Raw genomic sequence first — 46,274 nt, 5'->3', positions numbered from 1 at the left:
GCGGCGATTGTTCGGTGGGTGGCGCTACCGTCCGCATCATGACCCCGGACCGGCTGAAGGCGGCGTGTCTGGCGTTCACCGGCGCCGGCGAGGAGTTCCCGTTCGACGAGCACCTGAGCGTGTTCAAGGTGGGCGGGAAGATGTTCGCGTTGTCGGCGCTCGGGCGCACGCCGCTGAGCGTGAACCTCAAATGCGACCCGGAGCTCGCGTTGCAGTTGCGGGCCTCGTATCCGGCTATCCGGCCCGGGTGGCACATGAACAAGCGGCACTGGAACACGGTGGTGCTCGACGACGGGACGCTTCCCGAGCAACTGATCCTCGACCTCATCGAGGACTCCTACGACCTCGTGGTCGCCAAGCTGCCGCGGGACATGCGGGAACGGCTCGGGTGGAGGGCGCTCGCCGAGGAGAACGTCAGGCGAGGACCGTCAGGGCCCGCGGGACGCAACTGATCGACACGGGCAGCGTGCCGAGCGGGTCGCCGTCGGCGAACACCGGCCAGTCCGCCCCACCGGCCCGGCCGACGTCGGCCACCTCGACCGTCCGTGCCCGCAGCGTCGTGACCGCCGGGTGCTCGACGTGCCTGCCGGTGCGCAGGCGCGGCAGTACCCGGGCCAGTTCGCGGTAACCGACCTTGCCGACGACGGTCACGTCGAGCAGTCCGTCGGTGGGGTCGGCGCCGGGACAGACCGGGATGCCCGCGCCATACCAGGGCGTGTTACCGACGGCGACGAGCATCGCGGGCGCCGTGAGCGTCTCGCCGTCGGCGGTCACGCGGATGTCTCGCGCGCGGAAGGACGCGATCTCCGCGGCGATCGCGACGTCGTATCGACGCGGACCGCGGGGCCATCGGAGCCGGTTGGCTCTGTCGTTGACCGCGGCGTCGAAACCGCTGCACAGCACGGTGCCGTACCAGGTGTCGCCGGCTCTGCCGAGGTCGAGTCGGCGCCGGTGGCCGGTGCGCAGCGCGTGGGCGAGCGAGTCCACGGCCGCGGCGGGATCACCGGGTACGTCCAGGGCGCGGGCGAGGTCGTTGCCGGTGCCCGACGGGACGAGGCCGAGCGCGACGGGCGTACCGGCGCAGAATTGCACGGCCAGGTGCGCCGCGCCGTCACCACCGACGACGACCAGCGCGTCGAGCCCGGATTCGCGGGCCGCCTCCAGTCGTTGCCGTGCGCCCTCGACGGTGTCGGCATCGATCACGTCGAGCCGCGCGACGTGCGGCCGGAGCCGCGAAGCGACGGCCCCGGCCAACCGCGCCGCTGCTCCCCTGCCGGATCCGGGGTGGAACGCCAGGGCTACGCGAGGACCTCCGGTCACGTGATGTCGTCGGTGCCGCTGCGCCGGCCGCCGTCGGTGTCGTCGTCGTTCACGGTGCTCGGGGTGTATTCGAACGGAGCCGGCTCGTCGTCGGCCAGCTCGTCCCAACCCTCGGTGCCGCGTTGGCGATCGAGCTTGCGGTCGTGGAAGCGCGTGATCTGCAACGAGATCTCGAACAGGATGCACAGCGCACCGGCCAGGCCGATCATGGAGAACGGGTCCGCGGGCGTCACGAACGCCGCGAACACGAACATGATCATGATGATGCCGCGGCGCCACTTCTTGAGCATCTGATAGCGCACCACGCCGACCCGGTTCAGCATGATGATCAGCAGCGGCAGCTCGAAGCTCACCCCGAAGATGAGCAACAGCGACAGCACGAACGAGATGTACTTGTCACCGGTGAACCACGTGGCGAACTCGCCCGCACCGAAGGTCGTGAGGATCTCGAGCGCGTGCGGGGCCATGAAGTAGGCCAGCAGTGCACCGCCCGCGAACAGCAGGGACGCGATGCCGACGAACGTCATCGCGTACTTGCGTTCCTTGGAGTACAGCCCGGGCGCGATGAACGCCCACAGCTGGTACAGCCACAGCGGCGAGAACAGCACGGCCCCGGCGCTGAGGCCGACCTTCATCTGGATCATGAACGCTTCGAACGGGACCGTCTGCAACAGCTGACAGTCCCCACCCTTGGGGTAGCGCTGCTCCTGCGGAATGGCGCAATAGGGCTCGGTGACCAGGTCGCCGAGTGTCGGGATCGGGCCGATGCTGTGGCCGAACCACAGAAACCCGACGATCCCGCCCGCAACCAGGGCGAGCAGCGCGTAGCCGAGGCGGCGGCGGAACTCGTAGATGTGCTCGACGAGCGACATCGTGCCGTCGGGGTTGTGCCGACGACTCCGAGCCTTCCGTTTACCGCCTCGTCCCTCGCGCTGTGCGGAGGTGTCTCCCACGAAAGCGTCCGTTCTCGATCCGTGCGGTGTGGTCAGCCGTTCTTCTGTGCCTGTTCGGCGGACTGCTGCTGCTTGAGCTCGTCGAGCTGGCGCTGCAGCTGTTCCACCTGGTCACTGGTCGGGTCGGCCGACTTGCTGTCGGCGACCTCGGCGTCGGCTTTGACCGTCGTCGCCGGGATCTGCTTGGCGTCCGCCGCCGTCGTGGTGGAGCTGGTCGTCTCGGACTCGGCGGAGTCCTGCTCCGACTGGTCGCCACGCAGGTCCTTGGTCTCGGCCTTGAAGACCTTCATGGATTTGCCGACCGAGCGGGCCGCATCCGGCAGGCGCTTGGCGCCGAACAGCACCACGACGACGAGCACGAGGATGATCAAGTGCCACGGCTGAAAGGCGTTCATATTGGGTGGCCTCCCTATTCGTTCAGGCCCGATCGTACTGGCTCGGATGCCGATTCCGAACCGATTCGGACACGTCGGGTACGAAGGTCGCGAACGGCGACGCCGACCGCGGCCGCGCGGGCGCGGAGCATGCCCAGGCGGGATTCCACGTCCGACCGCATGACCTCGGCAGCGCGGCCGAATCCTCTCGCCGCACCCGCCAATCGGACCAGTGCGAGGACGAGCACGATGAGCCCGGCCCCTGCCACGGCGGCACTCAGCACGTAGAACACGCCCGTAAGCCTACTGCCCGCCGGTGATCGACAGGTGACGTGCTCGTGCCAACCCGGCGGCGGCACGGCGCCGCACGGCCACCGCGAGTTCACCCGGCCGTTCGACCGTCGCGCGGCCACCCAGCCCCAGCACGAGCCTGACCATCCACGATTCGTCGCCGTAGCGCATCCGGACCCGCAGCCGGCCGCCCTCGAGCTCAGCCAGTTCCTCGCACGGGTAGTACTCGGCGACCCACCGCGCATCGGGTTCGAGCACCAGGTCGGCCTCGGGGTAGCTCTCGTGTGCCGAGAACACGCCGTCGGAGACGTCGGAGTGGCGGGCGTGGGGCGGCGGCGCCGCCGGCTCGTCGAGCACGTCCAGCTCGTCGATCCGGTCGAGGCGGAACAACCGCACGTCCTCGGCGCGGCGACACCAGCCCTCCAGGTAGCTGTGTGCCTGCACGATCAGCAGCCGCATCGGGTCGACCGTGCGCTCGGTGATCCGGTCGTTGGAGGCCGCGTAGTACCGCATCCGCACCGCACGCCCGAACTGCAGCGCCTCGCGGACGATCTCGCGCGTGCGCGCCGTCGTCTCGTGTTCGCGGACGCCGTTGCCGACGACGACTCCGGCCGGCTCGGCGGCGCCCGCCGCGGCTTCGATCTTCGCGATCGCACGGCCGACGGCGTCGGTGTCGACCACACCGGGCGTCTCGGCGAGCGCCTTCAGCGCGATGACCAGCGCACTCGCCTCACCTCCGGTGAGCCGCAACGGCCTGCGCATCCCCGCGTCGAACGTCACCGACACGGTGTCGCCGTCGAACGAGAGGTCGATCAGATCGCCGGGGCCGTACCCGGGCAGCCCACACAACCACAGCAGTTGCAGATCCTTGCGCAGCTGCTTCGGCGTGACGTCAAAGTCCTGTGCCGCCTGGTCGATCCTGATCCCGGGCCTGGCCAGCAGGTACGGCACCAGAGCCAGCAGCCTCGGCATCCGGTCGGTGGCCGCGCTCATCGCATCCCTCCCCCACCCGCGGCGACCCGTTCGAGCCGGTCCGCCACGGCCTTGGCCAGCACGTCGGGCGCCAGCACGACCGCGTCCGGGCCGTGGCCGGCGATCCAGTCCGCGGCGCCCTCCGGATGCTGCAGCTCGATCTCGACGACGTCGCCGTCCTCACCGTCGACCGAGCGGTGCTCCAGCACCTGCGCGTGCCTGCGGATTCCGGTGGCCCTGCCTTCGGCGAGCCACAACCGGGCCGTCGTGGCAGCCGAGCCGTCGTCGCTCACGGACGTGCCCGCCACGAAGTCGAGCAGCTTCGCATCCTCCGGCCGCCGCACGACCGCCCGCTCCCCGGTCGTCACGACCTCGCCGCTGATGCGCGAGAGCCGGAAACACCGCGGCGCTTCGCGGTCCCGGTCATGACCGACGACGTACCAGCGCCCCCGCCACGACACCACACCCCACGGTTCGAGGGTGCGCGTGCGCCGCTCGGGCGAGTCCGACCGCCGATAGTCGAACCGCACCGTCTCACCTGCCTGCACCGCCGCCAACAGCGGCGCGAACGCCGGTTCGGTGTGCACCCGCGGCTCGACCATGGCGTGCGCCCGGTCGTCGACTTCGACGCCCGCGGCGCGCAGCTTCACCAGTGCACCGTGCGCCTGCCCCGTCAGGTCCGGCGAGTCCCACAGCCGCGCCGCGAGCGCGACGGCGGTCGCTTCGTCGGGTGCGAGGTCGATGTCGCCGAGCTCGTAGTCGCGGCGCGCGATCCGATACCCCTCGGGGTCGAATGCCGAATTGGTGCCCGTCTCCAGCGGAATCCCCAGCTCACGCAGCTCGGCCTTGTCGCGTTCGAACATGCGGAAGAACGCCTCGGTGCTCGCCGCGTCCGCGTAGCCGGGCACGATGCCCCGAATGCGCTCGGCCGGCATGTACTGCCGGGTGGACAGCAGCGCCAGCACCAGGTTGACCAGGCGTTCTGCACGGGCGGTGGACACCTCACCAACCCTAGCTCGCCCCGATCGGCGCGTCCGGGAGGTCTCCCCTGCGCGCCCCGCACTCCTCGCGACGGGTGCGGTCGGCAGGCCGCCCTGCTGGTGCTGTTCGCCCTGCCGACCGCACTGGGAACCGTCGCGTCATGCCTGGTCAGCCGGTCGCCGTCCGGAACCGTGTCGCTGTTGGCGACGGCCACCCACGGCCCCAGCCGGACCCGAGCCGCCCGGTCTACAACGAGTTGATCAACCGGTCGACCCGTTCGTCCACGGCGCGGAACGGATCCTTGCACAGCACCGTCCGCTGCGCCTGGTCGTTCAGCTTCAAGTGCACCCAGTCCACAGTGAAGTCGCGGCCCGCCTGCTGCGCCGCGGCGATGAAGTCGCCACGCAGCTTCGCCCGCGTCGACTGCGGCGGCGTGTCCTTGGCGGCCTCGATCTCGCCGTCATCGGTCACCCGCTGCACCAGGCCCTTGCGCTGCAGCAGATCGAACACACCGCGGCCCCGTCGGATGTCGTGGTAAGCCAGGTCCAGCTGCGCCACCCGCGGGTCCGACAGGTCGAGATTGTGCTTGGCCCGGTACCGCTCGACGAACCGGTGCTTGATCGCCCAGTCGATCTCGGTGTCCACCAGGGAGAAGTCCTGCTGCTCGATCGCATCGAGCGCGCGGCCCCACAGATCGACCACCCGATGCATCAACGGGCTCGCGTCGGTCGCCTCGACGTGCTGCACCGCCCGCGCGTAGTACTCCAGCTGGATCTCCAGCGCCGAGGCCTCCCGGCCCCCGGCGAGGCGCACCTGCCTACGGCCCGTCATATCGTGGCTGATCTCCCGGATCGCACGGATCGGGTTGTCCAGACTGAAATCCCGGAACTGCACCCCCTGCTCGATCATCTCCAGCACCAGGTGCGCCGTGCCGACCTTCAGCAACGTCGTCGGCTCCGCCATGTTCGAGTCGCCGACGATCACGTGCAGCCTGCGGTACCGCTCGGCGTCGGCGTGCGGCTCGTCGCGGGTGTTGATGATGGGCCGGGACCGCGTCGTCGCGCTCGACACGCCCTCCCAGATGTGCTCGGCCCGCTGCGACAGGCAGTACACCGCGCCCCTCGGCGTCTGCAGCACCTTGCCCGCGCCGCAGATCAGCTGCCGCGTCACCAGGAACGGCAACAGCACGTCCGCGATCCGCGAGAACTCGCCCGCGCGCGTGACCAGATAGTTCTCGTGACAACCGTACGAGTTGCCCGCCGAGTCGGTGTTGTTCTTGAACAGGAAGATGTCGCCGCCGATGCCCTCGTCGGCCAACCTGCGCTCGGCGTCCACCAGCAGGTCCTCGAGAATCCGCTCCCCTGCCTTGTCATGCGTGACCAGCTGGGTCAGGTCATCACACTCGGCCGTCGCGTACTCCGGATGCGACCCCACGTCGAGGTAGAGCCGTGACCCGTTGGACAGGAAGACGTTCGACGACCGGCCCCACGACACGACACGCCGGAACAGATACCGCGCCACCTCGTCGGGCGAGAGCCTGCGCTGCCCGTGGAACGTGCAGGTCACTCCGAACTCGGTTTCGATCCCAAAGATCCGCCGCTGCATCCCTCAAGGGTAGGCGGTCAGCGCCAGGAACTGGGGAACGAAATCGCCGCCGATCGGACGCCAACGCCACCTTCAAGCGCCGTACGGCAGCATATCCGCCATGACTCCGCCCCTGCTCCGACGCGTCGCCGCACTTCAGCGCGTCGGTCGCCCCGACCGCCGGCTGATGGCCCGCAGCGCCGCACTGCCCCGCACCCGCGCCGACGACCTGCTGACCATGATCACCCGGTCGGCGGACAAGGCGGTTCTGTGGTGGGTCGTCGCGGGCGTCCTCGCCGCCAGGGGCGGAGCATCCCGGAGGGCCGCCCTGCGCGGCATCGGCAGCGTCGGGTTCGCGAGCCTGAGCGCCAGCTTCGTCGCCAAGGAACTCCTGCCACGGCGCCGTCCCGCAGCCTCCGCCGTCCCGCAACACCGCAGGCTGGACCGGCGGCCCGCCTCGTCGTCGTTCCCCTCCGGCCACGCCGCCTCCGCGGCGGCGTTCATCACCGGCGCATTCCAGGAGTCACCCGCCACCGGCGTGGCGCTGCTGCCGCTCGGCGCGGCCGTCGCCTACTCGCGCGTTCACACCGGGGTGCACTGGCCCACCGACGTCGGTGCCGGCGCCGCCCTCGGCGTCGCCGCCTCGTTCGCCACCCGCCACTGGTGGCCCGTCCACGACGACCGGCCCGGCCGCACGGCCCACCGGGCCGACGCACCCCTCATGGTCGACGGCGAGGACATGCTCGCCGTCGTCAACCCGGCCTCGGGCGATCCCGCCGACGACCCGACCCCCGAAGTCCGCTTCGCCTGGCCGAAAGCCGACCTGCTCTACCCCGACCCCGACACCGACCTGCGCAGCCAGATCACCGCCGAGATCGCCCGCCGCACCGACACAGGACCCGCCGTCCGCGCCCTCGGCGTCGCGGGCGGTGACGGCACCGTGGCCGCCGTCGCCTCGGTCGCCGCCGACACCGGCCTGCCGCTCGCGCTCATCCCCGCGGGCACGCTCAACCACTTCGCCCGCGACGTCGGTGTCCGCTCCATGCCCGACGCCGACGTCGCGACCGAACACGGCTCGGCGGTCGGCATCGACCTCGGCGAGGTGTCGGTGCACGGGCCGAGCGGCACGCACCGACGATGGTTCGTCAACACCGCAAGCCTCGGCGGCTACCCGGAAATGGTGCGGCTGCGCGAAAAAATCGAACAGCGGCATCCCAAATGGCCGTCGGCGGTCATCGCGATGATCCGTGTCCTCCGCCGGGCCAAACCGTTCCCGGTGCGCCTGGGCGGCAAACGAGCACTCGTGTGGCTCGTGTTCGTGGGCAACGGCACCTACGCGCCCAAGGGATTCTGGCCCAACCGCAGGCCCGCACTCGACACCGGCCTGCTCGACGTGCGGTACCTGCGCGCCGACGTCCCGTATTCGAGGGCACGGTTCGTGCTGTCGGTCGTCACCAAGACACTGCACGCCAGCCGTGTCTACCGGCAGCGCGACCTGCCGGCTCTCGACGTCGAACTGCTCGACGGCTACCGCAGGCTCGCCACCGACGGCGAAATCGGGCCGCTGGGCCGCGAATTCCGGTTCCGGTCCCGGCCCAGTGCGCTGACGATCTACCGGAGATGACCGGCCCGCGCGGGTGCGGCCCGGCCGCACCCGCGCCCCACGCCTGCCGGGGCGTGGGGCGCGAACCCGGTCAGTTGTCGGACTTCTCGTCGCCTTCGGAGCCCGAATCGCTGCTGTCGGCCGCCTCCGTACGCGCGGGCAGCAGCGCATCGAGCGCAGCCCCGGTGATACGGCGGAACTTCCGGCCCGGCCGCTCACGCTCCAGCACGGCGACCTCCAGCTTGCTCGGCTCACCCTCCTGCGCCGAACTCGACGAGCTGCTGCCGTTCGTCCCGCTGCCCGACGACGTCGACGGGCGGAAAGCCTCCGCCGCCACCCGCACCGCGTCGGACAGCTCCATGCCGTCGGAGAAGGTCTCCTTCAGCTTCGTGTTGATCGCGTCCGTCTGACCGCCCATCACCACGAACTGCGGCTCGTCGACGATCGACCCGTCGTAGGTCAGCCGGTACAACTCGTCCTCGTTGGCGTTCGCCCCGACCTGCGCCACACAGATCTCGACCTCGAACGGCTTGAGCTGCTCGGTGAAGATCGTGCTCAAGGTCTGGGCATAAACGTTCGCCAGCGCCCGTGCGCTGACGTCCCGCCGGTCGTACTGGTACCCCTGCAGGTCCACGTGCCGGATACCACCCCGGCGCAGGCTCTCGAACTCGCTGTAGCGGCCGACCGCGGCGAAACCGATGCGGTCGTAGATCTCCGACACCTTGTGCAGCGTGGGCGACGGATTCTCCGCCACGAACAGGACTCCGCCCCGGTATTTGAGCACCACGACGCTCCGACCGCGGGCAATACCCTTCCGCGCGAGTTCGGAACGCTCCCGCATCAACTGTTCGGGCGAGGCGTACAGCGGCATCGACACTTGCGTTGGCTCCGCTCTGTTCGGGGATGGGAAGCTGACGAGTGGGGACCCGGGCAACCGGTCCGGTGCCGGGCCGCGTCGGCCCGGCACTCGGATCAGCTGCGCCAGTCCTGCTGGGCCGCACGGTCGGCCACGACGGCCTCCGCGATGGTCGAGGTCTCCTCCGTGGGCAACTCCACGGCGCCGTGCTCCGCCGTGATCGTGACGACGCTCGGATAGATCTTCCGCGCGACATCCGGGCCACCGGTCGCCGTGTCGTCGTCGGCGGCGTCGTAGAGCGACTCGATCGCCGCCCGCACCGCTGCGTCCTGATCGGCCTCGGGGTCGTAGAGCTTCTTCATCGCCGACTTGGCGAACACCGACCCGGAACCGATCGCGTGGAAACCCGCGTTCTCCTCGTACCGGCCGCCCGTGACGTCGAAGGACACGATGCGCCCCGCCCGCTTCGGATCGGACGCCTCGATGTCGTAACCGACGAACAGCGGGACCACTGCGAGGCCCGCCATCGCGACGTCGAGATTGCCCCGCACCATCGTCGCGAGCTTGTTCGACTTACCGTCGAGCGAGAGCGACACGCCCTCGATCTTCTCGTAGTGCGCCAGCTCCACGGTGTAGAGCCGGACGAGCTCGAGAGCGATGCCCGCCGTACCCGCGATGCCCACGGCCGAATAGGCGTCGGTCACGTAGACCTTGTCCATGTCACGGGTCGCAATGAGGTTGCCGCTCGTCGCACGCCGGTCACCCGCGATCAGCACCCCGCCGTTGAACGTCGAGGCCACGATCGTCGTGCCGTGCGGCGCGTCGAGATCGCCACCCGAGGTGCCCATGCCCGCGGACCGCTTGCTGGGCAGCAGATCCGGCGCCTCGGCACGCAGGAAATCGGCGAAGGACGACGTCGTCGACGACAGGTAGGCGGAGGGCAGCGCGAAGCCCGAGTTGCGCGGAATCTGTTCCATGCGTGCTCGTAGTTCCCATCGACGAAAGGGACAGTACCGAAATGTTGATCAGCGAGCCTATGTCACGCGAGCGCCTGCGTCACTCGCCGCCCTTCTGCACGTAGGCCCGCACGAAGTCCTCGGCGTTCTCCTCGAGGACGTCGTCGATCTCGTCGAGGATCGTGTCGACGTCCTCGCCCATCTGCTCACGACGTTCCTGACCGGCCGGGGCTGCGCCTTCGGCCTCGTCCTCGGAGTCGCCGCCGCCGTGCTTCTCGACCTTCTCCTGAGCCATTGCCGCCTCCCGGTGTGACCGATGAGCTTCCTGCGCCCAGCCTACCCAGAGGAAGGGCGATTCGGGACGATCGTTGTCGGAGTGGTGATCTTCGGCTACTCCGATCCGGTCAGCGCCTCGACCAGTTCCTCCGCCGTCTCGGCCCGGTCCAGCAACGCGCCGACGTGCGCCTTCGTGCCCCGCAGCGGTTCGAGCGTCGGGATTCGCACCAGCGAATCCCTGCCCACGTCGAAGATGACCGAGTCCCACGACGCCGCGGCGATCGAGCTGGCGTACTTCTCCAGCGTGCGACCGCGGAAGTAGGCCCGCGTGTCCTCCGGCGGCGTCGTGACCGCCCGCTGCACCTCGTCCTCGCCGACGAGGCGTTTCATGGACCCGCGCGTCACGAGGCGGTTGTACAGGCCCTTGTCGAGGCGCACATCCGAGTACTGCAGGTCGACCAGGTGCAACCGCGGCGCAGCCCACCCGAGCTGATCACGTTCGCGATAGGCCTCGACCAGCCGCAGCTTCGCGGGCCAGTCCAGCCGGTCGGCCGCGTCCATGGGGTCCTTCGCGAGCGTGTCGAGCACCTCGCCCCACACCCGCAGTACCTCCTTGGACTGCTCGTCCCCGCCGGTCCGCTCGACGTGCGCCGAGGCCAGCTCGTGGTAGGCGAACTGCAGGTCGAGCCCCGTGTACTTGCGGCCGCCCGCGACATCCACCGTCGTCTTCAGTGACGGATCGTGACTGATCTCGTGCACCGCGCGCACCGGCTCGTCGAGCTTGAGGTCGTCGAACCGCACCCCCGCCTCGATCATGTCGAGCACCAGCGCGGTGGTGCCGACCTTCAGGTATGTCGAGTACTCGGCCAGGTTCGCGTCGCCGATGATGACGTGCAGCCTGCGGTACTTGTCCGCGTCGGCGTGCGGTTCGTCGCGCGTGTTGATGATGCCGCGCTTGAGCGTGGTCTCCAGCCCGACCTCGACCTCCACGTAGTCCGAACGCTGGGACAGCTGGAACCCCGGCTCCTCGCCCTGGGGCCCGATCCCCACGCGGCCCGAACCGGTGACCACCTGGCGCGACACGAAGAACGGCGTCAGCCCCGTGATGACGGACGTGAACGGCGTCGCCCTGTCCATCAGGTAGTTCTCGTGCGTGCCGTACGAAGCGCCCTTGCCGTCCACGTTGTTCTTGTACAGCTGCAGTTGCGGCTGGCCGGGCACGGTGGCGGCGCGCATCGCGGCCTGCTCCATGACCCGTTCCCCGGCCTTGTCCCACACCACGGCATCCCGCGGATTGGTCACCTCGGGAGCCGAGTACTCCGGGTGCGCGTGGTCGACGTACAGCCGCGCGCCGTTGGTGAGGATGACGTTGGCCGCGCCGAGGTCTTCGACGTCGTTGTCCTGCGTGGGCTGGCTGGGGCCGGTGAGATCGAAGCCCCGCGCGTCACGCAACGGTGACTCGACCTCGTAATCCCAGCGCGCCCGCCGGGCGCGCGGAATGTCGGCCGCCGCCGCGTAGGCCAGCACGACCTGGGTGGAAGTCAGCACCGGGTTGGCGGTGGCATCGCCCGGGACCGCGATCCCGTATTCCACCTCTGTTCCCATGATCCGCCGCATGCCACCACCCTACGGCGCCTCGTGCCACGATCACCTCATGGGCGGTGACGAGCGCGTTGCGATCTACGACGCACAGGCACGCGCCGTCGGCGCCACGACCAGGGCCGATGTGCGCAGCCGCGGGCTGTGGCACGCCGCAGCCGTCGTACTGGTGCGTTCGGGTGACGGTCAGTCCGTGTACCTCCACCGCCGGACAGCCACCAAGGACGTGTACCCGTCCGCACTCGACTGCTGGGCGGGCGGCGTGGTCGCGGCGGGTGAATCGCCGGACGAGTGCGCGGCGCGCGAACTGGCCGAGGAGCTCGGCATCGGCGGCGTGACGCCGCGGCCGCTGTTCACGTGGACATTCACCGCCGGCTCCGTGCGCTGCCACAACTTCACCTACGAGGTGCGATGGGACGGCCCCGTGGTGCACCAGCCCGAGGAGGTGGCCGACGGCTGGTGGATCCCGCTGCCGCTGCTGCGGCGGCGACTGGCCGACGACGGCACGTTCGTGCCCGACGGGCGCCTCGGCGCCCTCGAATGGTTCCGACGCTACGGCTGACGGCCGGTTCAGGCGTACTTGCCGACGGCGAGCGGCGCAAGACGGTGAATGGCCTCCGTGGCGCTGCCCTGGTCGGCGGCCCTCACCTCGACGGTCGAGAGCGTGTCCTCGGCCGCGATGACGACGGTGCAGGTCGCCGCCTGGCACCACGCGTGCGTCTCGACGTCTTCCGGGGCACCGCTGACGGGGAGCTCCTCGCCGCCGCATGCGACCTGCCCCGCCAGCGCGTCGGCGGCCGGCCGGTCCTCGTAGCGCGTCACGAGGTGGTGCAGCGTCGAGCCCGTGGGGTAACGCCACGCACGCTCCTGGACCTCCGCGGCCCCGGACTGCTGGGCGATCGTCGCGAGACACGTCGGCGCAGCGGGATCCGCGCCCACCGTCGACGGCGCGATCGGCACGACACCCTCCTCCCGGACGTCCTCGGCGGTGAGGAGGACGCGCTGGCCGGCGGGTTGCTCGGGGCCCGCGTCCGCGCTCCCTTCGCCCTGCCGCGTCGCCTCGTCCTGGGAATCGCCGTCGGACCGCGGCGCCGCTTCGGCGTCGTCGGAGCGCTCACCCGTCGCGGGCCTGTCGTCGTAGTACGTGTCCAGGTCGTTCTCGCGGTCGGCGCAACCGGCCACGACCGTCAGCAGCGTGATCGCCACGGGCAGACCGGCCATGGTGGTCGTTCGTGCGCGTCGCACCTGTGTCTCGTCCTCTCCGACTCGCTCACTGGGCGCTCGCGACAGTAGTCACTCCCACACGAGCTGCGACCGGCGGGCCCAGTATTCACGCGGGTTCTCGCGCAGCTCGGCGAGGTTCTCCAGGTCATCGTCATTCAGCCGCAGGGCGGCTGCCGCCAGGTTCGTGTCGAGCTGCGTGACCCCGGCCGGGCCGAGCAGCACGACGTCGGCCCAGTCCTCGGCATACGCCGCCGCGAGCGCCACGACGTCCGGCGTCGTGCCGTGGGCCCGCGCGATGTCGGCGACGACGTCCGGCGGGTCGACGGCGAGCCTGCCGTTGGCCAGCGTCTCCTTCAGTTGGACCAACACCCCTGCCCGGTGCGCCTCGGCCAGCGCCAGCCCGGCCGACGATTCGAGCACGTTCCACGTCGACTGCACGGCCGTGAACAGGTGCCTGCCGTCCACGGTCAGTTCCAGCGCCCGCCGGATCGTGTCGGCCTGCGCAGGCCCCGACGTCGAAAACCCCACCCGCACCCCGGTGTCGACGAGTTCGGCGAGCGCCACCTGCAGTTCCCGGTCGTCGAACAGTGCGCTGTCGGGGGTCAGCGAATGCACCTGGTAGAGCGCCGGCGCGGTGGGCAGCGTGTCTCGGGTCTCGGCCCACTGCTGCCGGAACCGCGCGAGCGAGTGCTCCTTGACCTCGTGGACCGGGGCGTCCGTCCGCCAGTCGCCGACGTAGGCGTATCCCCACTTGCTGGACACCGTTACGTCGGAGCGCCCCCTGTCGGACAGCCACGCGGCGAGGAACTCCTCCGCCCTGCCGTAGGAGCGCGCGACGTCGACCCGGCGGACCCCCGCGTCGTAGGCGCGGTCGAGCACGGCGAAGGTCGCGTCGCGCATCGCGGCGACCGTGCGATCCGCGGGCAGTTCGGATTCCCGGCCGAGGTTGATGTACGCGGGCCGCCCCAACGAGGCGAGACCCACCGCCGTCCGTGCGATGTTGTCCATGACGGGCACGGTAGCGGGCGCGTGCGAGGAGGGCCGCTACCGTGCCCGTCCGTATAGGTCATTATACAGTTGGTTCGCTCGCACGCCGCCGCATCAGCTCGAGGAACTGATCGGCCGACAGCACCTCGCGATGCAGCTTCTCCAATCGCGCCGCCGGTGCGCGGACGTACCCCTTGCCGAACACCGGCGCGATCTGCCGCAGACTGGCACCGGCCTCACGAGCCGCGAGCAGTGTCCAGTCCGACGCGTTCGCACACGCCGTCGACGCCTGTCGCAACTCCCCGAGCAGCGCGATCAGCTCCTCGGCCGCCAACTCCCCTGCGGCCACGGCCTCCGCGGTTTCCTCGAGCCACGCGAGCACCGCAGCGGCCGTAATGGGAGCGGCTACGTGCCGCTCCCCTGCTTCCGTCAGCGGGTCCGGCGGATCAACGGGAGGCATCTCGTCACTCATAGGCCGGATCGTATAGGTCATTATACAATCCGGGTGCTGCGACATGCCCGAGAACGACATGTCCGAGAACGTGCGAACGGCCCGCCCCGACATCGCCGGAGCGGGCCGTTCGCACGTATCCGCTACAACACCGCGTCTGTCACGACAACGAGGCCGTCACAGGTACTGGCCGGTGTTGGTCGCTGTGTCGATCACCCTGCCGGAGTCCTGATTCTTGCCGGTGACGAGCGTGCGGATGTAGACGATCCGCTCCCCCTTCTTGCCGGAGATCCGGGCCCAGTCGTCCGGGTTGGTCGTGTTCGGCAGGTCCTCGTTCTCCGCGAACTCGTCCACGATCGCGTCCAGCAGATGCTGCACCCGGAGACCCGACTGATCGGTCTCCAGCACCGACTTGATCGCGGCCTTCTTCGCCCGGTCCACGATGTTCTGAATCATCGCGCCCGAGTTGAAGTCGCGGAAGTAGAGCACCTCCTTGTCCCCGTTGGCGTAGGTCACCTCCAGGAACCGGTTCTCGTCGGACTCCTCGTACATCCGCTCGACGGTGTGCTGGATCATCGCATCCAACGTGGCCTGCGAGTCACCGGCGAACTCGAGCAGATCGTCAGCGTGGATCGGGAGATCCGCCGTCAGGTACTTCGAGAAGATGTCCTTCGCGCCCTCGGCGTCCGGCCGCTCGATCTTGATCTTCACGTCGAGCCTGCCGGGACGCAGGATCGCCGGGTCGATCATGTCCTCACGGTTCGAGGCACCGATGACGATGACGTTCTCGAGCCCTTCGACGCCGTCGATCTCCGCCAGCAACTGCGGCACGATCGTCGTCTCGACGTCCGACGACACTCCGCTGCCACGGGTGCGGAAGATCGACTCCATCTCGTCGAAGAAGACGATGACCGGCGTTCCCTCGGACGCCTTCTCCCGAGCCCGCTGGAAGATCATCCGGATGTGCCGCTCGGTCTCGCCGACGAACTTGTTCAGCAGCTCGGGGCCCTTGACGTTCAGGAAGTACGACTTCGCATCGGCCGCGTCACCGGACACCTTCTTGGCCAGCGAATTCGCCACCGCCTTGGCGATCAGCGTCTTACCGCACCCGGGCGGGCCGTACAGCAGGACACCCTTCGGCGGCTGCAGTTGGTACTGCCGGAACAGATCCGCGTGCAGGAACGGGAGCTCGACGGCGTCCCGGATCTGCTCGATCTGCCCGAAGAGGCCGCCGATGTCCTCGTACGCGACGTCCGGCACCTCCTCCAGCACGAGGTCCTCGACCTCCGCCTTGGGCACCCGCTCGTAGGCGTACCCGGCCTTGGAGTCGACCAGCACCGAGTCCCCGGACTTCAGTTCCTCCGCCGCGAGGGGGTCCGAGAGCCACACGACACGTTCCTCGTCGGCGTGCCCGACGATGAGACCGCGGGCGCTGCCGCCCTCGGTCTCTGGGGAGAGCACCTCACGCAACGTGCACACCTCGCCGGTGCGCTCGAAGCCTCCGCTCTCGACGACCGTGAGTGCCTCGTTCAACCGCAGGGTCTGCCCGCGTTGCAACGACTCGACCTCGACGTTCGGCGACACGGCGACGCGCATCTTCCTGCCGGACGTGAACACGTCCACCGTGTTGTCCTCGTAGGCCTCGACAAAGACGCCGTACCCGCTCGGCGGCTGCGCGAGCCGGTCGACCTCCTCGCGGAGCGTCAGCAGCTGGCTCCGGGCCTCACGCAACGTCTCGACGAGCTTCTCGTTCCGCTCGGTGAGCTGTTCGACGCGCTCGGTCGCCTCGGCGAGGCGTTGCTCGAGAACGCGGTTCTGCCGCGGCGAGTCGGTCAGTTTCCGGCGCAGCAGTGCGACTTCTTCTTCCAGCTGCCGGATCTGGCTCGCCTCGTCGCCGGCGGGGGTTTCCGCGGGAGACCCCGCGCTGGTCGCTCCGTTCGGTTCTGAAGAGTCGGCCTCCTCGTGCCGACCACCGGGAAGGTCGTGTTGCATTTCGGCACCTCCTCGGAATGCATGTGCTTCCACGGTACCGGCGATCACCGACAAGAAAAGCCTTCGGCACGTTACGGAATCGGTGCGTCGCGCGGGCCCGACCGACTACCCACAGCTCCGTGCAGGGATGCAGAACTCCGCCGCACTGCGCATTTTCCACCGAACGGCCGCACAGCCCGCGCGCGTCGCGATCCGGCCGGACTCCCTGACGTGGACCGGACAACCGCAGCACCGCGCCACCGCCGCCCGGGCCGCGATCGACGGGCACCACGGGGCGGCGGGCCCACATCGCCGCAGCTCACCGCGTCCACGAGACCGGTACCGCCCACTGCGGGTCAGTACCGCCCGTGCCGGCACGCCGCCGCCGGTCGTACTCGACGGCGCCCGCGGTGTGAACACGACACGGCCGCGAGACCCGGCGGAGCCGTCCTCGCCCGACCGGTGCGGCCGAGGTCACGGCCGACATCGATGTGACCGACCGTGGTACACGGGTGGATGAGCGGCCGGAATCTGCGCGGATACGATCAGGTCCCACTGAGGGGGCCACAGTTCGCGCCGATGGTAAGGGGACCCGCATGACCTATCCGCCACAGCAACCCGGTCAGCCGGGCCAGCCGGACCCGTACGGCCAGCAGCCCGGCCAGTACGGGCAACCCGGACCTCAGCAGTACGGGCAACAACCGCCCCACCCCGGCCCGTACGGTCAGCAGGACCCCTACGGTCAGCAGCCCTACGGTCAGCCCTACGGCGGCCAGCAGTTCGGGCAACAGCCCTACGGCGCCCACCCCGGCGGTCCGGGAGGCCCCGGCGGTGAACCGCCCAAGAAGAAGACCGGCCTCATCGTCGGCATCTCCCTCGGCGGCGTCGTCCTGCTCGCAGGCGTGTTCGCCTTCCTCGCGTGGGTCGCGCCCGGATTCCTGCTCGACGACGAGGACGACTCGGGCGACAGCGGCCAGAACGCCTCGCCCGCAACGAGCCAGTCCAGCGAGCCGACCACCTCCGAGTCGCAGGCCTCACCCGAGACCAGCGAGAGCGCGCCGAGCGACCAGCGCGCGCCCGGGGCGCAGGGCACCCCCGAGGCCACCGCCGAGGCCATCGTGGCGGGCTTCAACTCGGGCGACCGGCAGGCCGTCGCCGACACGATCTGCCTGAGCAACCCGCAGGAGGTGCCCGCGATCCCCGACAACGTGTCCATCAGGATCGCCGGTTCCGCCGAGGTCACGGGCGACGCCGCGAAGGTCCCTGCACAGAACACCGCCCAGGACCGGGACTACTACATCGTCCTCAAGAACGAGGGCGGCGGCTGGTGCTACATGGGTGACCAGCTCACGTCCTGAGCGAGGCCTCCACGAGGTTCCCGATCGCGTTCGTGCCGGGGCACCGGCCACGGCCTCCCCGGCACGAACGTCGGCGGGCCCGCCCGGACCGTGCCCGGTCAGCCCCGGCTCGGCCTGCGCTGCTGCCGCGGCGGGGTGACCCCGTCGGCCAACCGGCGGGTCGTGAGCAGGAAGGCGGTGTGCGCGACCATCCGGTGCTCCGGGCGTACCGCGAGGCCGACGACGTGCCACGGCCGCAACACGGTCTCCCATGCCTGCGGTTCGGTCCAGCACTGCTGCTCGCGCAACGCCTCGGTGACGGACGACAACTGCGTGGTCGTGGCCACGTACACCACCAGCACGCCGCCGGGGACAAGGTTGCGGTGCACCGTCGGCAGCACGTCCCAGGGCGAGAGCATGTCGAGGATGACCCGGTCGACCTCGCCCTCGTGTTCGGCGAGGTCCCCGCGGTGCAGCTCCCAGTTGTCGGGCCGGTGCCCGAAGAACCGCTCGACGTTCCGCTCGGCGTGCTCGGCGTGGTCGTCCCTGACCTCGTACGACGTGACGCTGCCGTCGGCGCCGACGGCCCGCAGGAGCGAGCAGGTCAGCGCTCCGGAGCCGGCACCGGCCTCGAGAACCCGCGCCCCGGGGAAGATGTCTCCCCACATCACGATCTGGGCGGCGTCCTTCGGGTAGATCACCTGGGCGCCGCGCGGCATCGACAGCACGTAGTCCGACAGCAGCGGCCGCACCGCCAGGTAGCTCGTACCGCCCGCGGACGTGACGACCGACGCCTCGGGCTTGCCGATGATGTCGTCGTGGGCGAGCGCGCCGCGGTGGGTGTGATACTGCTCGCCTTCCGCGAGCACGATCGTGTAGTGCCGTCCCTTCGGGTCGGTCAATTGCACGCGATCCCCGACACGGAACGGTCCTGCGCTCACGAAACTCCCAATCTCACGCCCTCTGCGGCAGCCTTCGGCGGCGCTCGATCGTCGCAGATCGCCCGGGCACGCGGGTCAGCGGGTGCGGCGGCCCCCGGACAACGCCGCGCGCAGATCGTCACGGTGCAACACGCCCGCGGGCCTGCCCTCGTCGTCGACCACGAGGAACTGCCACGCGGCGACCTCCGCAACCCGTTCGATCACGGCGTCGCCCGCCTCGGATTCGAGCAGCACGGTCTCCGCGCGGATCGGCTCGGCCGCCAGTTCGGCGGGCGCACGCGGTGATTCGGCCGCGAGCTGCTCGGCCGCGGCCTCGTCGAGCAGTCCCGCCGCGACCCCGTCGGCTCGCACGAGCACCACTCCCCTGCCCGCCGACGCCGACAGCGCCGATTCCACCGGACTCTCGGCCGGCAGCTGCAGCACCGGCCGTGTCAGATCCCCCAGCACGAGGCCGGCGGGCCAGCTGCGCCGCTGTTCGGCGGCCATCTCACCGGTGGCGCCGGTGACGACGAACCACGCCGTCACCACACAGACCCCGAGCCGCAGCCAGCGGTCGTCGCTGCCCTCCGCGAGGCCCCACAGCGCCCACACCAGCAGAGCCAACGCGACCAGACCGCCGCCGAACACGGCCGCACGCGTGCCCGACGCACGGTTGCCCGTGAGCGACCACACCCCGGCCCGGAGCATGCGCCCGCCGTCGAGGGGCAGGCCCGGCAACAGGTTGAACACACCGACCGCCAGGTTGGCCACCGCACACTGGGCGACGAGCAGCCACACCGCGCCGCCCGGCGGAACCGCCACCAGCAGGAGTCCGCAGAACACCGCGAGCAGCACCGACACGATCGGGCCCGCCGCCGCGACCAGCCCCTCCTGTTTCGGCTTGTCCGGGCTGCGCGCCACCTCGGACAGGCCGCCGAGCAGGAACAGTCGCAGCCTGCGCACGGGTATCCCCAGACGCAGTGCGACGAGGACGTGGCCGAGCTCGTGGGCCAGCACCGACAGCCCCAGCAGCACCGCGAATGCGCCGGCCAGCGCCCACGACACGCCCGGACCCGCGCCCGGCAGCAACCTGCCCACCAGCGGGCTGTACAGCACGACGATGAGCAGCGACCCGACCCACCAGGAGGGGGAGAGCAGCACGGGCACCCCGTCGACGCGGAACAGCAGCAGTCCGCCGTCGGTGACGGTCCCGCGCCGGGACCGGCTCGTCGTGTTCACGAGGCGAGGGTAGAACGCGCCGTGTACGAGCACCGTTACCGCCGCGCCCGGCTCCGCATCGTTCCCCCGACCTGCGCCGCGCCGGTAGCCGTGATCGGTTCCTGTCGGCAGCGCTCGTTAGGGTGCCGGGCATGACCGAGGGCACGCATGACTGACACGACGGCCTCCGCCACGCCCACCGACACCACGCAGCCCGCCGGTGACTCCGGAGCGCCACGCCGGCGGCCCGCGCTCTCGCCGTCGCGCGCGGGCGATTTCAAGCAGTGCCCACTGCTCTACCGGTTCCGGGCGATCGACCGGATTCCCGAGCCACCCACGAAGGCTCAGGTCCGCGGCACGCTCGTGCACTCGGTGTTGGAGCGGCTGTTCGCACTCCCCCGCGGCGACCGCAGCCCCGAGCGCGCGCACGAGCTGCTCGCGCCGACGTGGGAGGAGCTCTCCCAGCAGAGCCCCGAGTGGGCGGAGCTGTTCGCCGAGGACGAAACGGGCCCGGACGGTCACGCGGCCGGGTGGCTCGACGGTGCCGGCAAGCTGCTCGACGCGTACTTCGGCCTCGAGGACCCGAACCGCCTCGAACCGGAGGCATGCGAGCTGCACGTCGAAACCGAGCTCGGCTCGGGCGTGCGGCTGCGCGGCTACGTCGACCGCCTGGACGTCGCGCCGACCGGTGAGATCCGGGTCGTCGATTACAAGACGGGCGCCGCGCCCCGCGCGATCGGCGAGGCCAAGGCGCTGTTCCAGATGAAGTTCTACGCAGTGGTGCTGTGGCGCACCCGCGGCGTCGTGCCCCGGCAACTCAAGCTGATGTACCTGCGCGACGGGCAGGACCTGGCCTACACCCCCGACGAGGACGAACTGGCGCGGTTCGAGCGCACGCTCGAGGCGATCTGGTCGGCCATCCTCGCCGCGGGCAGGACCGGCGATTTCCGTCCCAGCCCGAGCAAGCTGTGCGACTGGTGCGCCCACCAGTCGTTGTGCCCGGCGTTCGGTGGCACGCCGCCCGAGTACCCCGGCTGGCCCGAGCCGACCGGCGGCGAGGAGTCCGCGCTCGACCGCGCGGATTGACCCCGTCGCGAGCCGTGACAGGATCGACCGGCACGCCGGGCGCGATCAGCGCCGCACGCGAGTGCTGATCGACTAGTCTGTTCCCGGCAATCGAGATCCAGGAGCGGCGCACAGTGCAGATCACCTCGGTGGTCAATCAGAAGGGCGGGGTCGGCAAGACCGCGCTGAGTGTCGGCGCCGCCGCCGCACTCGCGGAGCGGGGCCGCCGCGTTCTTCTCATCGACCTGGACCCGCAAGGGCACGCCACGACGGAGATGCTCGGCCTGCCCGAGATTCCGGCCGACCGGCCCAGCCTCGCCAAGGCGCTCACCAAGACGTGGCGCGGCCCGGTCGAGGAGCTCGTCGTCCCGCATCCGCGCAGCAACGTCGGCCGGGGCGGGGCGTTCGACGTCATCCCCACCTCGCCCGGCATGTTCGACCTGGTCCGCAGACTCGACCAGTTCCGGGTCCCGGGATGGCAGCTGGCACGCGTGATCCAGTTCGCCAACTACGACCATGTGGTCATCGACTGTCCGCCCGCGCTCGACGTGCTGACCAACAACGCGCTCGTGGCCACCAGTGGGCTGCTCGTGCCCGTGCAGCCGGACCGCACCAGCATCCGTGCGCTCCGGCTCATGCAGGAGCAGATCCGCCACTTGGAAACCATGGTCGAGCGGCCGCCGATCGACTACTACGGCCTCGTGCCGGGGCTGTACCGGCGGCCCATCTCGGGCTACGCCGTCACGGCGTTGCGGGAGCTGGAACAGTTCGGTATCCCCGTGCTGCCGCACGTGCCGCTGGGAGTGGTGATGAACGAAGCAGCGGCGCGCGGTATGCCGGTCACGACGTTCGCGCCGGAGACCACGCACGCCGCGGCGTTCCGCGAGATCGCCCGTACGCTGGACGAATCACCGGGCACGGCCCCGCAGGCGCCCGCGGCACCGGAGCAGGACTTCGACTTCGAGGACTTCATCACCGACGTGGCCCACACCCGCAACGCCAACGACAACGGCGCGCGCAAGAAGCTTTACGACCTGCTGCCGAAACGCAGCAAGGACCACTGAGCCTGCGGCAAGGGCGGACGTCCCGTCGCTTTCGGCCTCGCCGCGATGACGGCGGCCCGGTAATGTCCCGATTCGCGCAGGTTCGAGGTCGCACCACCGCACGGAAGGCTGCGTCGTGAAGCAGGCGAAGGTGAGCGCCACCCGGTCGGCCGCCGCATCCGTCGAGACCGTCTTCGCGGTGCTGGCGGACCCGACGACACACGCCGCGATCGATGGCACCGGCTGGGTGCAGGAACCGGTCGATCAGGCAACGTTGACCGAGGTGGGGCAGATCTTCCGGATGGCCATGTATCACCCGACGCCCGAGACGGTTACTACGAGGTGGCCAACAAGATCCACGTCCTCGATCCACCGCGCGCGATCGGGTGGCTGACAGGACACGACCCGCAGGGTGACGGCAACCTCGAGTTCGGCGGCTGGTCCTGGCGCTATGACCTGGCGTCCTCCGGCCCGTCGGAGACCGAGGTCACGCTCACCTACGACTGGTCGGCAGTACCGGAGTCCGTCCGGTCGTACCTCCGGTTCCCGCCGTTCGGCCCGGAGCATCTCCCCAACTCACTGCGTCACCTCGCCGACCTCGCCGCGCGGACCTCCCGGATGTGAAAGCCTCACGACGAGGACCCGGCGGCCGGCCCGATCCTGGTGCGCGGCACGCAATCCGCCGACGCAGCTCGGGGCACGGCAGCGCCATACGCCGTCGTGCCCCGAGTTGTGTGTTGTCGTGTGCTGCGCCGGAGTTCTACAGCCGGCAGGAGCGAATGTCCGAGGCGAGGATCGCCTTCGCCCCGACGGCGGCGAGCTCGTCCATCACGGCGTTGACCTTCTTGCGCGACACCATCGCCCGCACGGCCACCCAGTCCGGATCGGCGAGCGGCGCCACGGTGGGCGATTCGAGGCCTGGCGTGATCGCGGCGGCCTGCTCCAGCAACGACCTCGGGCAGTCGTAGTCGAGCATCATGTAGTGCTGGGCGAACACCACGCCCTGCAACCGGGCCGTGAGCTGTTCGACCGCGGGGGTCTTGCCGTTTCCGCTGTGTTCGATCAGTACCGCCTCGGAGACGCAGATCGGGTCGCCGAACGCCACGAGGTCGTGCTGGCGCAGGGTTCGGCCGGAACCGACCACGTCGGCGATCGCCTCGGCGACGCCGAGCTGCACCGAGATCTCGACGGCCCCGTCGAGGGGGATGACATCGGCCTCGACGCCCTGCCGGGCCAGGTCGTCCCGCACCAGCCGCGGATAGGACGTGGCGAGCCGCTTGCCGTGCAGGTCCGCCACGGTCCAGTCCCGGTCGGCCGGTCCCGCGTAGCGGAACGTCGAGCCGCCGAACCCGAGGCCCAACTTCTCCTGCACGTCCGCGCCCGAGTCCAGCGCGAGGTCGCGGCCGGTGATGCCCAGGTCGAGTTCGCCCGAACCGACGTAGATCGGGATGTCCTTCGGCCGGAGGAAGAAGAACTCCACGTCGTTGACCGGGTCGAGCACGGTCAGGTCCCGCTGCTCATGTCGCTTGCGGTAGCCCGCTTCACCGAGCATCTCCGACGAGGGTCCGGCGAGCGCACCCTTGTTCGGCACCGCGACACGCAGCATCTGACGTCCTCTCTCGCTCACAGGTACCGGTAGACGTCGTCCATCGGGACGCCCCGGCCGATCATCAGCACCTGAACCCGGTAGAGCAGCTGCGAGACCTCTTCGGCCAGCCGCTCGTCGGATTCGTGCTCGGCGGCGATCCACACCTCGCCAGCCTCTTCCAGCACCTTCTTACCCTGCGCATGCACCCCGGCGTCCAGCGCGGCGACGGTGCCCGAATCCGCGGGTCGGGTGCGGGCGCGCTCGGTCAGCTCGGCGTACAGCTCATCGAAGGTCTTCACGCGGAGAATCTTGTCATCCACGGCGCAGCGACCTTCGAGCGGCCTGGCCCGTGATGTCGCAGGTCACCGGCTCCGGATCAGCCGGGAGAATTCACCGGGGTCGACCCCCACCAGGGACGGGCGGAACGTCCGGCCCGGACCGCGCTCGACGGATACGTCCGCCTCGACGACCAGCACAGCGCAGCCCGCCGCCTCCGCCGAGGCCGCGCCCACCGGCGAGTCCTCGACGGCCACGCACGCCGCCGGGTCCACGCCGAGCAGCCGCGCGGCTCGCAGGTACGGCTCGGGATGCGGCTTGTTCTTCCCGTCGACCTCGTCCCCGCACACCGTGGCGGCGAAGAACTCTCGCCCGATCGTGTTCAGCGCGAGTTCGGTCAGTCCCCGCTCGGTCGACGTCACCAGCGCACACGGCACGTCCGCCGCGCGCAGCGCCTCGAGGGCCTCCCGGGCGCCCGGCCGCCACGGCAGCGCACCGGAGAACAGCTCCGCCGTGCGTCCCCGCATCCAGTCGGCGACCTCGTCCGCGGCCTCGTCGGTCACCGCGCGCCCCGCGAGCTCGAGGAGCCGACGGGATGTGGCGGCCATGTTGGACCCGACGAGCGCCGTGCGTTCCGCGGCGGTCAGTTCCCCGCCCAGGCGCTGCGCTCCCTCGGCGAGCACCACGTCCCAGAGCTTCTCTGAGTCGACCAGGGTGCCGTCCATGTCCCACAACACGGCGGCCGGACCGCCTTCACCGGGGTCGGAGGACGGATCGATCACGGGCATCTCCTCGGGTCGGCGAGCGCACCGCGGGCCGCGGCGGCCCGTCCAGCCTACGGTGGCGGGCCACTCCGACGACGGGACGTACGCTGGGCGGGTGAGCACGCCCTTCAACGACTTCACCGACGGCGACACCGGTGGCGACGAGACCCGGCAGCGCCGCGGCCCTGTCATGATCGCCTGTTTCGACGGCTGGAACGACGCGGGCGACGCCGCCAGTACCGCCATCGAGCATCTCGCGCTGAACTGGGACGCGACACCGCTGGCCGAGCTCGAACCGGACGACTACTACGACTTCCAGGTCGCCCGGCCGACGGTGCGGATGGTGGACGGGGTGACCCGCCGCGTCGAGTGGCCGACGACGCGGCTGTCGGTGTGCCGGCCCGCGGGCGCCGATCAGGATGTCGTGCTGGTGCAGGGCCCCGAACCGAGCATGCGGTGGCGGGCGTTCTGCGCCGAGCTCCTCGAACACGTCGAACAGCTCGGGGTGCAGACCGTGATCACGATCGGTGCGCTGGTCGGTGACACCGCCCACACCCGGCCGATCCCGGTGACCGGCACGGCCTACGACGCGGAGGCCGCGAAACGGTTCGGGCTCGAACGCGAGCGGTACCAGGGCCCGACCGGGATCGTCGGCGTGTTCCAGGACCTGTGCGTCAAGGAAGGTGTGCCCGCGGTGTCCCTCTGGGCGGTCGTGCCGCACTACGTGTCGCACCCGCCCTCGCCGAAGGCCACGATCGCACTGCTGAACAAGCTCGAGGACATCCTCGACGTCGGCATTCCGCTGGGCGCGCTGCCGGAGCAGGCCGAGGACTGGCAGAAGACCGTCAGCGAGATGGCCGACGAGGACGAGGAGATCTCCGAGTACGTGCGCTCCCTCGAGGAGCGGGGCGACGCGGAGATCGACCTCGAAGGCGCGAGCGGCGACATGATCGCCGCCGAGTTCGAGCGCTACCTCCGGCGGCGCAGGAACGACGGACCCGGCCCCGCAGGCCGGTGACCGCGGCGGCCGCAGGCGATGCGCCCGCCGCGCGCGCAGGGCTCCAGCTGGGCGCGCTGCTCGGCCCGTTCGGCGGCGGGGTCGTCGCGGCAGTCCTGCCCGAGATCGGGGCCAGCTTCGGCGTGTCCGCGCAGGCTGCGGCGTCGTCACTGACCGTGTACCTGCTGCCGTTCGCGGCGCTGATGCTCGTGTCGGGCACGCTCGGCCAGCGGTGGGGACCCGCCCGCACCATCCGGCTCGCCTACGTCGCGTACGCCGTGTTCACCCTCGCAGCCGCCGTGGCGCCGTGGTTCTGGTTGTTCCAGGTCAGCCGCGGCCTGCAGGGATGCGCCAATGCGTTCACGACGCCGCTGCTGATGGCGCGGCTGGCTGCGATGACCCCGCCGGATCGGCTGGGCAGGGCACTCGGGGTGTTCGGGGCGATGCAGGCCGTGGGCCAGACGTCGGCTCCGCTGGTGGGCGGTCTCGCGGCCGAGGCGTCGTGGCGGTGGGCCTTCGCCGGTATCGCGCTGGTCGGCGCCGTTCTGGCCACATGGCCGCTGCCGGCCGACGACGAGGCCGGTCCGGACACCGCGGCTCGGCTCCGCGACCCGTGGCGTGCATCAGTCCTGCTTCCGGGCCTGGCCGCGCTGGCGGCGTGGGGGTGCATGGCGGGGCTCTCGTTCCTCTTCGCGCTGCGCATGCAGGACGCGTTCGGTTTCGGCGCGGGGATGCGCGGCCTGCTGCTGACAGGGTTCGGCGTCGCCGGGTTTCTGGCCGCCCGGTTCGCCGGCGCCGCCGCGGACCGCTTCGGCGGCCGCCTCACCGCACTCATCGGCCTGGTCACCGGTGCCGCACTGGTGTTGGTCATCGGCGCGACCGGGGTGGCACCCGTGGCCGTGGCAGCGTGGGCGGCGGCGGGCGTGTGCAGTCAACTGGTGCTCGTCGCGGTGAACACGACCGTGCTGTCGGCCGACGGCCCCGGGCGCAGCGGCGCGATCTCGGTGGTCCAGGCGATGCGGTTCCTCGGGATGGCCGCAGCACCGGCCGTGTTCACAGCGCCGTACCACGCCGACCCGCTGCTGGGCTTCGCGTTGCCCGCCGCGGTACTGCTCGCCGCGGTCCCGCTCACGGCAACCCTGACGCGCGCCCGCACGTGAGCCCGCGACGCGTCAGTCGGACGTCAGCACCTGCCGGAACGCCACCGGCCCACGGGCACGCCTGCGCCACTCACGCGGATAGCCCAACGACACCTCTTCGAAGCGCACGCCGTCGGCATACGTGGTGCGCGGGATGTGCAGGTGCCCGTACACCGCGAGCCGGGCGCGGAACCGGAGGTGCCAGTCCTCGGTCCGGGTCGTGCCGCACCACATGGCGAACTCCGGGTAGTACAGCGGCGCGGTGGGGTGCCGGTGCAGCGGCCAGTGCGACAGCAGCACCGTCTCGTGGTCGGCGGGGATCTCCGCCAGGCGCTTCTCGCTCAGCGTCAGCCGGTCCTCGCACCACTCCGCGCGGCCCGCGTACGGCTCGTGGCCGAGCAGGTACTCGTCGGTGCAGACCACGCCGGCTTCCCTGGCCTGCCGCAGCGCCTCCGCCAGCGACGCCCCCTGCGCCGACGGCGTCCGCCAGCTGTAGTCGTACAGCACGAACAGTGGCGCGATCGTCAGCGGACGGTCGGCGTAGGGCCACACGGGGAACTCGTCCTCGGGGGTGAGCACCCCGATCTCCCGGCAACGGCGGACCAGCTCGTCGTAGCGGGGGCGGCCGGAGGCCTGGTCGGGGTCCTTCGCCGTGGTCCACAACTCGTGGTTGCCGGGAACCCACACGACCGTGGCGAACCTCCGGCGCAGCTGCGCCAGGGTGTCGACCACGGTGTTCAGGCGCTCGCCGACGTCACCGGCCACCAGCAGCCAGTCCTCCGGGGTGTCCGGCCGGATCACGTCGACGTGCGCCTCGTTACCGGTGTGGGTGACGTGCAGGTCGCTCGTGGCGTAGAGAGTTGGCACGCGGCCCACGGTATCGCCCGTGCTACAGAGCGACACCGAGCAGCGCGTCCACCGCCGTGCGGATCGCCGTGGGTGCGTCCTCGTCACCGCCGGAGCCGTGCCCGCCGCCCCGCAGCGCCTCGTCGGCCCACGCATCGAGGGCGGCGAGCGCACGGGGGGTGTCGAGGTCGTTGGCCAGATGCTCGCGAAGGCGGGCGATCGTGTCGTCGGCGGCGGGCCCCGCGGGCAGCCGCACGGCCTCCCGCCACCGGGCGAGCCGCTGCTGGGCCGTCGCGAGCACTTCGTCGGTCCATGCGCGGTCGTCCCGGTAGTGGCCCGCGAACAGCCCCAGCCGGATGGCGGCCGGTTCGACGTCGGCGGCCCGCAGCCGGGACACGAACACCAGGTTGCCCTTCGACTTGGACATCTTCTCGCCGTCGAGCCCGATCATCCCGGCGTGCACGTAGTGCCGCGCGAACGGATGGTCGCCCGCGAGCGCCTCGGCATGTGCGGCGCTGTACTCGTGGTGCGGGAACGCCAGGTCCGAACCGCCGCCCTGCACGTCGAAACCGACACCGAGCTGGTCGAGGGCGATCACGCTGCACTCGATGTGCCAACCGGGCCTGCCGTGGCCGAGCTCGGACTCCCAGTACGGCTCCCCCGGCCGCTGGGCCCGCCACAGCAGCGCGTCGAGCGGGTCGCGTTTGCCGGGCCGCTCGGGATCGCCGCCCCGCTCGGCGAAGAACCGGGCCATCGTCTCGGCGTCGTAGCCCGACTCGTAGCCGAACCGGCCGGTGTACGAGCGGTCGAAGTAGATGTCCGGGTACTCGGGGTCATCCACCCGGTATGCCGCGCCGGAAGCCAGCAGCTTCCCGATGACCTCCACGATGCGCGGAATGGTCTCGACGGCGCCGATGAAGTCGCGAGGCGGCACCACCCGCAGCGCCTCCATGTCCTCGCGGAACAGCGCCGTTTCGCGCATCGCGAGTACGACCCAGTCGTCCTGGTCCCGCTCGGCGCGTTCGAGCAGCGGATCGTCGATGTCGGTGACGTTCTGGACGTAGTGCACCTCGTGCCCGGCGTCGAGCCACAGCCGGTGCACCAGGTCGAACGCGAGATACGTCGCGGCGTGACCCAGATGCGTGGCGTCGTACGGCGTGATGCCGCAGACGTACATCCGGGCGATCCGGCCGGGTGAGACGGGGCGGATGTCGCCGGATGCCGTGTCGTACAGCCGCAGCGGGCGGGACTCTCCGGGGACACGGGGCACGGCGACCGAGGACCAAGTCTGCATGCCTCAACCCTATGTGCGCCCGGACGTATCGTTCCCGTCTGGTGGGAAGGACGCCGACCACAATGTCGCCAGACCGGCGAGCAGGTCGTCGGGTGTGGGCACACCGTCCGGGTCGACCAGCGACTGGACGGCGAGCCCGTCGCAGACTGCCACGACGAAGCTCGCGACGGCCCGGCACCGGGGATCGTCACCGCGCGTTCCGTCGCCCAGCGACTCGGCGACCAAGCCGGCCACCCGCACCCGGCAGGTGCGGTACAGCTCGGCCAGTTGCCTGCGCAGGTCCGGCGCGCGTTCGGCCTGGGCGAGCGCCTCGATGTACGAGACGAGCAGCCGGCGTTTGCCCGCCAGCCCCGCCAGCCACGCTGCCCAGGTCACGTGGCCGCGTTCGATCGGCGAGGCTGTCGGATCGGCCATGGCGAGTTCGGCGAGCTGATCGGTCCACTCCTCGAACACGGTCGCGATCGCCGCGTTCAACAGGCCGGCCTTCGAGCCGAAGTGATAGCCGATGGACGCCAGGTTCGTGCCGGACGCCGCGACGAGGTCACGCGCGGTGATGTGCGCGTAGCCCTTGTCCTCGAGCAGCGTTCGCGCCGCGGCGAGCAGGTCGTCCCGGTGGCTCACGCCGAGCAGCGTACTGCCCGCCGTCCCCGTGGACCGGATCGCGGCCGCCCGGCGGCCACCGCGGTCGTCGAGGTGGACAGCGAATCTATACGGGCGTATAAATCGGCTCAAGGAGCAGACACCGGCTCGGACGGCCGCCACCGCGCCCGCCACCGGTGCGACCACCTCCGCGCAAAGGAGCGCGCCCATGACGACGACCGAGTCAGCCGCAGCCACCGCACAGCACACGGCAGTGCGTATCGACGACGTCACCGCGACCGCCCTGCCTCCGGGCCCGCGCCTGCCGCAGGCGATCCAGACCCTGCTGTTCGGTTCGTACCGGCATCAGTGGTTGCCCCGGTTGCGCCGCCGCCACGGCGACGTGTTCCGGCTCCGGCTCTTCCCCGAGCGGGACGTCGTGCAGCTGGCGAACGTCGAGCACATCCGCGCGGTGTTCGGCGGCCCAGCCGAGGTGTTCCACGCCGGGGAGGGAAACGTCATCCTCAAGCCCGCGATGGGCCGCCACTCGGTCCTGCTCACCGACGAGGAGGTGCACCTGCGGGCCCGCAAACTGCTCATGCCCGCGTTCAACGGTGCCTCCCTGCGCGGTTACCGCGACCTGATCACCGAGCTCGCCGAGGCCGAGGTCGACGGCTGGCGACCGGGCCCGCTGCGCTCGCACGAGCGGATGCAGGCCGTGACGCTCGAGATCATCCTGCGCGTGGTGTTCGGTGTCGCCGAAGGGCCGCGACTCGACCGCCTGCGCGCGCTGCTGCGGCGCATCGTCGACATCGGCCCGGTCGACATCCTCGGCTGGCACCAGCCGAAACTGCAGCGTTTCGGTGTGTGGAAACGGGACGCCGAGGTGCGCAGGACCGCCGACGAGCTGATCTACGCCGAGATCGCCGACCGCAGGCGCGCCGGAGATCTCGCCGACCGACGTGACGTGCTCTCCCGGCTATTGGCCGTCGGCAACGGCGCCGACACCGACGGGCTCACCGATGCCGAGTTGCGCGACCAGCTCATCACCCTGCTCCTCGCCGGCCACGAAACGACGGCGACCGCCCTGGCGTGGTCACTGCACGAACTGGCCCGCGACCCGCGCAGACTCGCCGACGCCGTCCGCGCCGCCGACGACCACGACGAGAAGCACCTCGAGGCGGTCGTGAAGGAGGCGATGCGACTGCATCCGGTCATCTCGGAGGTCGCCCGGGTCGCCACCCGCGACATCGAGATCGACGGCTATCGCATCCCCGCAGGCCACACCGTCATGCCGTCGATCACGATGGTGCAGCACGACCCGGCACACCACGACGACCCGCACGCGTTCCGCCCGGAACGGTTCACCGGCTCCGGGCCCGCCACCGGCACGTGGTTCCCCTTCGGCGGCGGGGTGCGGCGCTGCCTGGGGGCGGGATTCTCCCTGCTCGAATCCGCGGTCGTGCTCGGCGAGGTGTTGCGACGCTTCCACCTCTCCCCGGACCGGCCGCGGCCCGAACGCGCCAAGGCTCGCAACATCACGATGGTGCCCGCCCGCGGCGCCCGCCTCGTCGTCAGGCCGCGCTGACGCACACCCGCGCGTGTCCTGCGCCCACCCGTCGCGCCACCACCTCTCACGGACGCGCTACCGCGCGACTGCGTTCGCCCGCGTGTCCTGCGTTCAGGCCCGCGTGTTCTGCGTTCAGGCCCGCGTGTTCTGCGCTCGGACCCGCGGCCCCGGTCGCCGTGCGCAGCTCAGCCGCGCCGGCTGTGCAGGTAGTCGCCCACCACGGCAGCGCCCAGGCCGTCGACGTCCGGTGCCAGCACGCGCCCGCCCGCGCGGCGCGCGAGCAGGTCCACGAACGCCTCCAGGCGCGGGTCCTCGCCGAGCCGGAACACCGACATCGCCGCGCCCGACTTCGCCAGCCGCTCCACTTCGGACAGCGTCTTGGTGAGGGTCAACGGGCTCGGCGGGTAGTCGAACATCGCCTCGCCGTCCGGTTCGAGGTGGGCGGTGGGTTCGCCGTCGGTGACCATCAGCACCACGGGCTGCGCACCCGGATGCCGCCGCAGGTGACGCCCGGCGAGCAGCAGCGCGTGGTGTGCGTTCGTCCCCTGTTCCCACGTGCCGTCGAGCGCCACCAGTTCGGACAGTTCGACCTGCCGCGCGTAGCGCCCGAACGTGATGATCTGGAGCGCGTCCGTGCGGAACCGGGTCGAGATCAGCTGGTGCAGGGCCAACGCGGTGCGTTTCATCGGCAGCCACCGGTCCTCGGCGATCATCGACCACGAGGTGTCCACGCACAGCGCCACCGCCGCCCGCGAGCGATGTTCGGTCTCCGCGACCTCCACGTCGGACACATCGAGTCGCACCGCCGGACGGCCCGCCGACGCGGTACGCAGCACCGCGTTCTGCACCGTCTTCGACACCGCCCACGGTTGGGTGTCCCCGAACTGCCAGGGCCGGCTCGACCCCGTGACCTCGCCTGCCGCGCCCGCCGCCGTGGTGTCGCGCTCGCCGCGCCCTGCCCGCAGCGCACGAACCACATCGGACAGTGCCGTCTCCCCCAGCCTGCGCAGCGCTTTCGGCGATAGACGTAACGACCCGTCCGGCGCGCGTTCGAACACGCCCTGCCTGCTCAGTTCGCGTTCCAGTTCGGCGAGCCTGCGCGCGTCCACGGCCGCGTCGTCGCCGAGCTGGCGTTCCAGTGATTCGAGGTCGATGTCCTCGAGTCGGGCGCCCGGGTGGCTCTGCGCCAGCTGCTGCGCGAGCGCGTCCAGTTCGGACAGATCCGTCATCGCCCTGGCACCCTCGGCCAGTCCGAGCGGGTCGTCGCCGCGGAACCGGCTGGACGACGACCAGTCCTCTCCCGGCCTCGCGGCGCGCAGCTGTTCGTCCAATCGCGACAGCTGTTCGGCGATCCTCGGGTCCCCGAACGCCTGCTGTGACAGCTCCGCGAGCTCCTGCCGCTGCTCCGGCGTCATCGAGTTCAGCGCCCGCTGCGCCGCGGCCGACCGCGCCGCCAGCGCGTCGATCAGCTCGTCCACGGTCGACGGGTTCTCCGGGAAGAACTCGCCGTGCCGGCGCATGAACTCGGCGAACCGGTCCTGCAGGTCCGCATCACCCCTGGCGTGTGCGGCGAGCAGATCGCTCAGGTCGGCCAACATCGCACCGACGCGGTCCGCGTCCGCCTGCGTCGCCTGCCGCAATGCCTCCTTCATGCCCTCGAACCGCGCCCCCAGCAGTTCCTCACCCAGGAGTTGGCGGATCCGTTCGTAGTTGTCCCTGCCGGTCTGCGACCGCCACTCGTGGTCGGCCAGATCCGACACCGCGCCCGCCGTCCCCGGCGGCAGCGCGTCCAGCCGCATCTCCTCGAAACGGGCGTCGTCGGACGGGTCGCTCGCCAGCTGCTCGCGCTCCGCCGCAAGCGCCTCGTCGAGCAGCCGCTGCACCTCCTGCAACGTGCCGTCCAGGCGGTGCCGGCGCTGGATCTCCGACCGCCGCTGCCACACCTTGCGGGTGAGTTCGTCCAGCCCGGTCGTGGCCTCTGTGCCCCGGCGCAGCAGTTCGTCCATCGCCGAGCGGGGCGATGCGCCCTCCATGACGTCACGGCCGATCTCGTCGACGGCCTCCCGCAGGTCCACCGGCGGTGCCAGCGGATCGGGACCGTCGCGATACGGCCCGTACCGGTATCCGTCGGAACTCATGGCCGCCTCCGTAGGGTTCCGGGTGTCGGCGGATCCGTGCTCACGGCCCGTAGACCGTCGCCGGGCCACCGTCGTCGCCCGGCTCGCGGACGTCCTTGGCGACCTTCCTGCCGAGATAGAGTGATTCGAGCGCGAGCTCGACCGCCGCGGCGATCCGTGCCGGCGCATCGCCCGGACCCGCGCCGCACCGCTCCGCCACGTCGTGCAACACCGGCAGCTCCGGCAACGCGGCGAGCAGTTCCCGGCCGCGGACCCGCTCGCCCGTCTCGACCGGATGCCCCTCGGTGACGGCCTCCGCCAGCGGCGTGAGATCCAGCCCCGCGAAGCGGGCGCGTGCCGTCTCGGCCACGGCCACCCGCAGCAGGTGCACCAGTTGTTCGAGCTCGCGGCCCTCTTCACCGGGTTCGAATTCAAGCTTGCCGCGCAGCACCTCGGGGACCGACTCGAGGTCCACCGGGCGCGCCACCGCGGGCTCCTCGCCCGTCAGGGCACCGCGCCGCAACGCCGCCGCGGCCACCGTCTCGGCGGCCGCCACGGCGAATCGCGCCGACACGCCGGACCGCTGGTCGATCACCGTCGACTCGCGCAGTCGGCGCACGAACCGTGCCAGCACCTCCACCAGCGGATCGCCGACCTCCGCAGCCAGCTCCGCCTCCTGCCGCACGAGGTCGATCTCGGCGTCGAGCACGCGTGGGTAGTGCGTGCGGATCTCCGCCCCGAACCGGTCCTTGAGCGGGGTGATGATCCGGCCGCGGTTCGTGTAGTCCTCGGGATTCGCCGTCGCGACGAGCAGCACGTCGAGCGGCAGGCGCAGCGTGTAGCCGCGAACCTGGATGTCGCGCTCCTCCATCACGTTCAGCAGCGCCACCTGGATGCGCTCGGCCAGATCCGGCAGCTCGTTGACCGCCACGATCCCCCGGTGCGCCCGCGGCACCAGTCCGAAGTGGATGGTCTCCGGGTCGCCGAGCGTCCTGCCTTCGGCGACCTTCACCGGGTCGACGTCGCCGATGAGGTCTCCCACCGAGGTGTCGGGAGTGGCGAGCTTCTCCGTGTACCGCTCGCTGCGGTGCAGCCAACGGACCGGCAGTGCGTCGCCGAGTTCGGCCGCCCGACGGCGCGACGCGGGTGTGATCGGTTCCAGCGGGTGTTCGGCCAGCTCGGAGCCCTCGATGGCGGGAGTCCACTCGTCGAGCAGGCCGCCGAGCGTCCGCAGCAGCCGGGTCTTGCCTTGGCCTCGTTCACCGAGCAGTGCGACGTCGTGCCTCGCCAGCAGCGCTCGTTCCAGCTGCGGCACGACCGTGCCGCCGAACCCGACGATGCCCGGCCACGGGTCGCGGCCCTCGCGCAACGCCGCGAGCAGGTTGGCAGCGATCTCGTCCTTGACACCACGCGGTGGGTAACCGGCGGCGCGCAGCTCCCCGACCGTGCGTGGCAAGCCTGCGGGCGGGGTCTCCTCTGAGGCATTCACCTCGACCAGCCTATCCCCGCTGCGACAGTCGCGTCACGATCGGCGACCCCGGCCGGTATCCTCGGGCGCTGTGTGTTGTCCCAGTGCGACTCTGGCCGTGTGGTCCTCGGCGTGGCTCCACGGCGCGGCCGCGTCCGACAATGTGCTCGACGCCCTGCTGTCATGGGGCGAAGCGCACGAGGTGGTCTCGGCCGACGACGCCACCGGCGCCGCTCTCGACCTGCCCGTGACGGGCGGCTTCCCGGCCCAACCGGCCCATCTGCTCGGCACTCTCCGGAGGCTCGGCGTCACCGACGCCCGCCTCGTGCTGCCCGTGCCGGGCGACGTCCGCGGCCTCGGCGGCGGCGGGGAGCTGCCGAAGGCGGCACTGGCCGCGGGCGAGGCCGTCGTCCTGCCCGGGGCCGGCTACGGCATCGTGCCGCACCACATCGCGGAGGGGCTCGTCCGCTGGACCGTCCACCCGCTCGCCACCGCGGGCCCCGCCACGCCGCAGGACGTGGGACTGGACCACGTGAGCATCGCCGAGGCCGAGCACGGGCTGACCGACGCCATCCGGGACAGCGCGGGCGCTCTGCAGGCGCTCGACGTGGCCAGCGACCGGCCGAGCGTGCGCGCAGAGCTGTCCGCGCACCTACGCGCGCGACCTGCGCCCGACTGGCCCGACGGCACGCCTGCGCGGGCCCTGCGGGTGCTGCAGCGGGCCGAGGAGATCGGCGCGATTCTCGAGGTCGCCACGGCCGAGGAGCCGGGCGGCGCTCTGTCGGCATCGGCCGCGGAGCGCCGGGCGGACGCACTCCGCCCGCTCTCCGAGGCGGTGCGCACCGCCAGGTGCGCTGCGGTCAACGAAGCCGTGCGGGTGTTTGCCGATCAGGCGAACCGGCGGTGACACCGTCATGCCGCGCCGTATAGGTTGTTATACGCCATAAGTCGGCAGACAACAGGGTGCAGTTCCGCCTGCCGGTGTCACGAATTCGCCGGACGCGACGGACGGTCAGCTCGTCGCCGGCCGCCTCACCGGCGCGCAGCACCCCTCGGCGCACGGCGCGCCATTCAGGGTGCATCCGGCCACCGGGAAGGCCTCAGACAGCTTGCGCACTCCCCCGCCGGCGAGGTGCTCCTGTGCGAGCTCGACGACGAGTTCGGCGAAGCGCGGATCCCCGTTCGGCGTGGCCGCACGGGCGAAACCCATGCCGAGCTCTGCCGCCCGATCGGCCGCCTCGTTGTCGAGGTCCCACACGACCTCCAGGTGGTCCGACACGAAACCGATCGGGCTCACCACGACGTCCCGGACGCCCTGCTCGTGCAGCGCGTCGATGTGGTCGACGATGTCCGGCTCGAGCCACGGAATGTGCGGCGGCCCCGACCGTGACTGCCACACGACGTCGTACTCCTCGACACCCGACTGCGCCGCCACGAGCCGCGCCGCCTCGAAGACCTGCTTCGAGTACCACTCCCCGCCCGTCTCCGGCGGTCCTGCGGCGGCGTCCGCGGCCGTCGGGATGGAATGCGCGGTGAAGACCGTGCGGGCCGGCCGCCCGGCCAGCCGGGCGTGTGCGGCCCTGATGGCGTCGGCGTTCGCGGCCACGAACAGCGGGTGGTCGAAGAACTGGCGGAGCTTCAACAGTTCGGGCGCGCCCTCACCGACGGCGGCACGGGCCCGTTCGATGTCCTCGTCGTACTGGCGGCACGCCGAGTAGCCGCCGTAGGCGCTCGTCGGGAACACCAGCGCCCGCCGCACGCCGTCGGACCGCATGCGTTCGAGAGTGTCCTCAACCATCGGATGCCAGTTGCGGTTGCCGAAGTAGACGGGAAGGTCGATGCCGCGCGCGGCCAGTTCCTGCTGCACTGCCGCCATCGCCTCCCGGTTGAGGCGATTGATGGGCGAGACTCCCCCGAAATGCCGGTAGTGCTCGGCCACCTCCTCGAGCCGCTCCCGCGGCACCCCGCGGCCCCGCGTCACGTTCTCCAGGAACGGCATCACGTCGTCCGGGCCCTCCGGTCCGCCGAACGACAACCACAGCAGCGCGTCGTAACTCACGGTGCCCATCTTTCCGCTGTGGCCCACGGCACGCGGCACCGGGTCGGTCGTCGAGGGCGGACGGGAGTGTCGCCCGCGCCGGGCCGATGCGGGCGGACGGTCGTCCGCGAACCGCGCACCGGCCCGGCGCCGCGACATACCGGGACTACTGGCCGGTGGCGTGCACCCCACCGTCGACCATGATCATCGAACCCGTCGTGGCGGGCATCCAATCGGAGAGCGCGGCACAGATCGTCTTGGCCACCGGCGTCGGGTCGGTGGTGTCCCAGCCGAGCGGTGCGCGGTCACCCCAGCCGTCCTCGAGTTCCCCGAAGCCGGGAATCGACCTGGCCGCCATGGTCTTGACCGGTCCCGCCGACACGAGGTTGGACCGCACGCCGTGCGGTCCGAGGTCACGGGCGAGGTACCGGTTGACCGATTCCAGCGCCGCCTTCGCAACACCCATCCAGTTGTAGGCGGGCCAGGCGACGCGGGCGTCGAAGTCCATGCCCACCAGCGATGAACCGGGGCTCAGCAGCGGCAGCACCGCCTTCGCGACCGCCTTGTACGAGTAGGCGGACACCTCGACGGCTGTGCCGACGTCCTCCGACGGCGCGTCCAGGAACGGCGAACCCAAGCAGCTCTCGGGAGCGAACGCGATCGAGTGCAGCACACCGTCGAGCCCGTCGACGTGCTCGCGCACGCGGTCGGCGAGCGTGTCGAGATGCTCGGGATTCTGCACGTCCAGTTCGACCACGGGTGCCGGCTCGGGCAGTCGCTTGGCGATGCGCTCGATGAGCGACAGCCTGCCGAAGCCGGTCAGCACCACCTGCGCACCCTGTTCCTGCGCCGTCTTCGCGGCGTGGAACGCGATCGACGCGTCCGTGATGACGCCGGTGATCAACAGGCGCTTACCTTCGAGCAGTCCGGACACGGAATTCTTCCCTTCGCTGTGTGCCGATGGTGATGGCGGCGGTGATGCCGGTTGCAGGGCCGCGGCCCGATCCGCGCCGCGGCCCGACGGCCGATGCGGGCGGCCGGATGCCACTGCGAGCCACGGTGCCCGCGCGTGCGATCAGTGTCTCGCGCGGGGGTTCAGTGGCCCATACCGAGGCCACCGTCGACCGGCAGCACGGCGCCGTTGACGTACGCCGCGTCGTCCGAAGCCAGGAATCGCACCATATGGGCGATGTCCTCGGGCCTGCCGTACCGGCCGGCCGGAATCTGCGCCAGCGCCGATTCCCGCTGCTGCTCGGTCAGCTCACCGGTCATGTCGGTCTCGATGAAGCCGGGCGAGACGACGTTCGCCGTGATGTTCCGCGAACCGAGTTCGCGAGTGATGGAGCGGGCCACACCCACCAGGCCGGCCTTGCTCGCCGCGTAGTTCACCTGACCCGCACCGCCGGACAGGCCGACTACCGACGAGATGAACACCAACCGGCCCCACTTCGCTCGCAGCATGCCGCGGGTAGCCCGCTTGGCGACCCGGTAGGCGCCGGTGAGGTTGGCGTCGACGACGCGGGTGAACGAGTCCTCGTTCATCCGCATCAGCAGCGTGTCGTCGGTGATGCCGGCGTTGGAGACCAACACCTCCACGGGCCCCTGGTGCTCCTCGACCGCCGCGAACGCCGCATCGATCTGCTCACCGTCGGTGACGTCGGCCTGCACGCCGAACAGCCCCTCGGGGGCTCCGGATCCGCGGTGGGTCACCGCCACCTGATGTCCGGCATCCGCGAGACCGCGTGCGATCGCCAGTCCGATGCCGCGGTTGCCTCCGGTGACCAGAACCGACCGTCCCACGAGAAACCTCTCCTCACGCCGCATGGCAAATGTCCGCCGTGAGGCTATCCGGCACGGGCCTCGCCGGTTGCCGGTACCCACAGGTAACCCGGCCGCGCCGGTCATGGTCTTCACCACACGGGCCCGCCCGCCGACGGACCGGCCGGTTCGGCAGGAGCGTGCGAGACCTCCACCCGGCCGCCCGAGGCTCGTTCCGGCCGCGTGCCCACCGGGCAAACCCGCGCGCGATCGGCGGAACGCGGTCGGCAGAATCGGTGCGGGCCGCCGCACAGCGGGCTCGCACCGTGCGCACACCACACCGCGTACCCCCGCACCGTACGAACGAGGAGTAACCACCGACGTGTTCCGGGTCGTCTTCTACCACCCCGAGATCCCGCCCAACACGGGCAACGCGATCCGGCTGTCGGCCAACACCGGCTGCCAACTGCACCTGATCGAACCGCTCGGGTTCGGCTTCGAGGACAAGCAGCTGCGCCGCGCCGGGCTCGACTACCACGACCTGGCCGACGTCCACGTGCACCCGACCCTCGACGCGGCGTGGGAGGCCCTGCTGCCGGCCAACGTCTACGCGTTCACCGCGAAGGGCGACCGGCTCTACACCGACGTGTCCTACACCGACGGCGACGTGCTGCTGTTCGGCCCGGAATCGACCGGCCTGCCAGACGGGGTACTCGCCGACCCCGCGATCAGCGAGCGCGTGCACCTGCCGATGCTGCCGACGTCGCGATCGTTGAATCTGACCAACACCGCCTCGATCGCCGTCTACGAGGCCTGGCGCCAGCACGGCTTTCCCGGAGCCCGGCCCGCCGGGAGCTGACGGCCCTCGGCGAACGCAGCCAGTCGCGCGGGCCCGCGGCCAGTCGGGCAGGCACGGTCAGTCGGGCAGGCGCCTGCCGATCAACAGGGAGCTGGCCGCGGCGCCGAACAGCACGAGCGTGCCGAGTACCACCCAGGGTCTGCTGGCGTCGGTGTCCTTGGTCTCGTACCCGATCTGCTCACCGAGGCTCGCGTAGACCTCGTCGAGCTCCTCGGCCGTGGCGGCCTTGTAGAAGTCGCCGCCGGACAACCGCGCGATCTCCCGCATCGACGCGTCGTCGACCTGCACCGGCACGTCCTTGCCTTCGATCTCGACGCTGCCGTGCGACGTGCCGAAGGAGATCGTGCTGACCGGGATGTCCTTCTCCTTCGCCTTGGTCGCCGCGGTGAACGCCCCACGCGGGGCGTACTCGTCCTGCGGCACCGTTTGCTTGCCGTCGGTCATGAGCACGATCCGCGCCGGGGGCGGCCCCTGCGCGCCGCCCACCACCGCGGAGAAGCTCTCCACCGATTGCAGGGCGGCGAAGATGCCCTCGCCCGTCGCGGTGGACTGGGCCAGTTTGAGGTTCCGGATCGCGTGGGTCACCCCGTCCCGTTCCGTCGTGGGTGCCACCAGGACGGTCGCCGTGCCCGCGAACGAGATCAACCCCAGGTTCACGCCCGGAGTGAGCCCTTCGGCGAACTGCGACGCCGCGTCCTGCGCCGCCTTCAGCCGGGTGGGTTCGACGTCGGTCGCCTCCATCGACAGCGACACGTCCATCACGAGCATGACCGTCGCCCGGTTCCGCGGGACCTTCTGCTCCGCCGTCGGCCCGGCGAGGGCGAACGTCAGCAACAGCAGCGACACCACCAGCAGCGCCGACGGCACGTGCCGGGTCCACCGCCTGCCGCTGGGCGCGACCCGCTCGAGGAGCGCGAGGTTCGAGAACCGCATCGTCCGCTTGCGGCGCGAGCGGATCGCCACCACGTAGCCGACCACCACCGCCGCGACGACGAGCAGCAGCAGGAACCACCAGGGCGAGGAGAAGCCGGTCAGGTTCATGACGCCGCTCCCGACCAGCCGCGCTTGCGGGCGACGACGAACCGCACCGTGTCGGCGATCCAGTCGGAGTCGGTGCGCAGTACGAGATGCCCGGCCCCGGCTTGCCGCAGCGCCCGGGCCACGTCACTGCGGTGCCGCTGTGCTGCCGCGGCGAACTCCTTGCGCAGCTGCGCCGACGCGTGCACCTCACGCTGTCTGCCGGTCTCCGGGTCCGCCAGCACGATGTCACCGACCTCGGGCAGGTCGACGTCACGCGGGTCCAGCACCTCCACGCCGATCAGGTCGTGCCGCCCCGACAGTCCCCGCAGCGGCCGCTGCCATGCGGTGTCGCCCAGGAAGTCGGAGACGACCACGGCGAGCCCGCGCCGCCGGGGCGGCCTGCGGAGCTGGTCGACGAGCTGGGCCAGGTCGCCGCGTGTGCCCTCGGCGGCGCGGGGCATCTCGGCAATCTTGCGCACCAGATTGCGCGCGTGCGCCCGCCCGCCCCTGGCCGGCACCCGCACGGTCTCGGCGCCGTTCGATATCAGCGCGCCGACGCGGTTCCCGCCGCCGAGCGTGAGATGCGTGATCGCCGCGGCGGCGCACACCGCGAGGTCACGCTTCTCGCACACGGCCGTCCCGAAGTCGAGGCTCGCCGAGACGTCCGCGACGATCCACGTCTCCAGCTCACGGTCGGCGATCGACTCCCGGATGTGCGGCGTCGTGGTGCGGGCGGTCACGGCCCAGTCCATCCGCCGCACGTCGTCACCGGGTTGGTACGGGCGCGCCTCCCCCGGTTCCGATCCGGGCCCCGGCACCAGGCCGAGGTGGTTGCCCTGCAGCAGCCCGTCGAGCCGGCCGCGGATCTCGAGTTCGAGCGTCCGCAGGCCGGCCGCGAGCCGGTCGCCCCGCAGCACGGGCGGGGCCCACGAGGGCCGCCCTTCCCTGCTGTCGGCACCACTCACACCTGCACCGGACGGGTTTGCGGGATCGTTCGTGCGCGCCATGTCGAACGGTTACCTGCCCGGCGCGCCGGCCGCGACGGACTGCTGGCCGCCGTGCGGACCCTGCGGCCTCGCCGTGACCTGGGGCAACGGCACGGTCTGCAGGATGCGGCTCACGATGTGGTCGAGGGGGACGCCGTCGGCGAGCGCGTCGTAGGACAGCACCAGCCGGTGCCGCAGCACGTCCCCTGCGACGTCGACGATGTCCTGCGGCAGCACGTAGTCCCGGCCACGCACGAGTGCGAGCGCGCGCGCCGCGGCGATGATGCCCAGGCTGGCACGCGGCGAGGCGCCGTAGGACACCCAGCCCGCGACGTCGGACAGCCCGTGGTCGTTCGGGGTCCGGGTGGCGAGGACCAGGCGCACCACGTAATCGACGAGCGCGTGGTGGACGAACACCTGCGAGGCCACGCCCTGCAGCCGGACCAGTTCGTCCGGGGTGAGCACCGTCTGCGGCTCGGGGGCGGCCACGCCCATCCGGTAGACGATCTCGCGCTCCTCCTCGGCCGTCGGGTACTCGACGACGATCTTGAAGAGGAACCGGTCGCGCTGCGCCTCCGGGAGCGGGTAGACGCCTTCGTTCTCGATCGGGTTCTGCGTCGCGAGCACGAGGAACGGATCCGGCATCGGAAAGGTCTCGCCGCCGAGCGAGACGTGCCGTTCGGCCATCACCTCGAGCATTGCCGACTGCACCTTCGCCGGAGCGCGGTTGATCTCGTCGGCCAGGACGAAGTTGGCGACCACCGGCCCGAGTTCGACGTCGAACTTCTCGCTGCCCTGGCGGTAGATGCGGGTTCCGAGGATGTCGGCCGGCACGAGGTCGGGCGTGAACTGCACGCGTGAGAACGACCCGCCGACGACCTTCGCGAACGTCTCGACGGCCAGGGTCTTCGCGACGCCGGGCACGCCTTCCAGCAGGAGGTGACCTTTCGCGAGCAGCCCCACCAGCATCCGCTCGACCAACCGGTCCTGGCCGACGATGACGCGCTTGACCTCGAACACCGTTCGTTCGAGCAACTGGGCGTCGCGTGCCGGTGCGCCGGGTTCCGCCCCGTTCGCGTTGTCGGGGGTGCCGGGCTCGGTCACACCTAACCTCCTTGCCGGTGATCTTGCCTCTCGCCGGGACCGTACCGCTCGCAGGCGCGCGCCCGGTGGGTGAGGTGGAGGGTCTCATGGAACCCGACACGCGGTATGACGACTGTGAACCGCTCCGACCTCAGGGCAGGTCGTCGACCGTGTCGACGTCGGCCGACTCGTCACCGCGGGCGGGTACGTCGACGATCGTCAGGCCGCTGAGCACTCGGCGCAGCGCGAGCCCTTCCGGCCGGGTGGGCAGGGCCGCACGCAACGCCGCCGTCCGCCAGGCACCGACCAGCCACTGCCGGCGGCCGGCGGAGTCGACCAGCACGGCGCCGTCCACCGCATCAGCTGGAGGCCGATCCGCCGCACCGCGGACCGTGCCACCTTCGGGGCCCCCGGCGCCCGGGTCGCGGTCGAGCGCACCCAGCAGCCGGTCGACCACGGCGGCCGTGATGCCACGCAGATCGGCGGCCAACACCACCACGCGCGGCCGGTCGACGAGGGACAGGCCTGCAGCGACTGCCGCGACCGGCCCACCACCGGGCGGTTCCTCCCGTGTCCACCGCACCCCGCTCACGCCTTCCCGCCGCGGGCCGACGACCACGAGCGGGTCGGCACCGGCGAGCGCCTCGAGCGAGCGTGCGAGGAGGGTGCGCCCGTCGATCTCGAGCATCGGCTTGTCCACCCCGCCGAGCCGGCGCGCCTCGCCGCCCGCGACGACCACGCCTGCGTAAGGCTCCGCGCCTGCCGGGGAGCCCGGCGGCGGGGACGCTGCCGGTGTCCTCACCCGATGAGGCGCGTGGCGTACGGGAGGATGTCGCCGTAACGCACCGGAACCACGCGGACGTGACCACCGGAGTACGGCGCCTCGATCATCTGCCCGTTGCCCAGGTACATCGCGACGTGGTGGATGCCGCCGTTGCCCCAGAACAGCATGTCGCCGCGGCGCATCTGCGACAGCGGCACCTTGCGCCCCGCGTCGTACTGGTACCCGCTGTAGTGCGGCAGCGCCTGCACCCCGGCGAACGCATAGATCATCAGGCCCGAACAGTCGAAGCCGATCTTCGCGTAGTCGCCGTGGGCGTCGGCGACGCCGCCGTCACGGATGCCGTAGGTGGGGCCGTGCGCATTACCGCCGCCCCACGCGTACTGCACGCCGAGCTGCGACATCGCGCGCTGCACCGCGGCTTCGACACTCGCGCCCGCGGGTGCCGACGACGGGGCCTGCTGGGCCGGTGGGGCCGGAGCGGAACCGCCCCCACCGGACGCCGCGGCGGCCGCCTGCTGAGCCTGGGCCTCCTCCTCGGCCTCCTTCTCGGCGAGCCATTCCCGGTATTGCTCACGCTGGCCTTCGAGCCCGCCGACGTGGGCGCGTGCCTCGCGCAGCTGCTGTTCGACGGTGTTCTTCTCGGTCCGCAGCTCCTCCGCACGGGAGGCCTGCCTGCTGCGCGCGGCGACGGCCGCCTGCTGGGCTTGCTGCGCCGCGGTCTTCGCCTGGGCCGCCTCGGCTCGCTTCTCGCGCGCCTTCTCGAGCGCCTGCCTGGCCGCGGCCTCCTTGTTCGACTTGCGCACCTGCGCACGCTTCATACTGCCCAGCGCGTCGAGTTCGCTGTCGCCGACGGCGCCCAGCAGCTGCTCACGCGCGAGCAGGTCCTTCGGTGAATCGGCGCCCAGATAGGCGCTCAACGAGCCGATCGTGGTGCCCTGCCGGTGACTCGCCGCGACGAAGCGGTCCAGGACCTGCCGCGCGTTCCGGATCGCACCCGACGCGGTCCGGACCTCCGTGCGCGCCGATTCGGCGCGGGACTCCGCCGTGTCGGCCGCCGCACGTGCCCGCTGCAGATCCACCCTGGCCTTGTTGGCCTCTTCCAGCTTCCGTTCCACCCGGTTGCGCAGCGTGGTCAGCTTGGCATCGGCGTCGGCGAGCCGGCTGGTGAGCCGTCCGACCTCGCCCGCCTTCTCGGACGCCTCCGCGCGGCCGGATTCGAGCTCAGCGTCACTCGGATTGGGCGGTGGTGGTGGCACCGCGATGGCCGTGCCCGGAGCGCCCACCAGCACGGCGAGCGCGAACGCCCCGGCCGCCAGCCCGCGCCGGGACCGTTTCCCACCCGGCCGCGCCGTCGATTGCGACGCCGACGACTGCACCGTCCGGCCCACGCTCGTCCGCATCCGATCCCACCTCCTGCTACTCCGAGCAGAACTGTGCCATCACCATCACTGCATCACCATTCGCCACAGGCGAAACATCGGTCTCGCTCGTCACATTTCCCCGTAGTGGGGGACCCTCGCCCGGAATGTCCGGCAAACCCGGCAAGATGAGGGCCATGTCCGCCACCCGCCCGAACGCCGTCGTGGCCCGCATCACCGCCACCGCACTGACCGGCGTCGGCATCGCCCTCGCCGTCGTGGGCACGTTCCTGCCCTGGTTCCTGTCCGGCGATGTGGCACGCAGCAGCTACGAGGCGGCCGGCCTGATCGAGCACTTCCACCTGGCGGGCGGCGCCGAACAGGCACTCGCCGTGTGGGCGGGCGTCCCGCTGGCCGCGGCGGTGTGCGCCGCCGTACTCGTCACGCGGTTCGTCCGAACCGCCGCGGTGCTCTGTCTGATTCTGTCGGTCGCGGTGGGAACCGTCGCGGTACTCGTCGCCGTCCAAGCCGGCGAACGCGATCAGGGACTGATCGGGATCGCCCCGACCGGCCCCGTCGTCACCGCCGTCGGCGCGGGCCTGGCAGCCGTCGCCGCGCTCGGGACCGTGGCCGTCGCCGGACGGGCACGCCGGGCCGGCCGGATGCCGCGGACCGCTGTCGGCAGCACCGACGCACGACACGGCTGAAACACGGGCAGCACGACCGGCGACGACATGCAGAGGGGCGTCGTCGCCGTCACCGACCAACCGGGCTCCCGCCGCGGGAGTCCGGCAGGCACACACCCCGTGCACGCGTCGCGCGCAGGCAGCGACCACGCACAGGGATCGACACAGAGCAGGTGGGAATCGTGACCACTCCGCAAGGCCCCGGGGACCCGTGGGCGAACCAGCCCGGCGGCTATCCGGGCCAGCAGGGCCCGTACGGGCAGCAGGGCCCGCAGTACGGCCAGCCCCAGTACGGCCAGCAGCCCCCGTACGGCGGTCAGCCGCAGCAGGGTGGCTACCCGCAGGGCGGGCAGCCACCGTACGGGCACCCACAGCAGGCGTACGGCCAGCAGGGGTACGGCCAGCAGGGGTATCCGCAGCAGCCCTACGGCCAGCCCGGCCAGTACGCGGGAGACCAGCAGGGCGGCTTCGTTCCCACCCCACAGCCGCCGGGTAAGGGCCGCAAGCGCGGGCTGATCATCGGGCTCGTCGTCGCACTCGTCGTGGCCGCGGGCGCAGTCGGCAGCTATTTCGCGTTCTTCCAGCAGAGCTCCGTCGCCGCGGGCGCCTCCTCCCCGACCGACGCGGTCCGCAAGCTCGCGACGTCGTTCGAGGGCGGTGACCTCGCGGGGACCCTGACGACCTTCGCCCCGTCGGAGTCGCGACTGCTGACCGACTCGCTCGACGAAGCGGTCGCCGAGTACAAGCGCCTCGGCGTGCTCACCGAGGAGGCCGACCCCGAACAGCTCAGCGGCCTCAGCATCACCACCGAGAACCTGCGCTTCGACGAGCAGGCCGAGGAACGGGTCAACGACCGCGTCACGATCACCAAGCTCACGGGCGGAACGATCACGATCAAGGGCAACGCGGCCGAGCTGCCGCTGACGCCCGAGATCAAGCAGCAGATGCTCGACGACGCACCCTCCGGCGAGCAGACCACGACCATCGACATCGCCGAGGACGTCGACGGGCCTCTCCGGATCGCGGCCGTCCAGGAGGACGGCGAGTGGTATCCGAGCCTCTTCTACACGATCGCCGACAACA

Annotated in this window: 46 protein-coding genes and 1 pseudogene; 15 read left to right on the top strand and 32 right to left on the bottom strand. The window is 71.0% G+C overall.

Going from position 1 to position 46,274, the window contains the following annotated elements; translation table 11 throughout:
- Nucleotides 1-452, top strand: a 452-nt coding sequence (locus tag FB384_RS25775; protein ID WP_323985440.1) for an MmcQ/YjbR family DNA-binding protein, incomplete at its 5' end; no start/stop codon positions are given.
- On the opposite strand, the gene FB384_RS25770 is transcribed toward FB384_RS25775, so the two are convergent.
- The 6 genes from FB384_RS25770 to pafA form a co-directional block, all read right to left on the bottom strand.
- On the bottom strand, nucleotides 415-1,320 hold the full coding sequence (locus tag FB384_RS25770) for a diacylglycerol/lipid kinase family protein (protein WP_183787445.1): 906 nt from the start codon (nucleotides 1,318-1,320) through the stop codon (nucleotides 415-417). The two genes, FB384_RS25775 and FB384_RS25770, sit on opposite strands and share 38 nt — an antisense overlap.
- Nucleotides 1,317-2,273: a twin-arginine translocase subunit TatC gene (gene tatC / locus FB384_RS25765; RefSeq protein WP_258935785.1), complete on the bottom strand. Its 957-nt coding sequence runs from the start codon at nucleotides 2,271-2,273 to the stop codon at nucleotides 1,317-1,319. The genes FB384_RS25770 and tatC overlap by 4 nt, the downstream gene beginning before the upstream one ends.
- A 32-nt stretch (nucleotides 2,274-2,305) precedes the next feature.
- Nucleotides 2,306-2,668 carry a Sec-independent protein translocase subunit TatA gene (tatA, locus tag FB384_RS25760; protein ID WP_183787444.1) on the bottom strand — a complete coding sequence of 121 codons (363 nt, stop codon included), beginning with the start codon at nucleotides 2,666-2,668 and terminating at the stop codon, nucleotides 2,306-2,308.
- Nucleotides 2,669-2,950: 282 nt separating this feature from the next.
- Nucleotides 2,951-3,931: a helix-turn-helix transcriptional regulator gene (locus FB384_RS25755; protein WP_183787443.1), complete on the bottom strand. Its 981-nt coding sequence runs from the start codon at nucleotides 3,929-3,931 to the stop codon at nucleotides 2,951-2,953.
- Nucleotides 3,928-4,911: a helix-turn-helix transcriptional regulator gene (locus FB384_RS25750; RefSeq protein WP_183787442.1), complete on the bottom strand. Its 984-nt coding sequence runs from the start codon at nucleotides 4,909-4,911 to the stop codon at nucleotides 3,928-3,930. The genes FB384_RS25755 and FB384_RS25750 overlap by 4 nt, the downstream gene beginning before the upstream one ends.
- Nucleotides 4,912-5,137: 226 nt before the next feature.
- Complete coding sequence (gene pafA / locus FB384_RS25745; protein ID WP_183787441.1) at nucleotides 5,138-6,496, bottom strand: Pup--protein ligase; 1,359 nt, start codon at nucleotides 6,494-6,496, stop codon at nucleotides 5,138-5,140.
- Between the two features lie 100 nt (nucleotides 6,497-6,596).
- On the opposite strand from pafA, the gene FB384_RS25740 reads away from it, so the two are divergent.
- Entirely contained in the window at nucleotides 6,597-8,099 is a 1,503-nt protein-coding gene (locus tag FB384_RS25740) for a bifunctional phosphatase PAP2/diacylglycerol kinase family protein (protein WP_183787440.1), read from the top strand.
- A 70-nt stretch (nucleotides 8,100-8,169) separates the two neighbouring features.
- Here FB384_RS25740 and prcA read toward each other — a convergent pair whose 3' ends face one another.
- The 4 genes from prcA to dop form a co-directional block, all read right to left on the bottom strand.
- Nucleotides 8,170-8,955 (bottom strand): proteasome subunit alpha, encoded by a 786-nt coding sequence (prcA, locus tag FB384_RS25735; protein WP_183787439.1) that lies wholly within the window; start codon nucleotides 8,953-8,955, stop codon nucleotides 8,170-8,172.
- A 95-nt stretch (nucleotides 8,956-9,050) separates the two neighbouring features.
- Nucleotides 9,051-9,911, bottom strand: a complete 861-nt coding sequence (prcB, locus tag FB384_RS25730) for a proteasome subunit beta (protein ID WP_183787438.1) — start codon at nucleotides 9,909-9,911, stop codon at nucleotides 9,051-9,053.
- A 79-nt stretch (nucleotides 9,912-9,990) separates the two neighbouring features.
- Entirely contained in the window at nucleotides 9,991-10,185 is a 195-nt protein-coding gene (locus tag FB384_RS25725) for a ubiquitin-like protein Pup (RefSeq protein WP_183787437.1), read from the bottom strand.
- Nucleotides 10,186-10,280: 95 nt separating this feature from the next.
- Nucleotides 10,281-11,783 carry a depupylase/deamidase Dop gene (gene dop / locus FB384_RS25720; protein ID WP_183787436.1) on the bottom strand — a complete coding sequence of 501 codons (1,503 nt, stop codon included), beginning with the start codon at nucleotides 11,781-11,783 and terminating at the stop codon, nucleotides 10,281-10,283.
- Between dop and FB384_RS25715 the strand changes: the two genes are divergently transcribed.
- On the top strand, nucleotides 11,782-12,327 hold the full coding sequence (locus tag FB384_RS25715; RefSeq protein ID WP_183787435.1) for an NUDIX domain-containing protein: 546 nt from the start codon (nucleotides 11,782-11,784) through the stop codon (nucleotides 12,325-12,327). The genes dop and FB384_RS25715 overlap by 2 nt on opposite strands.
- A gap of 8 nt (nucleotides 12,328-12,335) precedes the next feature.
- On the opposite strand, the gene FB384_RS25710 is transcribed toward FB384_RS25715, so the two are convergent.
- The 4 genes from FB384_RS25710 to arc all read right to left on the bottom strand — a co-directional run bounded on the left by FB384_RS25710 (nucleotide 12,336) and on the right by arc (nucleotide 16,419).
- On the bottom strand, nucleotides 12,336-13,010 hold the full coding sequence (locus FB384_RS25710) for a hypothetical protein (RefSeq protein ID WP_183787434.1): 675 nt from the start codon (nucleotides 13,008-13,010) through the stop codon (nucleotides 12,336-12,338).
- 48 nt (nucleotides 13,011-13,058) lie between these two features.
- A complete protein-coding gene (locus FB384_RS25705; protein ID WP_183787433.1) occupies nucleotides 13,059-13,997 on the bottom strand; it encodes an aldo/keto reductase in 939 nt (312 codons plus the stop codon).
- A gap of 61 nt (nucleotides 13,998-14,058) precedes the next feature.
- Nucleotides 14,059-14,436 carry a hypothetical protein gene (locus FB384_RS25700; RefSeq protein ID WP_183787453.1) on the bottom strand — a complete coding sequence of 126 codons (378 nt, stop codon included), beginning with the start codon at nucleotides 14,434-14,436 and terminating at the stop codon, nucleotides 14,059-14,061.
- A gap of 168 nt (nucleotides 14,437-14,604) precedes the next feature.
- Entirely contained in the window at nucleotides 14,605-16,419 is a 1,815-nt protein-coding gene (gene arc, locus FB384_RS25695) for a proteasome ATPase (RefSeq protein WP_183787432.1), read from the bottom strand.
- Between the two features lie 575 nt (nucleotides 16,420-16,994).
- Here arc and FB384_RS25690 point away from each other — a divergent pair.
- The gene (locus tag FB384_RS25690; protein ID WP_183787431.1) at nucleotides 16,995-17,756 is read left to right on the top strand and encodes a hypothetical protein; all 762 of its coding nucleotides are present in this window, start codon (nucleotides 16,995-16,997) and stop codon (nucleotides 17,754-17,756) included.
- Nucleotides 17,757-17,854: 98 nt separating this feature from the next.
- On the opposite strand, the gene FB384_RS25685 is transcribed toward FB384_RS25690, so the two are convergent.
- A complete protein-coding gene (locus FB384_RS25685; RefSeq protein WP_183787430.1) occupies nucleotides 17,855-18,676 on the bottom strand; it encodes a tRNA (adenine-N1)-methyltransferase in 822 nt (273 codons plus the stop codon).
- Between the two features lie 75 nt (nucleotides 18,677-18,751).
- Complete coding sequence (locus FB384_RS25680) at nucleotides 18,752-19,894, bottom strand: site-2 protease family protein (RefSeq protein WP_258935793.1); 1,143 nt, start codon at nucleotides 19,892-19,894, stop codon at nucleotides 18,752-18,754.
- A 147-nt stretch (nucleotides 19,895-20,041) separates the two neighbouring features.
- On the opposite strand from FB384_RS25680, the gene FB384_RS25675 reads away from it, so the two are divergent.
- The 4 genes from FB384_RS25675 (at nucleotide 20,042) to FB384_RS27010 (ending at nucleotide 22,605) form a co-directional block, all read left to right on the top strand.
- The gene (locus FB384_RS25675; protein ID WP_183787429.1) at nucleotides 20,042-20,959 is read left to right on the top strand and encodes a RecB family exonuclease; all 918 of its coding nucleotides are present in this window, start codon (nucleotides 20,042-20,044) and stop codon (nucleotides 20,957-20,959) included.
- A 113-nt stretch (nucleotides 20,960-21,072) separates the two neighbouring features.
- Nucleotides 21,073-22,002: a ParA family protein gene (locus tag FB384_RS25670; protein ID WP_183787428.1), complete on the top strand. Its 930-nt coding sequence runs from the start codon at nucleotides 21,073-21,075 to the stop codon at nucleotides 22,000-22,002.
- 115 nt (nucleotides 22,003-22,117) lie between these two features.
- Nucleotides 22,118-22,375, top strand: a complete 258-nt coding sequence (locus FB384_RS27015) for an SRPBCC family protein (protein WP_228726698.1) — start codon at nucleotides 22,118-22,120, stop codon at nucleotides 22,373-22,375.
- On the top strand, nucleotides 22,324-22,605 hold the full coding sequence (locus tag FB384_RS27010) for an SRPBCC family protein (RefSeq protein ID WP_228726697.1): 282 nt from the start codon (nucleotides 22,324-22,326) through the stop codon (nucleotides 22,603-22,605). The genes FB384_RS27015 and FB384_RS27010 overlap by 52 nt, the downstream gene beginning before the upstream one ends.
- A gap of 136 nt (nucleotides 22,606-22,741) precedes the next feature.
- On the opposite strand, the gene hisG is transcribed toward FB384_RS27010, so the two are convergent.
- The 3 genes from hisG to FB384_RS25650 all read right to left on the bottom strand — a co-directional run bounded on the left by hisG (nucleotide 22,742) and on the right by FB384_RS25650 (nucleotide 24,624).
- Complete coding sequence (gene hisG / locus FB384_RS25660) at nucleotides 22,742-23,587, bottom strand: ATP phosphoribosyltransferase (protein WP_183787427.1); 846 nt, start codon at nucleotides 23,585-23,587, stop codon at nucleotides 22,742-22,744.
- Between the two features lie 17 nt (nucleotides 23,588-23,604).
- Nucleotides 23,605-23,868, bottom strand: a complete 264-nt coding sequence (locus tag FB384_RS25655) for a phosphoribosyl-ATP diphosphatase (RefSeq protein ID WP_183787451.1) — start codon at nucleotides 23,866-23,868, stop codon at nucleotides 23,605-23,607.
- A 63-nt stretch (nucleotides 23,869-23,931) separates the two neighbouring features.
- A complete protein-coding gene (locus tag FB384_RS25650) occupies nucleotides 23,932-24,624 on the bottom strand; it encodes an HAD family hydrolase (RefSeq protein WP_407676116.1) in 693 nt (230 codons plus the stop codon).
- Between the two features lie 175 nt (nucleotides 24,625-24,799).
- Between FB384_RS25650 and FB384_RS25645 the strand changes: the two genes are divergently transcribed.
- Both FB384_RS25645 and FB384_RS25640 read left to right on the top strand, forming a co-directional pair.
- The gene (locus tag FB384_RS25645) at nucleotides 24,800-25,627 is read left to right on the top strand and encodes a PAC2 family protein (protein WP_183787449.1); all 828 of its coding nucleotides are present in this window, start codon (nucleotides 24,800-24,802) and stop codon (nucleotides 25,625-25,627) included.
- Entirely contained in the window at nucleotides 25,624-26,766 is a 1,143-nt protein-coding gene (locus FB384_RS25640; protein WP_323985438.1) for an MFS transporter, read from the top strand. Before FB384_RS25645 ends, FB384_RS25640 begins: the two co-directional genes overlap by 4 nt.
- A 12-nt stretch (nucleotides 26,767-26,778) precedes the next feature.
- Here FB384_RS25640 and FB384_RS25635 read toward each other — a convergent pair whose 3' ends face one another.
- Genes FB384_RS25635 through FB384_RS25625 form a run of 3 tightly spaced genes read right to left on the bottom strand, consistent with a single transcriptional unit; the run spans nucleotide 26,779 to nucleotide 29,506 of the window.
- On the bottom strand, nucleotides 26,779-27,621 hold the full coding sequence (locus FB384_RS25635; protein WP_323985437.1) for a metallophosphoesterase: 843 nt from the start codon (nucleotides 27,619-27,621) through the stop codon (nucleotides 26,779-26,781).
- A gap of 13 nt (nucleotides 27,622-27,634) precedes the next feature.
- A complete protein-coding gene (mshC, locus tag FB384_RS25630) occupies nucleotides 27,635-28,885 on the bottom strand; it encodes a cysteine--1-D-myo-inosityl 2-amino-2-deoxy-alpha-D-glucopyranoside ligase (RefSeq protein ID WP_183787425.1) in 1,251 nt (416 codons plus the stop codon).
- 9 nt (nucleotides 28,886-28,894) lie between these two features.
- Entirely contained in the window at nucleotides 28,895-29,506 is a 612-nt protein-coding gene (locus tag FB384_RS25625) for a TetR/AcrR family transcriptional regulator (protein WP_183787424.1), read from the bottom strand.
- A gap of 187 nt (nucleotides 29,507-29,693) precedes the next feature.
- On the opposite strand from FB384_RS25625, the gene FB384_RS25620 reads away from it, so the two are divergent.
- On the top strand, nucleotides 29,694-31,052 hold the full coding sequence (locus tag FB384_RS25620) for a cytochrome P450 (RefSeq protein WP_183787423.1): 1,359 nt from the start codon (nucleotides 29,694-29,696) through the stop codon (nucleotides 31,050-31,052).
- A gap of 167 nt (nucleotides 31,053-31,219) precedes the next feature.
- On the opposite strand, the gene FB384_RS25615 is transcribed toward FB384_RS25620, so the two are convergent.
- Nucleotides 31,220-33,172 carry a vWA domain-containing protein gene (locus FB384_RS25615; RefSeq protein WP_183787422.1) on the bottom strand — a complete coding sequence of 651 codons (1,953 nt, stop codon included), beginning with the start codon at nucleotides 33,170-33,172 and terminating at the stop codon, nucleotides 31,220-31,222.
- A gap of 40 nt (nucleotides 33,173-33,212) precedes the next feature.
- Nucleotides 33,213-34,640, bottom strand: a complete 1,428-nt coding sequence (locus FB384_RS25610) for an ATP-binding protein (protein WP_183787421.1) — start codon at nucleotides 34,638-34,640, stop codon at nucleotides 33,213-33,215.
- 70 nt (nucleotides 34,641-34,710) lie between these two features.
- Here FB384_RS25610 and FB384_RS25605 point away from each other — a divergent pair, with 70 nt between their 5' ends.
- Entirely contained in the window at nucleotides 34,711-35,526 is an 816-nt protein-coding gene (locus FB384_RS25605) for a hypothetical protein (protein ID WP_183787420.1), read from the top strand.
- Nucleotides 35,527-35,631: 105 nt separating this feature from the next.
- On the opposite strand, the gene FB384_RS25600 is transcribed toward FB384_RS25605, so the two are convergent.
- The 3 genes from FB384_RS25600 to FB384_RS25590 form a co-directional block, all read right to left on the bottom strand.
- On the bottom strand, nucleotides 35,632-36,678 hold the full coding sequence (locus FB384_RS25600) for a ferrochelatase (RefSeq protein WP_183787447.1): 1,047 nt from the start codon (nucleotides 36,676-36,678) through the stop codon (nucleotides 35,632-35,634).
- Between the two features lie 145 nt (nucleotides 36,679-36,823).
- Complete coding sequence (fabI, locus tag FB384_RS25595) at nucleotides 36,824-37,591, bottom strand: enoyl-ACP reductase FabI (protein WP_183787419.1); 768 nt, start codon at nucleotides 37,589-37,591, stop codon at nucleotides 36,824-36,826.
- Between the two features lie 161 nt (nucleotides 37,592-37,752).
- Nucleotides 37,753-38,457 (bottom strand): beta-ketoacyl-ACP reductase, encoded by a 705-nt coding sequence (locus FB384_RS25590; protein ID WP_323985436.1) that lies wholly within the window; start codon nucleotides 38,455-38,457, stop codon nucleotides 37,753-37,755.
- A 340-nt stretch (nucleotides 38,458-38,797) separates the two neighbouring features.
- Between FB384_RS25590 and FB384_RS27005 the strand changes: the two genes are divergently transcribed.
- Nucleotides 38,798-39,274, top strand: coding sequence for a tRNA (cytidine(34)-2'-O)-methyltransferase (locus FB384_RS27005; RefSeq protein WP_183787417.1), 477 nt, complete (start codon nucleotides 38,798-38,800; stop codon nucleotides 39,272-39,274).
- Between the two features lie 57 nt (nucleotides 39,275-39,331).
- Here the strand turns inward: FB384_RS27005 and FB384_RS25580 are convergent, their stop codons facing one another.
- From FB384_RS25580 to FB384_RS25560, 5 genes are all read right to left on the bottom strand, one after another.
- The gene (locus FB384_RS25580; protein WP_183787416.1) at nucleotides 39,332-40,315 is read right to left on the bottom strand and encodes a VWA domain-containing protein; all 984 of its coding nucleotides are present in this window, start codon (nucleotides 40,313-40,315) and stop codon (nucleotides 39,332-39,334) included.
- On the bottom strand, nucleotides 40,312-41,301 hold the full coding sequence (locus FB384_RS25575) for a DUF58 domain-containing protein (RefSeq protein ID WP_183787415.1): 990 nt from the start codon (nucleotides 41,299-41,301) through the stop codon (nucleotides 40,312-40,314). The genes FB384_RS25580 and FB384_RS25575 overlap by 4 nt, the downstream gene beginning before the upstream one ends.
- A 9-nt stretch (nucleotides 41,302-41,310) precedes the next feature.
- Nucleotides 41,311-42,384 carry an AAA family ATPase gene (locus FB384_RS25570; protein WP_183787414.1) on the bottom strand — a complete coding sequence of 358 codons (1,074 nt, stop codon included), beginning with the start codon at nucleotides 42,382-42,384 and terminating at the stop codon, nucleotides 41,311-41,313.
- A gap of 130 nt (nucleotides 42,385-42,514) precedes the next feature.
- The gene (gene mobA / locus FB384_RS25565) at nucleotides 42,515-43,051 is read right to left on the bottom strand and encodes a molybdenum cofactor guanylyltransferase (RefSeq protein ID WP_228726699.1); all 537 of its coding nucleotides are present in this window, start codon (nucleotides 43,049-43,051) and stop codon (nucleotides 42,515-42,517) included.
- Between the two features lie 110 nt (nucleotides 43,052-43,161).
- A complete protein-coding gene (locus tag FB384_RS25560; protein WP_183787412.1) occupies nucleotides 43,162-44,547 on the bottom strand; it encodes an NlpC/P60 family protein in 1,386 nt (461 codons plus the stop codon).
- 155 nt (nucleotides 44,548-44,702) lie between these two features.
- Here FB384_RS25560 and FB384_RS25555 point away from each other — a divergent pair, with 155 nt between their 5' ends.
- Together FB384_RS25555 and FB384_RS25550 are read left to right on the top strand one after the other, a co-directional pair.
- Entirely contained in the window at nucleotides 44,703-45,212 is a 510-nt protein-coding gene (locus FB384_RS25555) for a hypothetical protein (RefSeq protein WP_183787411.1), read from the top strand.
- Nucleotides 45,213-45,373: 161 nt separating this feature from the next.
- Nucleotides 45,374-46,274, top strand: a pseudogene (locus FB384_RS25550) (hypothetical protein); the annotation flags it as partial.

Origin of the sequence: Prauserella sediminis (assembly GCF_014195435.1) — a bacterium.
GTDB classification, from domain to species: Bacteria; Actinomycetota; Actinomycetes; order Mycobacteriales; family Pseudonocardiaceae; genus Prauserella; species Prauserella salsuginis.
Note: the sequence above shows the minus strand (reverse complement) of the source record. Positions and strands in the feature narration are given on the sequence as shown.

What these genes read in the sequence shown, in the direction of transcription:
- tatA (WP_183787444.1), bottom strand. Translation starts at nt 2,668, where the DNA reads ATGAACGCCTTTCAGCCGTGGCACTTGATCATCCTCGTGCTCGTCGTC.
- FB384_RS25755 (WP_183787443.1), bottom strand. Translation starts at nt 3,931, where the DNA reads ATGAGCGCGGCCACCGACCGGATGCCGAGGCTGCTGGCTCTGGTGCCG.
- pafA (WP_183787441.1), bottom strand. Translation starts at nt 6,496, where the DNA reads ATGCAGCGGCGGATCTTTGGGATCGAAACCGAGTTCGGAGTGACCTGC.
- FB384_RS25740 (WP_183787440.1), top strand. Translation starts at nt 6,597, where the DNA reads ATGACTCCGCCCCTGCTCCGACGCGTCGCCGCACTTCAGCGCGTCGGT.
- prcB (WP_183787438.1), bottom strand. Translation starts at nt 9,911, where the DNA reads ATGGAACAGATTCCGCGCAACTCGGGCTTCGCGCTGCCCTCCGCCTAC.
- FB384_RS25725 (WP_183787437.1), bottom strand. Translation starts at nt 10,185, where the DNA reads ATGGCTCAGGAGAAGGTCGAGAAGCACGGCGGCGGCGACTCCGAGGAC.
- FB384_RS25715 (WP_183787435.1), top strand. Translation starts at nt 11,782, where the DNA reads ATGCCACCACCCTACGGCGCCTCGTGCCACGATCACCTCATGGGCGGT.
- dop (WP_183787436.1), bottom strand. Translation starts at nt 11,783, where the DNA reads ATGCGGCGGATCATGGGAACAGAGGTGGAATACGGGATCGCGGTCCCG.
- FB384_RS25705 (WP_183787433.1), bottom strand. Translation starts at nt 13,997, where the DNA reads ATGGACAACATCGCACGGACGGCGGTGGGTCTCGCCTCGTTGGGGCGG.
- FB384_RS25700 (WP_183787453.1), bottom strand. Translation starts at nt 14,436, where the DNA reads ATGCCTCCCGTTGATCCGCCGGACCCGCTGACGGAAGCAGGGGAGCGG.
- arc (WP_183787432.1), bottom strand. Translation starts at nt 16,419, where the DNA reads ATGCAACACGACCTTCCCGGTGGTCGGCACGAGGAGGCCGACTCTTCA.
- FB384_RS25690 (WP_183787431.1), top strand. Translation starts at nt 16,995, where the DNA reads ATGACCTATCCGCCACAGCAACCCGGTCAGCCGGGCCAGCCGGACCCG.
- FB384_RS25675 (WP_183787429.1), top strand. Translation starts at nt 20,042, where the DNA reads ATGACTGACACGACGGCCTCCGCCACGCCCACCGACACCACGCAGCCC.
- hisG (WP_183787427.1), bottom strand. Translation starts at nt 23,587, where the DNA reads ATGCTGCGTGTCGCGGTGCCGAACAAGGGTGCGCTCGCCGGACCCTCG.
- FB384_RS25645 (WP_183787449.1), top strand. Translation starts at nt 24,800, where the DNA reads ATGATCGCCTGTTTCGACGGCTGGAACGACGCGGGCGACGCCGCCAGT.
- mshC (WP_183787425.1), bottom strand. Translation starts at nt 28,885, where the DNA reads ATGCAGACTTGGTCCTCGGTCGCCGTGCCCCGTGTCCCCGGAGAGTCC.
- FB384_RS25620 (WP_183787423.1), top strand. Translation starts at nt 29,694, where the DNA reads ATGACGACGACCGAGTCAGCCGCAGCCACCGCACAGCACACGGCAGTG.
- FB384_RS25615 (WP_183787422.1), bottom strand. Translation starts at nt 33,172, where the DNA reads ATGAGTTCCGACGGATACCGGTACGGGCCGTATCGCGACGGTCCCGAT.
- FB384_RS25580 (WP_183787416.1), bottom strand. Translation starts at nt 40,315, where the DNA reads ATGAACCTGACCGGCTTCTCCTCGCCCTGGTGGTTCCTGCTGCTGCTC.
- FB384_RS25575 (WP_183787415.1), bottom strand. Translation starts at nt 41,301, where the DNA reads ATGGCGCGCACGAACGATCCCGCAAACCCGTCCGGTGCAGGTGTGAGT.
- mobA (WP_228726699.1), bottom strand. Translation starts at nt 43,051, where the DNA reads ATGCTCGAGATCGACGGGCGCACCCTCCTCGCACGCTCGCTCGAGGCG.
- FB384_RS25560 (WP_183787412.1), bottom strand. Translation starts at nt 44,547, where the DNA reads ATGCGGACGAGCGTGGGCCGGACGGTGCAGTCGTCGGCGTCGCAATCG.
- FB384_RS25555 (WP_183787411.1), top strand. Translation starts at nt 44,703, where the DNA reads ATGTCCGCCACCCGCCCGAACGCCGTCGTGGCCCGCATCACCGCCACC.